48 protein-coding genes (1 of these 48 running past the window's edge) are annotated in these 57,671 nt (G+C 70.4%); 22 read left to right on the forward strand and 26 right to left on the reverse strand.

Annotated features, from left to right (window positions below; genetic code table 11):
- Positions 1–283: 283 nt before the first annotated feature.
- The 3 genes from ABWO84_RS12460 to ABWO84_RS12470 all read right to left on the reverse strand — a co-directional run bounded on the left by ABWO84_RS12460 (position 284) and on the right by ABWO84_RS12470 (position 4,723).
- The gene (locus ABWO84_RS12460; protein ID WP_353114990.1) at positions 284–1,546 is read right to left on the reverse strand and encodes a DUF2510 domain-containing protein; all 1,263 of its coding nucleotides are present in this window, start codon (positions 1,544–1,546) and stop codon (positions 284–286) included.
- 564 nt (positions 1,547–2,110) lie between these two features.
- Entirely contained in the window at positions 2,111–3,634 is a 1,524-nt protein-coding gene (locus ABWO84_RS12465) for an ATP-dependent DNA ligase (protein ID WP_353114992.1), read from the reverse strand.
- A 93-nt stretch (positions 3,635–3,727) separates the two neighbouring features.
- Entirely contained in the window at positions 3,728–4,723 is a 996-nt protein-coding gene (locus tag ABWO84_RS12470; protein ID WP_353114994.1) for an SDR family NAD(P)-dependent oxidoreductase, read from the reverse strand.
- A 68-nt stretch (positions 4,724–4,791) separates the two neighbouring features.
- Here ABWO84_RS12470 and ABWO84_RS12475 point away from each other — a divergent pair, with 68 nt between their 5' ends.
- On the forward strand, positions 4,792–5,358 hold the full coding sequence (locus tag ABWO84_RS12475) for a TetR/AcrR family transcriptional regulator (RefSeq protein ID WP_353114996.1): 567 nt from the start codon (positions 4,792–4,794) through the stop codon (positions 5,356–5,358).
- Between the two features lie 54 nt (positions 5,359–5,412).
- Entirely contained in the window at positions 5,413–6,582 is a 1,170-nt protein-coding gene (locus tag ABWO84_RS12480) for a DUF4303 domain-containing protein (protein ID WP_353114998.1), read from the forward strand.
- A gap of 15 nt (positions 6,583–6,597) precedes the next feature.
- Here ABWO84_RS12480 and ABWO84_RS12485 read toward each other — a convergent pair whose 3' ends face one another.
- Complete coding sequence (locus tag ABWO84_RS12485; protein ID WP_353115000.1) at positions 6,598–7,461, reverse strand: G5 domain-containing protein; 864 nt, start codon at positions 7,459–7,461, stop codon at positions 6,598–6,600.
- A 166-nt stretch (positions 7,462–7,627) separates the two neighbouring features.
- Here ABWO84_RS12485 and ABWO84_RS12490 point away from each other — a divergent pair, with 166 nt between their 5' ends.
- On the forward strand, positions 7,628–8,710 hold the full coding sequence (locus ABWO84_RS12490) for a type I restriction endonuclease (protein ID WP_353115101.1): 1,083 nt from the start codon (positions 7,628–7,630) through the stop codon (positions 8,708–8,710).
- Between the two features lie 31 nt (positions 8,711–8,741).
- On the opposite strand, the gene ABWO84_RS12495 is transcribed toward ABWO84_RS12490, so the two are convergent.
- Positions 8,742–9,410, reverse strand: a complete 669-nt coding sequence (locus ABWO84_RS12495) for a hypothetical protein (protein ID WP_353115002.1) — start codon at positions 9,408–9,410, stop codon at positions 8,742–8,744.
- 94 nt (positions 9,411–9,504) lie between these two features.
- On the opposite strand from ABWO84_RS12495, the gene ABWO84_RS12500 reads away from it, so the two are divergent.
- From ABWO84_RS12500 to ABWO84_RS12530, 7 genes are all read left to right on the forward strand, one after another.
- Positions 9,505–10,056: a PadR family transcriptional regulator gene (locus ABWO84_RS12500; protein WP_353115004.1), complete on the forward strand. Its 552-nt coding sequence runs from the start codon at positions 9,505–9,507 to the stop codon at positions 10,054–10,056.
- Positions 10,053–11,759 (forward strand): ABC1 kinase family protein, encoded by a 1,707-nt coding sequence (locus tag ABWO84_RS12505; protein WP_353115006.1) that lies wholly within the window; start codon positions 10,053–10,055, stop codon positions 11,757–11,759. Before ABWO84_RS12500 ends, ABWO84_RS12505 begins: the two co-directional genes overlap by 4 nt.
- Positions 11,760–11,849: 90 nt before the next feature.
- Positions 11,850–12,194, forward strand: coding sequence for an ArsR/SmtB family transcription factor (locus ABWO84_RS12510; protein WP_353115008.1), 345 nt, complete (start codon positions 11,850–11,852; stop codon positions 12,192–12,194).
- Between the two features lie 33 nt (positions 12,195–12,227).
- Positions 12,228–13,205, forward strand: a complete 978-nt coding sequence (locus ABWO84_RS12515; protein ID WP_353115010.1) for an SRPBCC family protein — start codon at positions 12,228–12,230, stop codon at positions 13,203–13,205.
- A gap of 85 nt (positions 13,206–13,290) precedes the next feature.
- Complete coding sequence (locus tag ABWO84_RS12520) at positions 13,291–14,088, forward strand: alpha/beta fold hydrolase (RefSeq protein ID WP_353115012.1); 798 nt, start codon at positions 13,291–13,293, stop codon at positions 14,086–14,088.
- A gap of 12 nt (positions 14,089–14,100) precedes the next feature.
- On the forward strand, positions 14,101–14,622 hold the full coding sequence (locus tag ABWO84_RS12525; RefSeq protein WP_353115014.1) for a hypothetical protein: 522 nt from the start codon (positions 14,101–14,103) through the stop codon (positions 14,620–14,622).
- Positions 14,623–14,659: 37 nt separating this feature from the next.
- Positions 14,660–15,556, forward strand: a complete 897-nt coding sequence (locus ABWO84_RS12530; protein WP_353115016.1) for a hypothetical protein — start codon at positions 14,660–14,662, stop codon at positions 15,554–15,556.
- Positions 15,557–15,559: 3 nt separating this feature from the next.
- On the opposite strand, the gene ABWO84_RS12535 is transcribed toward ABWO84_RS12530, so the two are convergent.
- The 6 genes from ABWO84_RS12535 to ABWO84_RS12560 all read right to left on the reverse strand — a co-directional run bounded on the left by ABWO84_RS12535 (position 15,560) and on the right by ABWO84_RS12560 (position 20,537).
- Positions 15,560–15,895 (reverse strand): hypothetical protein, encoded by a 336-nt coding sequence (locus ABWO84_RS12535; protein ID WP_353115018.1) that lies wholly within the window; start codon positions 15,893–15,895, stop codon positions 15,560–15,562.
- 119 nt (positions 15,896–16,014) lie between these two features.
- Positions 16,015–16,224 (reverse strand): hypothetical protein, encoded by a 210-nt coding sequence (locus ABWO84_RS12540; RefSeq protein ID WP_353115020.1) that lies wholly within the window; start codon positions 16,222–16,224, stop codon positions 16,015–16,017.
- 4 nt (positions 16,225–16,228) lie between these two features.
- Complete coding sequence (locus ABWO84_RS12545) at positions 16,229–16,573, reverse strand: protealysin inhibitor emfourin (protein WP_353115022.1); 345 nt, start codon at positions 16,571–16,573, stop codon at positions 16,229–16,231.
- Positions 16,542–17,615 carry a M4 family metallopeptidase gene (locus tag ABWO84_RS12550; RefSeq protein ID WP_353115024.1) on the reverse strand — a complete coding sequence of 358 codons (1,074 nt, stop codon included), beginning with the start codon at positions 17,613–17,615 and terminating at the stop codon, positions 16,542–16,544. Before ABWO84_RS12550 ends, ABWO84_RS12545 begins: the two co-directional genes overlap by 32 nt.
- 58 nt (positions 17,616–17,673) lie before the next feature.
- Positions 17,674–20,154, reverse strand: coding sequence for a DEAD/DEAH box helicase (locus tag ABWO84_RS12555; protein ID WP_353115025.1), 2,481 nt, complete (start codon positions 20,152–20,154; stop codon positions 17,674–17,676).
- A 35-nt stretch (positions 20,155–20,189) separates the two neighbouring features.
- A complete protein-coding gene (locus tag ABWO84_RS12560; RefSeq protein ID WP_353115027.1) occupies positions 20,190–20,537 on the reverse strand; it encodes a zinc ribbon domain-containing protein YjdM in 348 nt (115 codons plus the stop codon).
- Between the two features lie 60 nt (positions 20,538–20,597).
- Between ABWO84_RS12560 and ABWO84_RS12565 the strand changes: the two genes are divergently transcribed.
- On the forward strand, positions 20,598–20,960 hold the full coding sequence (locus ABWO84_RS12565) for an ArsR/SmtB family transcription factor (RefSeq protein ID WP_353115029.1): 363 nt from the start codon (positions 20,598–20,600) through the stop codon (positions 20,958–20,960).
- Positions 20,957–22,594, forward strand: coding sequence for a SulP family inorganic anion transporter (locus tag ABWO84_RS12570; RefSeq protein WP_353115031.1), 1,638 nt, complete (start codon positions 20,957–20,959; stop codon positions 22,592–22,594). The genes ABWO84_RS12565 and ABWO84_RS12570 overlap by 4 nt, the downstream gene beginning before the upstream one ends.
- A gap of 30 nt (positions 22,595–22,624) precedes the next feature.
- Here the strand turns inward: ABWO84_RS12570 and ABWO84_RS12575 are convergent, their stop codons facing one another.
- Positions 22,625–23,662, reverse strand: a complete 1,038-nt coding sequence (locus ABWO84_RS12575) for an FUSC family protein (RefSeq protein WP_353115033.1) — start codon at positions 23,660–23,662, stop codon at positions 22,625–22,627.
- 30 nt (positions 23,663–23,692) lie between these two features.
- On the reverse strand, positions 23,693–24,361 hold the full coding sequence (locus ABWO84_RS12580; protein ID WP_353115035.1) for a DNA alkylation repair protein: 669 nt from the start codon (positions 24,359–24,361) through the stop codon (positions 23,693–23,695).
- Positions 24,362–24,483: 122 nt separating this feature from the next.
- Between ABWO84_RS12580 and ABWO84_RS12585 the strand changes: the two genes are divergently transcribed.
- Together ABWO84_RS12585 and ABWO84_RS12590 are read left to right on the forward strand one after the other, a co-directional pair.
- Entirely contained in the window at positions 24,484–24,684 is a 201-nt protein-coding gene (locus tag ABWO84_RS12585) for a hypothetical protein (protein WP_353115037.1), read from the forward strand.
- Positions 24,685–24,722: 38 nt separating this feature from the next.
- Positions 24,723–27,545, forward strand: coding sequence for a helix-turn-helix transcriptional regulator (locus ABWO84_RS12590; protein WP_353115038.1), 2,823 nt, complete (start codon positions 24,723–24,725; stop codon positions 27,543–27,545).
- Positions 27,546–27,554: 9 nt separating this feature from the next.
- Here ABWO84_RS12590 and ABWO84_RS12595 read toward each other — a convergent pair whose 3' ends face one another.
- Together ABWO84_RS12595 and ABWO84_RS12600 are read right to left on the reverse strand one after the other, a co-directional pair.
- The gene (locus tag ABWO84_RS12595; protein ID WP_353115040.1) at positions 27,555–28,643 is read right to left on the reverse strand and encodes a sensor histidine kinase; all 1,089 of its coding nucleotides are present in this window, start codon (positions 28,641–28,643) and stop codon (positions 27,555–27,557) included.
- Complete coding sequence (locus ABWO84_RS12600) at positions 28,633–29,304, reverse strand: response regulator transcription factor (protein WP_353115042.1); 672 nt, start codon at positions 29,302–29,304, stop codon at positions 28,633–28,635. Before ABWO84_RS12600 ends, ABWO84_RS12595 begins: the two co-directional genes overlap by 11 nt.
- A gap of 87 nt (positions 29,305–29,391) precedes the next feature.
- Here ABWO84_RS12600 and ABWO84_RS12605 point away from each other — a divergent pair, with 87 nt between their 5' ends.
- From ABWO84_RS12605 to ABWO84_RS12625, 5 genes are all read left to right on the forward strand, one after another.
- Positions 29,392–30,018, forward strand: coding sequence for a M15 family metallopeptidase (locus ABWO84_RS12605; RefSeq protein ID WP_353115044.1), 627 nt, complete (start codon positions 29,392–29,394; stop codon positions 30,016–30,018).
- Positions 30,019–30,135: 117 nt separating this feature from the next.
- On the forward strand, positions 30,136–30,345 hold the full coding sequence (locus tag ABWO84_RS12610) for a heavy-metal-associated domain-containing protein (protein ID WP_353115046.1): 210 nt from the start codon (positions 30,136–30,138) through the stop codon (positions 30,343–30,345).
- A gap of 75 nt (positions 30,346–30,420) precedes the next feature.
- Complete coding sequence (locus ABWO84_RS12615; RefSeq protein ID WP_353115048.1) at positions 30,421–32,679, forward strand: heavy metal translocating P-type ATPase; 2,259 nt, start codon at positions 30,421–30,423, stop codon at positions 32,677–32,679.
- On the forward strand, positions 32,676–34,787 hold the full coding sequence (locus tag ABWO84_RS12620) for a copper-translocating P-type ATPase (protein WP_502915416.1): 2,112 nt from the start codon (positions 32,676–32,678) through the stop codon (positions 34,785–34,787). The genes ABWO84_RS12615 and ABWO84_RS12620 overlap by 4 nt, the downstream gene beginning before the upstream one ends.
- 145 nt (positions 34,788–34,932) lie before the next feature.
- On the forward strand, positions 34,933–35,724 hold the full coding sequence (locus tag ABWO84_RS12625) for a MerR family transcriptional regulator (RefSeq protein WP_353115050.1): 792 nt from the start codon (positions 34,933–34,935) through the stop codon (positions 35,722–35,724).
- 12 nt (positions 35,725–35,736) lie between these two features.
- Here ABWO84_RS12625 and ABWO84_RS12630 read toward each other — a convergent pair whose 3' ends face one another.
- The 11 genes from ABWO84_RS12630 to ABWO84_RS12680 form a co-directional block, all read right to left on the reverse strand.
- A complete protein-coding gene (locus tag ABWO84_RS12630) occupies positions 35,737–36,618 on the reverse strand; it encodes a DUF2268 domain-containing putative Zn-dependent protease (protein ID WP_353115052.1) in 882 nt (293 codons plus the stop codon).
- A gap of 47 nt (positions 36,619–36,665) precedes the next feature.
- Positions 36,666–37,340: a response regulator gene (locus tag ABWO84_RS12635; RefSeq protein ID WP_353115054.1), complete on the reverse strand. Its 675-nt coding sequence runs from the start codon at positions 37,338–37,340 to the stop codon at positions 36,666–36,668.
- Complete coding sequence (locus ABWO84_RS12640; RefSeq protein WP_353115056.1) at positions 37,337–39,847, reverse strand: DUF4118 domain-containing protein; 2,511 nt, start codon at positions 39,845–39,847, stop codon at positions 37,337–37,339. The genes ABWO84_RS12635 and ABWO84_RS12640 overlap by 4 nt, the downstream gene beginning before the upstream one ends.
- The gene (gene kdpC / locus ABWO84_RS12645; protein ID WP_353115058.1) at positions 39,844–40,464 is read right to left on the reverse strand and encodes a potassium-transporting ATPase subunit KdpC; all 621 of its coding nucleotides are present in this window, start codon (positions 40,462–40,464) and stop codon (positions 39,844–39,846) included. Before kdpC ends, ABWO84_RS12640 begins: the two co-directional genes overlap by 4 nt.
- A 22-nt stretch (positions 40,465–40,486) precedes the next feature.
- Positions 40,487–42,637: a potassium-transporting ATPase subunit KdpB gene (gene kdpB / locus ABWO84_RS12650; protein ID WP_353115060.1), complete on the reverse strand. Its 2,151-nt coding sequence runs from the start codon at positions 42,635–42,637 to the stop codon at positions 40,487–40,489.
- A 1-nt stretch (position 42,638) separates the two neighbouring features.
- Positions 42,639–44,321, reverse strand: coding sequence for a potassium-transporting ATPase subunit KdpA (kdpA, locus tag ABWO84_RS12655; RefSeq protein WP_353115062.1), 1,683 nt, complete (start codon positions 44,319–44,321; stop codon positions 42,639–42,641).
- Entirely contained in the window at positions 44,321–44,410 is a 90-nt protein-coding gene (locus ABWO84_RS12660) for a potassium-transporting ATPase subunit F (protein WP_353115064.1), read from the reverse strand. Before ABWO84_RS12660 ends, kdpA begins: the two co-directional genes overlap by 1 nt.
- Before the next feature lie 359 nt (positions 44,411–44,769).
- Positions 44,770–46,866 (reverse strand): APC family permease, encoded by a 2,097-nt coding sequence (locus tag ABWO84_RS12665; RefSeq protein ID WP_353115066.1) that lies wholly within the window; start codon positions 46,864–46,866, stop codon positions 44,770–44,772.
- 79 nt (positions 46,867–46,945) lie between these two features.
- Positions 46,946–47,434: a hypothetical protein gene (locus tag ABWO84_RS12670; RefSeq protein WP_353115068.1), complete on the reverse strand. Its 489-nt coding sequence runs from the start codon at positions 47,432–47,434 to the stop codon at positions 46,946–46,948.
- Positions 47,431–48,432 carry a hypothetical protein gene (locus ABWO84_RS12675; RefSeq protein WP_353115070.1) on the reverse strand — a complete coding sequence of 334 codons (1,002 nt, stop codon included), beginning with the start codon at positions 48,430–48,432 and terminating at the stop codon, positions 47,431–47,433. Before ABWO84_RS12675 ends, ABWO84_RS12670 begins: the two co-directional genes overlap by 4 nt.
- The gene (locus ABWO84_RS12680) at positions 48,371–48,949 is read right to left on the reverse strand and encodes an RNA polymerase sigma factor (protein WP_353115072.1); all 579 of its coding nucleotides are present in this window, start codon (positions 48,947–48,949) and stop codon (positions 48,371–48,373) included. The genes ABWO84_RS12675 and ABWO84_RS12680 overlap by 62 nt, the downstream gene beginning before the upstream one ends.
- 215 nt (positions 48,950–49,164) lie before the next feature.
- Here ABWO84_RS12680 and ABWO84_RS12685 point away from each other — a divergent pair, with 215 nt between their 5' ends.
- From ABWO84_RS12685 to ABWO84_RS12695, 3 genes are all read left to right on the forward strand, one after another.
- Entirely contained in the window at positions 49,165–49,710 is a 546-nt protein-coding gene (locus ABWO84_RS12685; protein ID WP_353115074.1) for an RNA 2'-phosphotransferase, read from the forward strand.
- A gap of 409 nt (positions 49,711–50,119) precedes the next feature.
- Complete coding sequence (locus ABWO84_RS12690; RefSeq protein ID WP_353115076.1) at positions 50,120–52,825, forward strand: LamG-like jellyroll fold domain-containing protein; 2,706 nt, start codon at positions 50,120–50,122, stop codon at positions 52,823–52,825.
- Between the two features lie 5 nt (positions 52,826–52,830).
- Positions 52,831–57,671, forward strand: the 5' portion of a protein-coding gene (locus tag ABWO84_RS12695; RefSeq protein ID WP_353115078.1) for a putative toxin. 1,495 nt of this gene lie beyond the right edge of the window; 4,841 of the gene's 6,336 nt are visible here — the first part of the coding sequence; its start codon is at positions 52,831–52,833; the stop codon falls past the right edge of the window.

Genomic DNA, 57,671 nt, shown 5'->3' on the forward strand with positions numbered 1-57,671 from the left:
GGTGGTGTCCCGTTTCGCGGGCCGATCCGTCTGATTCGTCCGGGGTTCGTGACGGGGTCTGGGATTCGGGCGGGTGGGGTTTGGTGGGTGGTCCCGTTTGGCGGGTGGTGTCCCGGTTCGCGGGCCGATCCGTCTGATTCGTCCGGGATTCGTGACGGGGTCTGGGGTTCGGGCGGGTGGGGTCTGGTGGATGCCGTCCTGTCTCGCGGGCCGATTCGTCCGGGATTCCGGACGGGATCCGGGGCGCAGACGCGGGCGCAAGACGAGGCCGGAAGTCGCGGCGTCAGCCGGCCATCAGCCGTGCCTTCGCCGCCATGAACTCCTCCTCGGTGAGCGCGCCCGCCGCACGCAGCGCAGCGAGCTTCTCCAGCTGATCGCCGAGCCCGGGTGCCACTGCTGCCGCCGGTGCGGAGATCACCACGGGCGCTGGACGCTTGGCGCCGGAGATCCGTGCTCGCAGTTCCTGGATCTGCGGCGCGCATTCCCGATACACGACCTTGGCCATCGGCAGCGTGTTGCTGAGCGTGTAGGGGTCGTTGCTGTCGGCATTGCGCGACTGATCGGTCCCGCGCCAGAAGTCCTTGTTCGCCGTCCCCTGATAGCTCGCGGTGAGCACCTCGAGCACGCCGTTCATGAAGCCGGAGTTGTACTCGATCGCGTTGACATCGGCGAAGTAGAAGGTGGTGCTCCGCTCGCCGCCGAGAGAGCCGGCCATGAGGCTCGTCATGGCACCGGTCTTGATGATCGCGAGGCGATCGTCGAAGGCTGCGAGCACACCCTGTGCGAATCCCGGCGCTATCACGAGCCACGGCGCCTCGTCGCGTGCGCAGAGCGCGCGGATCGCCGTCTCGGATTTCCGGGACACGTCGCCGTAGATCATCGTTGCGGGCCACCGCTCGCGGATGGTCAGGTCTGCGAGTCGCAGCTCTTCGGCGTCCCGGATGGCGGCGGCTCGCACCGCCCCGCGCGCCTCGGGCGATGGATCGGAGGCGCGTGCCGCCTCGACCGCCGTATGGACATCGGCGACGTCCTTCGGGGAGATCGAGCTGAAGACCTTCGGGATGCCCGAAGTGTCGGTGAGCGTCACTGCACCGCGATTCGCATCGGCTTCGGCCGCGATGAGGTCCTGCGTCTCGACGCTGATCCCGATGCCGTTGACCCCGAAGCTGAACACGCGCAGGTCGGTGACGACGAGGTCGTTGGCCAGCGGCCTCCACGTGCCGCCGTTGCCTTGATAGAGCACGTTCTCGCCGGGGAAGAGATACCGTGAGGCCTCCGCGGTCATCTTCTCGCGTTTCTTCTGCGACCAGCCGGGCGGAAAGGCCCTGCGCTCCAGTGCGGGCGCCGGCGGCGGGGTGTAACGCGTGGCGGGATCGTTCGGGGCGGCGGCGACCATCGCGGGGCGTGCCGCTTCGGCGGTGGGGATCAGAGGATCCACGCCCTGCTGGCCCCGCGCCCAGACGTGGTCGGTCCACATCGCGCCGTCCCAGTATCGCTGCTCGAAGCGACCTGTCGGATCGGGATGCCACGCGGGGCGAGAGGTCACATCCGCGACTCTAGCGCGAGGGAGGTCACGTGGTGGGCGGGGGTCTGTCGGGCCGGGCCGTTCCACGGACGGTGTCCCGTTCTGCGGACGGATGGGTCCGGATCTGTCCGGGATTCGTGACAGTGTCCGCGGTTCGGGACTGGCCCGTTCGGTGGATCGGGTTGTGGTGGGTCTGTGTTTCGAGCCCCGGACCGGCCGTTCCGCGGACGGTGTCCCGTTCTGCGGACGGATGGGTTCGGATCTGTCTGGGATTCGTGACAGTGTCCGCGGTTCGGGACTGGCCCGTTCGGTGGATCGGGTTGTGGTGGGTCTGTGTTTCGAGCCCCGGACCGGCCGTTCCGCGGACGGTGTCCCGTTCTGCGGACGGATGGGTTCGGATCTGTCTGGGATTCGTGACAGTGTCCGCGGTTCGGGTGGCGGATCTTGCCCATACGCGAGGTGCCACATTTCGCAGGGGCGGTGTCCCGTTCTGCGGGTGGTGTCCCGTTCTGCGGGCGGATGGATCGGATCTGTGCGGGATTCGTGACGGTGTCAGCGAATCGGGGCACCCTCCGTCCGCGATCGTCAGCCGCGCAGCAGTCCGCGGAGGGCCTGGATGGTGTCGGCGTCAGCTGGACCCTTGTCGGGGCGGTATCCCTTGACCCGTGCGAAGCGCAGTGCGATGCCGCCCGGATACCGGGGGGAGTGCTGCACGCCGTCGATCGCGATCTCGACGACGAGCTCCGGTCGCAGCAGCACCGTGTAGGGCGTGCGGTGGCTCTCGTAGCCGGGGAACGTCTCCGTCTGCCAGCGCAGCAGCTCGTCGGTGAGTCCCTTGAAGGTCTTGCCCACCATGACGAATCCGCCGGGCTCGCCGAACTCCCCCTGAGGATCGCGGGCGCCGAGGTGCAGGTTCGACAGCAGTCCGCGTCGGCGCCCGGAGCCCCACTCCGCGCCGAGCACGACGAGGTCGAAGGTGAGCACGGGCTTGACCTTGATCCAGGACTTCCCGCGACGACCTGCTGTGTACGCCGAGTCGATCGCCTTGACGACAACGCCCTCATGGCCGGCGGCGAGCGCGTCGCGGGACAGCTGTTCGGCGGTCGAAGGATCGCGGGTGACGATGCCGGGCACCCGCCACTCCCCGGCGATGCGGTCGAGCTCGGCGAGCCGGGTCGAGAGAGGCTCGTCGAGAAGATCACGGCCGTCGACGTGCAGCAGGTCGAAGAACCAGGGCCGGAGCGTCAGTTCACGCGAGACGTCGGCGCCGAAACGGGACATGGTCTGCTGGAAGGGGCGCGGCGCGCCGCTCTCATCGAGGGACAGCGTCTCGCCGTCGAGGATCAGATCGTGTGCGGGCAGCGCTCGAACGATCTCGACGATCTCCGGGAGGCGGTGGGTGACATCGGCCAGGCTGCGCGTGAAGACGCCGACCTCGTCGCCGTGGCGGTGCACCTGGATGCGGGCTCCGTCGAGCTTGTACTCCACGGATGCCTCACCCGTGAGCTCGATCGCCGCGGAGGGCGACGCCGCGGAGGCGGCGAGCATCGGCAGGACAGGGCGTCCGACGCGCAGGCCGACCGCGTCGAGGTCGTCCGCGGTGCCGGTCAACGCGAGCAGGGCGGTGTCGCCGAGGTCGCCGGAGAGCATCGCCGCCCGGCGCACCGAAGCGGGTGCGCGTCCGGAGGCGCGGGCGATCGCATCGAGCAGCACGCCGCCGAGCGCTCCGGTGCGCAGCTCGCCCAGCATCGCGCGGGCGAGGAAGTCCCACTCGGAGTCGGTCGCTGTCGCGGCGAGCCCGGTGAGCAGGTTGGTGCGGAGTGTCGCCGACCCGGGGCCGGAGGCCTGCGCGAGACGTTCGAAGGCGGCGTCGACTTCGGACAGCGTGAGCGTCGGGACATCGACGTGTGCGACGTCGAGCGCGGAGACACCGCGCCAGCCGACGCCCAGCCGCCCCTGGCGCGGCGACGCGAGCAGCAGGCCGACGAGGATCGCGACCTCATCGGCCTCCGCGCGTTCGAGCAGTTGCGCGAGCGCGTCGATCTTCGCGAGCCGCGACGACGTGGCTGCGACGTTGCCGGCGGTCTCGACGAGCTCGGAGAGCCTCATACCCGGATTCTCGCACCAGCCTCCGACATCGGACAGGTCCCTCGATCCTCCGGGACGGTTGCACGGCTACCGTGCGGGCCGGCTCCCCGACCCCTACTGCACCGACCAGCCGCCATCGGAGGCGAGGATCGCGCCGTTGATGTTCACGGCGTCGTCGGAGAGCAGGAACGTGATCGACGCGGCGAGGTGCTCGGCGGTGGCGACCGTGGGGATCGCCTGCTGGAACGGGGCCAGCCGTCCGGAGCCGTACTCCGACATGTGCGGAGGCATCGGGATGCCTGTGGCGACGCCGCCCGGGGCCACGGAGTTCACGCGGATGCCCTTCGGCCCGTACATGAACGCCGCCGACCGGGTCACGCCGATGATGCCGTGCTTGCTGGCGGTGTACGCGTTGCCCGAGGCGTTGCCGCGGAGCCCGGCCTCGCTCGAGACGTTGAGCACGGCGCCGCTCCCCGCGGCCTCCATGATCGGCAGCACCGCGCGCATGAGCTTGAAGGGAGCGGTGAGGTTGATCGCGATGACGCGGTCCCACACCTCGTCGGTGGTCTCTCCGGCGGGGGAGAAGTCGTCGTTGATGCCGGCGACGTTGGCCAGCCCGTCGATGCGATCTCCCGCTGCCGCGATGACGGCGTCGATCGCGTCCTGCTGTGTGAGGTCGCCGGCGACCGTGACGATGTCCGGGAAGTCACGCTTCAGCGCGTCGAGCCTGTCCGCCGCGATGTCGCTGGCGATGACCCGTCCGCCTTCGCGCGCGATGCGGGATGCGGTGGCCCTGCCGATCCCGGATGCCGCGCCGGTGACGATCACGGTCTTGCCCGAGAAGCGCCCCGCGGTGGGCTTCTCGGTCCAGCCGTGCGGCTCGGAGTCCTCGGGGATCTCGCCTCCGTTGGTCGCCCGGACCAGATCGTCGACGACTGACTGCGGGAGGGCTCCCTGGCTCATCGCGACGAGCTGCTGCAGGGGGAGGCCGAGCACGGGCGTGAGCAGTTCGGGGTCGGCGCCGGTCTTCTCGAAGAGCCCGCGGATGAGGGTTCCGCCGGTCGGATCGTTCAGCCACTCGCCGATGGTGGAGTGCGCGGTCAGGGCCATGGTGTCTCCTTGCTCGAGAGTTTCGCAACGATGCGTCCATTTATTGTACTCCTCGGTACGCTCGGAGGGTGCCTCGTCCTCGCAGTGAGAAAGCCCGCCAGTCGGTGCTGGCGGCCATGCGCCGCGCGCTCGCCGCGGGGGGATACGAGGCAGTGACGATCGAGGGCCTCGCCGCCGAGGCCGACGTCGCGAAGCAGACGATCTACCGCTGGTGGCCGTCGAAGGCGGCGATCCTGGGCGAGGCGCTGGTGGAGGGCGAGCTGCCCGCCCCTGCGCTGCCGATCACCGACGATCTCACAGCCGACCTCCGGGCGGTGTTCTCCGCGCAGGGGGAAGGATCCGGGGAGACCGTCGCCCTGGCTCGCGCGCTGATCGTCGTGACCGCGACGGACCCGGAGCTGGGCGCCCGCCTGAACGAACGTCTCGCCGCTCCTCTCCGGGCCTGGACCGCGGAACGGCTCGCGCGCGCCGTGCAGGCGGGGGAGGTTCGACCGGATGTCGACGCCGGGATCGTGGCCGACCAGCTCATCGCGATCGGGTCGTACAGCGCGCTGCTCGGGGTCCGCATGGACTCCGAGAGGGCGGCGGCGCTGAGCGGACTGGTGCTGCGGGGCATCGCGGCGCCGGACTCCTGATGTCCTCCGCCCTCGATACAGTGTCGGACATGCTTCTCCGTTCGATCGGCCGCCGTGCCTGACGCGCGTCCGGCATCGCCCGATTGGCGGTCGCTCGCCGACCACATGACGGATCGTCTCGTCACGGCGATCCACGCCCATCGCCGGGCGCGACCCTCGGATCGCATCTACGGTGCGGCGTTCCACGTCTTCTCCGGGGAGACCGGCGGCGCGATCGCCTGGCCTTCGCTGGCGATCGCGACGGAGGAGGACCTCGCCTCGGTCGTGGAGGGGACCCGCTTCTCCGCCGACGACCTGCGCTGGAGTCCTGCCGACTGGTCGCTGCAGCTCGATCCGACGTCGGAGGACGAGGGGTGGGCGGCGATGGTCGAGGCGTATGCGGCGGCCGGTGACGACGAGCGCTGGGAGAAGACCTACGACCGCTATCTCCGCACCTTCGCGAAAGCGGCGAAGAAGGCCAGGGCGCGGTTGGTGGCCGAGGGGTCCGTCGAGCGGCGGTTCATCGCCGTCGCCATGGACGAGGCCTGGGAGATGGTGCCGCTGAGCCTCAGTGTGGCGCAGCTCCGCACGCACTTCCCGGAGCTCGACGAAGAGGCCCGCGAGCTCTCCCGGCTCGACGGCCTGCCTCCTGACGAACGTGCTCGAGCGCTCGCGGACATCCTGGAGACGCCCGCCCGCGGCGCAGTCTCGACGGAGGTCGCCGCGCGTGTGCTCACCGGGCTCGGAGAGCACGTGGTCGACGTGGCGATCGAGAGGATGCCGCGATCCCGCGACGGATGGCGATGGGCCAAGCTGCTCGCGGACGTCGGCATCGCCGACCCCGCGGTGATCGGAGCGCTCGCCGGCATGCTCGGCGGGAGGCGGAGGTCCGAGCCCGACCTGGCGTGGGCTGCGGCGGCGCTCTCACGACTGGGTCGCCTCGACATCGTGCTCGCGGAGCGGAGCCGCCTCCCGCGGGCCGTCCTGCGGCGCGCGCTCGCCGCACCGCTGACGTCGTTCCGCGACCAGGCCGTCGTGCATCTGCCGCTCGACTACGCACCGCTGGCGAGCGCTCTCGCGGAAGAGGAATCCCTCGCCGCCGAGATGCTCGAGGAGCTCTCCCCCGGCAGCGGGTACTGCCGCATCGATCCGGGTGAGGCCGATACGGCCCGCGCCGCGCTCGACTCGCCGTTCGAGGTGATCCGTCGGCACGCGGCCATCGTGCTCGCCGACCTCGCGCCCTGACAGCGAGGCACTGTCCTACTTCGCGCAGGCGATGCCGTCTCCGTCACGGTCGAGCTTGTAGACGTCCGGTCCGACGACGCGGACGGGGCCTCGCACGTAGGCGGGTCCGTCTCCCTTGCCGCCGGCGCAGTCGACGTCGGATGCGAACGGCACGCACGCCCCGGCGTAGCTCGGGTGGCATTTCGCGTCCTCAGCCTTCTCGACGAACGGCACGGGTGCGGCGACGGGCTGCTTCGTGCCCCTTGACGTCACCTCGTCGACCGGCGGCACGGTGACCTCCTCGGAGATCTGCAGCCGGGAGATCTCGACCCCGTCGTGGTACTCCACGCGGTAGGTGGTCACCTTGGTGCCGGCGACTCCCGCGGTCGTGATCGCCGTCGTGCCGACATCGCGCTGCGGGTCGTCGACGGTCGTCTTCTCGAACGGGATCGAGGTGCTCTCCCGGAGCTCGTCGAACGTCGTCTCCACCGGGGCAGGCGTCGGGGCCGCCGTGGTCGCGGTCGGCGCCGGAAGCGCCTGGGGGCCTTCCGGCGTGGCGGTCCCGGGATGCATCATCGCGTTCGCACCGCCCCCGCCGAGCATCAGCGCGAGGCCGACGGCGAGCGCCGCGCCCGCGGAGGCGCGCGAACGCAGCCGCAGGCGAGGAGCAGCGCCGCGGATGAGCGCGTACACGGCGACGCCGAGGACCACGAGACCGAGGAGCGCCACCGCGGCCGGTGCGAAGACGAAGAGCGGCACGAGGATCACAGCGGCGATGACGACGAACGGCAGGGCCTTCGAGCGGGGCGCGCCGGCGGGTGCGGGCGGAGTCGGGTTCGGGGCGTCGCGACGCTGCGGCGACCGTGAACCGTTCGACCCGCCCTGATTCGGGTTGGGCATGGTCACGCTTTCGAGTGGGGGGCTCTTTCGGGCAGGCTAGCGCTTTCCCCCGCTGGCCGCCAGAGTCTCCATGTTCCTCGACGGCGCTTTGGAGAACAAAGCCATCAGGGTCGCACTCTCCGCTACTCTCAGAGCTATCTGCCCGCTCAATGGAGATCGGAACGACATGGAATTTGCTGAACGGCTTGAGTCTCTCGCTGAGAAAGTGAAGAACCAGGCGTCTGCCATCGGGACCGAGGAAGCGACGAAGAACGCGTTCGTCATGCCCTTCATCTCGACCATCCTCGGGTACGACGTCTTCGACCCGCTCGAGGTGGTGCCCGAGTTCACCGCCGACGTCGGGACCAAGAAAGGGGAGAAGATCGACTACGCGATCATGCGCGGGGGCGAAGCGCAGATCCTCGTCGAGTGCAAGGTCTCCAAGGGTGCCCTGAAGTTCGAGCATGCTTCTCAGCTCTATCGGTACTTCGCGGTCACGAACGCGCGGATCGCCGTCCTTACGAATGGTGTCGAGTGGCAGTTCTATACCGATCTGGACGCGCCGAATCGCATGGATCCCAAACCCTTTCTGGTGCTCGACATGGGCGACGTCGACGAGACCCTCATCCCAGAGATCCAGAAACTCAGCAAGGAGAGTTTCGACTTGGACTCCGTCATCAATGCGGCGGAGGAGTTGAAGTACGTCGGTGCGCTCAAGCGTGAGATCGCTGCCCAGTTCCGGGACCCGAGCGATGAGTGGATCAAGTTCTTCACCTCGCGTGTGTACGACGGCTCTTTCACGCAGAAGGTGCGGCAACAGTTCACCGGCCTAGTGGGCAAAGCCGCTCAGCAGTTCCTCACGGAGCGCGTCAATGACAGGCTGAAGACTGCTCTCGTCGTCGGCGGGGCGAGTGTTCCGTCGTCAGTGCCACCGGTGGAAAGTGCAGAGGTCGTCGCTGAGGATCTTGATCGGGATACCGAGATCGTCACCACTCTCGATGAGCTCGAGGGCTACCAGATCGTCAAAGCGATCGCATGTGGTGATGTCAAGCCCCAACGTGTCACTCACCGGGACGCGAAGAGCTACTTCGCGGTTCTCCTGGATGACAACAACCGCAAGCCCATCGCTCGTCTGCACTTCAACGGGCGCCAGAAGTATCTCGGTCTGCTCGACGAAGAGAAAGTCGAGACGAGGCATCCCATCGATGATCTGGACGAGATCTACGCCCACGCCGATGGGATCAGGGAAGCGGTGAGAAGGTACCAGTAGAGCCGGGCTTCCCGGCTCGTGCCTTCAGGTCTCACGCCTCCCGGCGGCGGTCGGCTTCCGCGATGCCGGCGCGCATCGCCTTGCGGTCCTCGTCCGACCACGGGCCGGACCAGGTGAGGGGGATCTCGGTCAGGTACCGGCGCTCCGGCTCGGGGAGGCGGGCGGCGAAGGCGTCGGGGTCGGTCCCGGCGAGGGAGTACAGCGCGGGGCCGTCCGCGAAGTACGGGTCGGTGAGCACCAGGCGCCCGTCCGCGCCGCGCATGACGTTCGACGGGTTCGTGTCGAGGGGGCCGCACCAGGGGAGCTCCCGGATCGCCTGCGCGTGGATGCGGTTCACGATGCCGGCCAGCTCGCGAAGCTCCGGCTCGCCGCCGACGAGCATCCCGTGAAAGGCGGCGGCGTCCCCCTCGTCCACCGCTGTGAGCCGCTCCATCAGCTGCAGGTCGCCTCCTCCGGCGAGCCGGAGGTGCGCGTGCAGCTCGGGGACCTGCCGGGTGCCGGCCGCATCGCGGTACAGCCGGGCGGCGTAGGGCCCCGTCGGATCGAACGGGCTGATGCGTGCGACGACGTCGCCGTCCGGGGAGCGCAGCGCGAACGCCCAGTCCCCGGCGCCGCAGTCCGTCCAGCCGGCGCTGCGGAGCAGCTCCGCGGCATCCCGGTGCGTGGCATCCGGTGCGAGCGCGGCGAGCGGGTCGTCCATGCCCCCAGTCTGCCCCGAAACTCCCAGGCCCTTCCCTGCCGATACATAACGACATATCGTTGACTATCGCCAGGCAGACCATTTGGAGGTCATCATGAACGGCACGTTCCCCTCGGCAGCATTCGGCGCCCGCGCCGGAGCATCCCTCTGGGAGACCCTCGACCAGCTGCGCGCCTCGTTCGATCCGCGCGCCAACGCACCCCGCATGGCCCGCGGCGACGTGCGCACCGCCGTGCTCTCGCTGCTCGCGGAGAAGCCCATGCACGGGTACCAGATCATCCACGAGATCGAGGAGCGCAGCGGCGGCACCTGGAAGCCCAGCGCCGGCTCGGTGTACCCCACCCTGCAGCTGCTCTCCGACGAGGGCCTGATCAGCGCCGAGGAGGAGGGCGGGCGCAAGACCTACTCCCTCACCGACGAGGGCCGCGAGGCGGCGGATGCTGAGAAGCCGGCCCCGTGGGAGTCGCAGGCGCCTCGCGACGGCGGACACCAGGCGCGTCTCGGCGCGCTGCCCAAGGCCGGGGTCGACCTCGCCGGCGCGGCCGCGCAGGTGGCGAAGACCGGCACCCCGGAGCAGGTGGAGAAGGCCGTGGCCGTGCTCGACGACGCGCGGCGCAAGCTGTACTCGATCCTCGCCGACGCGTGACCGTCGACGCCTCCGTGAGGGGTGGCCGGGCGAACGCCGGGCGCGCCCGCTACCGGCGCATCCTGCTCTTCGCCGCGCGCACCTTCGTGCAGATCTGGTGGTTCGAGCTGCTGCTGCCGCGCATCGGTCTCGCGGCGATGTCCGAGCGCACGCGCGCCGCGCGGATGCAGGGCATCGCCCGGCGCTTCCATGCGCTCGCGGTCGAGCTCGGCGGGCTGATGATCAAGGTCGGGCAGTTCCTGTCCGCGCGCATGGACGTGCTCCCGCCCGAGATCACCGCGGAGCTGGCCGGGCTGCAGGACGAGGTTCCGGCCGTGCCGTTCGCCGAGATCCGCGCTCTCGCGGAGCACGAGCTGGGGATGCCGCTCGATCGCGCCTACTCCTGGGTCGACGAGCAGCCGCTCGCGGCGGCGTCGCTCGGGCAGGCGCACCGCGCGATGCTCACACCCGCCGACGCGGCCGACACCGGATTCGTCGACGTCGTCATCAAGATCCAGCGTCCGGGCATCGACGAGATCATCGACGTCGACCTCGCCGCGCTCCGCAGGGTGGGCGGATGGCTGAAGCGCGTGCGCTTCGTCGCGGAACGGGCGGACGCCCCTGCGCTCGTCGAGGAGTTCGCCCGGACCAGTCTGGAAGAGGTCGACTACCAGCACGAGGCCGCGAACGCCGGGCGCTTCGCGGAGAACTTCGCCGGAGACGCCCGTGTCGCCGCGCCGGCGGTCGCGTGGGAGCGCTCGACCCGGCGCGTGCTCACGCTCGAAGACGTGACGGCCATCAAGGTCAACGACGTCGACGCCCTCCGCGCGGCGGGGATCGATCCGGCCGAGGTGGCCGACGCCTTCGCCGGCGTGATGTTAGACCAGCTCTTCACGCACAACTTCTTCCACGCCGACCCCCATCCCGGCAACGTCTTCGTCACTCCGCTGCACGACCCGGACGGCCCGGAGTGGCGTTTCACGTTCATCGACTTCGGGATGATGGGCGAGGTTCCGGCCGAGGCCCGCGCGGGTCTCCGTTCGCTGGTGATCGCCATCGCGTCCCGGGACGGCGCCGCGCTCGTGCGTGCGGTGAAGGAGATCGGGGTGCTGCTCCCCTCAGCCGACACCGCCGAGCTCGAGCGTGCCGTCACCGCGCTGTTCTCGCGCTTCGGGGGCATGGGCTTCGCGCAGCTCCGCGATGTCGATCCACGCGAGTTCGAGGACTTCGCCGTCGAGTTCGGCGACATGATCCGCTCCCTCCCGGTGCAGCTGCCTGAGGGGCTGCTCATGCTCTTCCGCGCGGTGTCGATCACCTCGGGCCTGTGCAGCGGCATCGACCCCGAGTTCAACATCTGGGAGCCCGTCGAACCCTATGCCACTCAGCTGCTCCGCGAGGAGGGCGGCAATGTGGTGAAGGACTTCGCCCAGCAGGCGCTGGCCACCGCCGGTGTCGCCCTGCGGCTGCCCGGCCGCATCGACGCGGTGATCTCGCGCATCGAGCAGGGGAATCTCACCTTCGACACCTCGCGCATCGAGCGGAGGCTGTCGCGTCTGGAGCGGCTCGTGCGCTGTGGCGTCTCCGCCGTGCTCTTCGCCGGGCTCCTCATCGGCGGCGCGCTGCTGCTTCCGGTGGCCGTTCCGCTCGCGATCGTCATGATGTCGGTCTCCGTGCTGCCGCTGCTGCACGCGGTGTTCTCCGGCTGGGGGCCTCGCGGGAGGTGACGGCCCAGCCCCGGCGCGCGTCAGCCCGCCCCGCGTTCCCGACAAGGAAAGTGTTGACACGCGCCTCGACGCGTCGTAATGTACAACCAAATGGTTACACAAATTGAACTCAGCGAGACGGAGATCGACCGTGTGTTCCACGCACTCGCGACGTCGACCCGGCGGGACATCCTCCGCCGCACGATCGAGCGCGAACAGTCCGTGTCCGCCCTCGCCCGCGACTACGACATGTCGTTCGCCGCGGTGCAGAAGCACGTGGCCGTGCTCGAAGAGGCGCGGCTCATCATCAAGCGCGCAGAGGGACGCGAGCGGCTCGTCCGCGCGAACCCCGACATGATCGCTCGCGCCAAGGCGCTGCTGTCCCGCTACGAGGAGCTCTGGCGCGCCCGCATCGCACGACTCGACGACCTTCTCGCCGAAGACCAGCCTTCCTGAACCGACCGGAACACCATCAGCAAGGAGATGACAATGCCTGTCACCGACGTCACCACCGATCCCGAGAACCTCACCATGACCGTGATCGCCGACTTCGCCGCCCCCGTCGAGCGGGTGTGGAACGCCTACGCCGACCCGCGCCAGCTCGAGCGCTTCTGGGGCCCTCCCGGATGGCCTGCGACGTTCACCTCCTTCGACCACACGGTCGGTGGACGTGCGAACTACTCGATGCACGGACCGCGCGGCGAGCGCTCGTCCGGGTCGTGGGAGTTCCTCGCGATCGATGCTCCGCACCGGTTCGAGGTCATCGACTCCTTCACCGACGAGGACGGCGCTCCGCTCGAGGGCTTCCCGTCGATGCGGATGGTCACCACCTTCGAAGCTTCCGGCGAGGGCACCAGGATGGTCAACACGAGCTACTTCGACTCGCTCGAGGCGCTCGAGCAGGTCGTCGAGATGGGCGCCGTCGAGGGCACGAAGATGGCCATGAGCCAGCTCGACGCCGTGCTGATGGACCTCCGCGAGTACGCGCAGGGCAAGGGCACCCGGGTGGAGCTGCTCGACGACACCCACGTGCGCATCACCCGGCTGATCGAGGGCCCGCGCGAGCTGGTCTGGCGGGCGCACCACGAGCCGGAGCTCGTCCGGCAGTGGATGCTCGGCCCCGACGGCTGGGAGATGACCGAGGTCACGCCGGGGATCGCCGTCGGTGACACCCACCGCACCTCCTGGGCGCCCGTGGGGGACACCGAGGGCGAGCCCTTCGGATTCGACGGGGAGGTGCTGCTGGTCGAGCCGCCGCGTCGCGCGGTGACCACCGAGAAGATGATCGGCACGGACGGTCCGGTCAACCTCAACGACCTCAACCTCTACGAGGAGGACGGCGCGACGCTGATCACGCTGTACATCGAGTACCCCGACCGCGAGACCCGCGACATGATCCTCGCCACCGGCATGGCCGACGGCATGGAGTCGTCGTTCCAGCGGCTGGAGCGCACGATCCTCGCCTGAGGAGGTGAAGAGGGGTGGGTCGCCGGATGCCGGCGGCGCACCCCTCTTCGCGCCCCGAGGCCTGCGCCGGGAGCAGAATGGACACGTGGCCCTTCCCCTGTCCGACCTGCAGATGCCCGAACCGCAGCGGATCGTCGTCGACGACGGCATCCGCATCGCGACGTACTCCTGGGGCGACCCCGACGCCCCGGTCGTCGTCGCCGTGCACGGCTTCGCCTCGAACACGCACGACAACTGGGTGCTCGCCGGATGGATGCGGCGGCTCAGCAGCGCCGGCTTCCGCGTGCTCGGCATCGACCAGCGGGGCCACGGGCAGAGCGACAAGCCGCACGATCCCGCGGCCTACAGCCTGCGAGCCCTCGCCGCCGACGTGGAGACCGTGCTCGACACCTATCTCATCGACACCGCCTCGTACCTCGGTTACTCGCTGGGCGGGAGGGTCGGCTGGCAGGTCGCGCTCGACATCCCCGACCGGATCGACCGGGCGGTCCTCGGCGGGGTGCCCGACGGGACCCCGCTGGAGCGTCTGTCGCTCGACCAGGCGCAGGCGCACCTCGACCACGGCGCCCCCGTCGAAGACCCGGTGACCCGGAGCTACATCGCCCTCACCGAGCGTGTCCCCGGCAACGACCTGCAGGCGCTCCTCGCCCTCGCGCGCGGGATGCGCTCATCCCGCATCGACCCGGATCCCGACAACGCCCCGCCTCAGCCGCTCCTGTTCGCCACGGGGTCGGAGGACGCGATCCTGGAGGGCTCGCGCCGTCTCGCCGACGCGACCTCCAACGGACGCCTGGTCGTCATCCCCGGTCGGCACCACTTCAACGCGCCCGCGTCGCGCGACTTCCGCGAGGCCGCCGTCGCGTTCCTCACCGACTCGGATTGATAGCGTCGGCTCATGGCACTCGCGCTGAAGATCCTGCTCATCGTCCTCCTGGTGGCGATCGCGGTGGGCCTGGTGGTGCGGGTGTTCCGGCGGCCCTCGAACACCCCGCCGGTGGCGGTGCGGCAGCGGATGCCGAAGATCGTCCCGCTCATCGGCGGCCTGCTCACCGCGATCGGCTTCTTCCTCGGCCTCGCCGGCTTCCTCGCCCGGCTCGGCACGGATCCGGTGCCGCTGCGCATCGGATCCGTGGTCGTGCTCCTCGTCGGGCTGCTGATGCTGATCGCCTATCGCAACCGCTTCGTGCAGCCCGGGCGGGACGCCGTGCGCTTCCGCACGGTGCTCGGTCGCGAGTCCGCGATGGCCTACCGCGACGTGACGGCGCACGAGCTCACCGAGGTGCGGGGGCGGCCGCGCCTGATCCTGCACGGCTCCGATGGGACGACCCTGCGGCTCGATCCCTCGATCTACGACCTGAAGCCGGCCTTCGACGCCCTCGGGTACACCGCCCGCGGGAGCTCCGGCGGACGCTCCTGACAGCGCCGTCCCAGCAAGGCGTGACAGCGTTTACCCCATGAGTCTGCCTGCCCACGCCGCACCGCGGCATCAGAGCAACGGCCTCGCGGGCGTCGCCCTCGGGGTGGTCTCTGTCGCCGTCGGGATCATGCCGTGGCTGGCGAGCGGCGGCATCCTCCCGCTGCAGAACCTGTGGACGGACGGCACGCTTCCGAACGAGATGCCCTTCGCCCTGCTGCCCGTCAGCCAGTACTACGCGGTCACCATGTTCGTGCTCCTGCTGCTCGGCGGTGTCTTCGCGGGTCTCGCCCGTCGCGCCTTCGCGCGCTCCTGGGCCGCATGGCCGATCGGCCTCGGCGTGCTGATCGGTCACATCGTCGTGGTGGTGCAGAGTTTCGTCGCCGATGCGAAGGGCCTCGATCTCGGCGACGCCCGCGCGGTGCTGTATCTGGGGGGTCTGATCGGCATCGCGGTCGTCGGGATCCTCGTCGCGCAACTGGCCTTCTGGATGTGCACCGCGCGCTCGACCGGGGTCGCCGCACTCGGCACCGCCCTCGCCGCGGTGCCGTTCGCCAACTGGGTCGGGCTCTGGGTCAACGACGCCGCGGGGATCTCCGGGGCGCCGGAGTGGATCCTGCTCGCGCTGCGCTGGCTGCCCGCCGTGGTCGTCGGCCTCGCGCTCGTCTGGTGCGGGCTGCGGCCCCCGGTGCGCCTGATCGTCTGGCTGGTCTCCCTCGGAGCCCTGTGGCTGGTGCCCGCGGCGTTCGGAGCGGTCCAGTACGGCCTCGGCATGCGAGTGCTGCAGGGCGACATCGCCGAGATGATGCAGGCATCGGCCCAGGTCTTCCCGCAGATGCTCGCGGTCGAATGGATGCCGGTGGTGGTCGCCGCCGGGATCGCCGCCGTCGGCACGGCGCTGCGCGCGGTCATCGGGCGGAACCGCGCGGAGGCCTGAGGGTCAGGCCTCCGTCGTCCGGCGGAAGGTGAAGCACCCCTCGACGGCGCCGTGGTTCACGACTCCGGTCCCGGTGCTGAACATGCGGGCGGAGCTGGTCGAACCGCCCTCGATGAACACATAGCCGGTGTGCTCCAGACGCCATCCGATGCGCTCGACCTCGCCGAGGAGCACTCCGACGCCGTCGTCGCGGGTCACGCTGTTGTCCGCCGACCCCCACGACGATGCCTCGCCGGAGAGCCGGGCGATCCGCAGCTGCAGGTGCAGCATCAGGTCGCCCCGCATCCGGGACTCGCGGGCGATCTGCAGCAGGCGCGCGGCCTCTTCCTCGGTGGGCATGCCGACGATCCTATGACGTCCTCGGAACGGATGCCGGGAGGTCTGCACGGATGGCGGGGCATTCGACGGCGTGTCGCCCGCCGGGGGTGCAGGTTCCCGACATCCGTCCGCGGGGCCGGTCAGTCTTCGGAGTCCTCGGCCTTCTCCTCGGCCTCCGGGGCGGGAGGGGCGACGGGGAAGACGACCGAGGTGTACTGCGCGCCGAACATCATCAGGTCGTCGGCGGCGGCCTCGAGATGATCCGCGGCGCTCTCCGGCGCCCGCGGCTCGGAGGGCAGGCCCGCCCACTGCTGCTGTTCATCCTCGGGGCGCTGCTGGAAGAGTCCCATGCGGCTATTCTCTCTCCGGTGCGTGCGATGCGGCGCGTACCGCATCGATCAGATCCCGCCAGGCGCCGGTCACCGCCGACTCCGGCAGGTCGCGGACGCGCTCGTCGTCCGACATCCGTGCGCGGATGCTCCAGGTGAACCGGTCGGCACCGCCGTCGGGCCGGGGTGCGGGGTCGTCCCAGGGGCAGCTCTCCAGGAGCTCGGTCCACCGACCCTCGTCGTCCCCGCGGGCGGCGACCTCCCAGCGTCGGCGCAGGCCGGCGATGCCTCCGCTGCGCATGACGAGGATCACGATGGCCGGGCCCTCGGCCCCGGTGTCACCGTCGTCTCGTGCTGCGCTCTCCGGCATCCTCGATCACTCCGACCGCGACCCACGCCGCGCGGACCGCCTTCTCCACGGTACCTCCGGATTCGCGCGCCGCAACCAGTGTCGCGTCGGCGAACTCCGCGAAGGTGGCGGTGGCCGACAGCCCCCCGGTGAGCGCCCGGTACCAGACCGCCCCCGCTCCTTCCCAGGCCCGCCCGCCGATCTCCCTCGCCGCCAGGGCGAAGGCGCGGTTGGGGATGCCGGAGTTGATGTGCACCCCGCCGTTGTCCTCGGTGGTGGTGACGTAGTCGCGCATGTGCGCGGGCTGAGGGTCCTTTCCCAGCTCGTCGTCGTCATAGGCCGTTCCCGGCGCGAGCATCGAACGCAGGGCCGTCCCCTCCACGGCGTCGGTGAAGATCCCCGCCCCGATCAGCCAGGTGGCCTGGTCGACGGTCTGACCGGCCTGATGCTGTTCGGTGAGCGCTCCGAGCACATCGGCGATCGACTCGTTGAGCGCACCGGGCTGCCCCTGGTACTTCAGGCCGGACGCGCTCTGGATCACCCCGTGGCCCAGCTCGTGGCCGATCACCGAGATCGACTCGGTGAAGCCGCGGAAGACCTCGCCGTCGCCGTCGCCGAACACCATGCGGGCGCCGTCCCAGAAGGCGTTGTCGTACTTCGACCCGTAGTGCACGGTCGCGTCGAGGGGAGCGCCGGCGCCGTCGAGCGAGTTCCGTCCGAAGGCCTCCAGCAGCAGATCGAACGTGGCGCCGAGTCCGTCGAACGCCTCGTTGACGGCGGCGTCGGCCACCGGCGGATCGTCTTCGCGACGCACGACCGCGCCCGGTAGCTTCTCTGATCCCGTCGCATCGGAGATCGTGCGATCGGGCGCCGCCGTGACCTCGGCGACGAGCGCACCCGACTCGTCGATCGACAGCTCGAGCCGGGAGCGGAACGGCGGCCGGCCGGCGATCAGGGTCTGCCGCGCGGCGTCCGCGGCACGGACGAACCTGCCGGACTCGGCCAGCCGGGCCAGGAGGTAGGCGGGAACGATGCCCTGCTGGGCCGGGCTCTGCTGCGTCATGATGATCCCCTCGTCGCGGCCGACGTTACGCCGCTCCGCCGACATTGCAAGGGGATCGCTACAGCCGGTCGACCGCCGTCACGACCACCACGGCCTCGCCGGCCTCGTCGGACGCCGCGAGGTCGATCGTCGCGGAGACGCCCCAGTCGTGGTCGCCCTCGGGGTCGTCGAGGATCTGACGCGCGGTCCAGACCGACGCGCCCTCGTCGAGGACGAGCAGCGCCGAGCCGCGGGCGTCCGCGCCGGTGAGGATCTCGTCGTGCTCGGCGAAATAGGCGTCGAGGGCTGCGGGCCATCCGTCGAACCCGGGATCGAGCTCCTCGAGGGCGTCGAGGTCCTCCCGCGCGGCGAGCTGCACGCGACGGAACAGCTCGTTGCGCACCAGGATCCGGAACGCCCGCGTGTTCGCGGTGAGACGTTTGGGTGCAGGCGGCACGACGGGGCCCTCCTCGTGGTCGACCGGATGCCCGGAGACCAGCTCCTCCCACTCGTCGAGCAGCGAGGAGTCGACCTGCCTGACCAGCTCGCCGAGCCACTCGATGAGGTCGCGCAGCTCCTCGTTCTTGAGGTGCTCGGGGATGGTCTGTGACGCGGCGCGATAGGCGTCGGAGAGGTATCTCAGGACCACGCCCTCGGAACGCGCGACCTTGTAGAAGGCCACATATTCCCCGAACGACATGGCGCGCTCGTACATGTCCCGGACGACGGACTTCGGATGCAGTGAGAAGTCCCTGATCCACGGCTGCGCGGCGGCGAACACGTCGAAGGAGGCGCTCAGCAGCTCTTCCAGGGGCTTCGGGTAGGTGATCTGCTCGAGCAGCTCCATCCGCTCGTCGTACTCGATGCCCTCGGCCTTCATCGCGGCCACGGCCTCCCCGCGGGCGATGAACTCCTGCTGTGAGAGGATCGCGCGCGGATCGTCGAGCGTGGCCTCGACGATCGACAGCGCGTCGAGGGCGAAGGCCGGGGACTCCTGGTCGAGGAGTTCGAAGGCCGCGAGGGCGAAGGGGGACAGCGGCTGGTTGAGCGCGAAGTTCGGCTGCAGGTCGACGGTGAGGCGGATCGTGCCGTCGGCATCCTGCTCCACGACACCCGACTCGCGGAGCGTGCGGTAGATCCCGAAGGCGCGGAGCGCGAGCGTCCGCTGCCGTGCGCGCGGCTCGTGGTTGTCGTATACCAGCGCGCGCATATTCCCGAACACGTCGCCGCCCCGGCCGATCACGTTGAGCATCATCGCGCTGGTGACCTGCATGTGGGAGGCGAGAGTCTCGGGCTCGGAGTCGATGAGCTTGCGGAAGGAGGGCTCACCCCAGGAGACGAAGCCGTCCGGGGCCTTCTTGCGGACGATCTTCCGCTTCTTCTTCGGATCGTCGCCCGCCTTCCGGATCGCGGCGAGGTTCTCGGTCTCGTGCTCCGGGGCCTGGGCGACGACCGTGCCGGCGGTGTCGAAGCCCGCCCGGCCCGCGCGTCCGGCGATCTGGTGGAACTCCCGAGCGTTCAGCTGCCGCATCCGGGTGCCGTCGAACTTCGTCAGCGCGGTGAGGAGCACGGTGCGGATCGGCACGTTGATGCCGACGCCCAGGGTGTCGGTGCCGCAGATCACGCGCAGCATCCCGCGCTGTGCGAGCTGCTCGACCAGGCGACGGTACTTGGGGAGCATCCCCGCGTGGTGCACGCCGATGCCGAGCCGGAGCAGCCGTGACAGGGTCTTGCCGAACGAGGTCGTGAACCGGAATCCCCCGATGAGCTCCGCGATCGCGTCGCGCTGCTCCCGGGTCGCGACCTTCGCGCTCGCGAGGGCCTGCGCCCGCTCCATCGCCGCAGCCTGCGAGAAGTGCACGATGTAGACCGGTGCGCGGTCGGTGTGCAGCAGGTCGTCGATGGTCTCGTGGATCGGCGACGTCTCATACGAGAAGCGCAGCGGCACCGGGCGCTCGACCCCCGTGACGACGGCGGTCTCCCGTCCGGTGCGGCGGGTGAGGTCGGCGGCGAGGGCGGAGACGTCGCCGAGCGTCGCGGACATCAGCACGAACTGCGCCTGGGGCAGCGACAGCAGCGGCACCTGCCAGGCCCATCCGCGGTCGGGGTCGCCGTAGAAGTGGAACTCGTCCATGACGACCTGGCCGACGTCGGCGCCGGGGCCTTCGCGCAGCGCGAGGTTCGCGAGGATCTCGGCCGTGCAGCAGACGATCGGCGCGTCCGGGTTCACCGCGGAGTCCCCGGTGACCATTCCGACGCTCGCCGCGCCGAACACGTCGACCAGGGCGAAGAACTTCTCGCTGACGAGCGCCTTGATCGGCGCGGTGTAGTAGGTGCGCCTGCCGTCCGCGAGGGCGGCGAAGTGCGCGCCCACCGCGACGAGCGACTTCCCCGTGCCGGTCGGCGTGGAAAGGATGAGGTTCTGCCCCGAGACGATCTCGATCAGCGCCTCGTCCTGCGCCGGGTACAGCCGGATGCCGGTGCCCTCGGCCCATTCGACGAACGCCGCGTACACGGCGTCCGGGTCGGCGCCGCGGACGGTGGCAGGGTCGAGGGTCACCCCTCGATCCTGCCACCCGAGGCGGCCGGCGGAGGTCAGGCCTTCTTGACCAGACTGGACTTCAGCAGCATCGCGCCGAAGCCGTCGACCCTGCAGTCGATGTCGTGGCCGTTCACGGGGGCGATCAGCCGGATGCCGCGCACCTTCGTCCCTGCTTTGATGCCCTGCGGCGAGCCCTTGACCTTGATCGAAGCGGTCACCACGACGGTGTCGCCGTCGGTGAGCACATTGCCCACGGCGTCCTTCACGACGGGAGCGTCGTCGCGCGCGACCTCCTCCGTCGGAGACCATTCGTGTCCGCACATCGGGCAGACGAACAGCGCGCCCATCTCGTAGGCGTGCTCGCTGGAGCATTCGGGGCAGAGCGGAATCGCAGCAGACATGGCGCGATTGTATCGCGATATGATGAATTCATCACATCAGGAATCGAAGGGAGCACCCCGGTGCTGAGCGACCCGAACCGACCGCTGTACGAGGTGAAGGCCGGGCTCTTCAAGGGGCTCGCGCACCCGATCCGCATCCGCATCCTCGAGGTGCTCTCCGCCGCGCCCGAGGCATCGGTCACCGAGCTGCTCGCGGCGACGGAGCTCGAGGCGTCGCACATCTCCCAGCACCTCTCCGTGCTCCGCCGCAACCGGCTGGTGGTCTCCGAGCGTCGTGGCAGCCTGGTCTTCTACCGGCTGGCGTACCCGCAGGTCGCCGATCTCCTGCGCGTCGCCCGTGCGCTGCTCGGCGAGATCCTGCAGACCACCCAGCGGCAGCTCGTCGAGCAGGACGGCCTGCCCGAGATCCCCGCGCGGGCATGAGCGCCCGCGCGATCCTCTCCCTCCTGCCCTCGGCGGAGGACTACCGCCCGCTCCGCCGGACCTGGCGCGGAGACCTGCTCGCCGGGGTCACGGTCGGGATCGTCGCGCTCCCCCTCGCCCTCGCCTTCGGGGTGAGCTCCGGCGCCGGTGCGGAGAGCGGACTGGTCACCGCGATCGTCGCCGGCGTCGTGGCCGCGGTGTTCGGCGGATCGAACGTGCAGGTCTCCGGGCCGACCGGGGCGATGGTGGTCGTGCTCGCGCCGATCATGGCCGCACACGGCACCGGCGCCCTCGCGCTCGTCTGCCTCCTCGCCGGGGCGCTCGTGCTGCTCGCCGGCGTGCTGCGGCTCGGTCGGACGGTGAGCTACATCCCGTGGCCGGTGATCGAGGGGTTCACGCTCGGCATCGCGGTGATCATCTTCCTCCAGCAGGTCCCGACGGCCACCGGCACGGCACCGGGGAGCAGCACCAACGCCCTCGTCGCCGCGGTGCAGTCGGCGGCGTCGGGGAGCTGGCCGAAGGTCGGCTGGTCGCTCGCGCTCGTGGCGGTCGTGGTGACGATCATGCTGCTCTCGCTGAAGCTGCATCCCCGGTTCCCCGGATCGCTCATCGCGATCGTCGCGGCCGGACTGCTCGCCGCGTTCCTCGACCTGCCGGTCGACGTGATCGGCACGCTGCCGGCCGGCCTCCCCGCGCCGACGCTACCCGTGGTCGACCCCTCCGTGGCCTTGGGATTGCTCGGTCCCGCGGTCGCGGTGGCCGCCCTGGCGGCGATCGAGTCGCTGCTCTCGGCCCGGGTCGCGGCGGGCATCTCCGACACCGGGCCGTACGACGCCGACCGGGAGCTCGTCGGACAGGGGCTCGCCTCCCTCGCCTCCGGGCTCTTCGGGGGCATGCCCGCAACCGGCGCGATCGCCCGCACCGCGGTCGGCATCCGCGCCGGGGCCCGCACGCGCCTCGCGGCGATCGTCCACTCGGCGCTGCTGCTGGTGATGGTCCTCGTCGGGGCATCGGTCGTGTCCCGCATCCCGCTCGCGGCGCTCGCCGGGGTGCTGATGGTCACCGCGTGCCGGATGATCGCTCCCGCGACAGTCCGCGCCGTCGTGCGGTCGAGCAGGGCCGATGCGATCGTGTTCCTCCTCACGGCGGTGGTCACGGTGAGCGTCGACCTGATCTACGCGGTGCTGATCGGTCTCGCCGCCGCGGGGTTCTTCGCCCTGCGGCAGCTCGCGAAGGCCAGCGGTGTGCACCGGGAGGAGCTGCCGGGCGCCGCGCAGCCGGGCGATGAGCGGATCGCGGTGTTCCGCCTGGAGGGTGCGCTGTTCTTCGGGGCGGCGGAGCGGATGCTGGAGAGGGTGGCCGCGCTGCGCGAGGTGGAGGTCGTGGTGATCCGCATGTCGCAGCTGCAGATCCTCGACGCGACCGGGGCGCAGGTCGTCACCGAGCTGATCGCCTCCCTCGAGCGTCGCGGCATCACGGTGCTCGTGAAGGGGATCCCGCCGCAGCACCTGCGGCTCGCCGAGAACGTCGGCGTGCTGCGCTCGCTGCGTCACCAGAACCATCTCTTCGACGACCTCGGCGCGGCGGCGGCGCATGCGCGGAGTCACATCGCCCGCGGCCCGGGCGTGCTCTGAGCCCCTGCCGTGCCCGGGCTCGCGACCGCCTCAGTGCTCGCCGAGCAGCTGCCCGCGGATGCGGCGGAGGTCCTCCATCAGCGAGCCGATGAGGATCCAGTGGTCGGAGGCCGGAGGGTGCATCGTCAGCGGGGCGGTCAGCGCCGGCACCGCGGAGGTGAGGGCCTCCGGCTCGGGGGCGACGTCGGCGATCTGCACGGCGAGACGCACGTCGTGGCCCGCCCGCCGGAGCTGTTCCGCGATCGCGGCGACCGCCGGCTCGTCGGAGATCGTGTCGTCGTAGTGGTCGAAGTAGGCGCGGGACATCCCGATCACCTGCGTGACGATCGGGCCGAGCGTGTCGAGCAGCGTGCGCATCTCGGCGAGCTCGGAGCGGTGCGACGAGCTGCGCGGGTTGAGGGTGAGCGACTCCTCCCCGGCGGCGACGGACGCCTCTGCGGCGTCCTTCATGGGCCGTAGCAGCCGGGCCTCCAGCATGAGCTCCTGCAGCTGCGCGGCCGTCCGTCGCGCGGGGAGCGCATCCGCGAGCCGGTCGAGCGTCGCCGCGACCTCGGCGCCGAGCAGTCCGATGTCCCGGCGTGCGGGGGCGACGAGCACGGGCGGCACGACGAGGGCGTTCACGATGATCCCCACCGCGACGCCGATCAGGGTCTCGCCGATGCGGGCGACGGCGTAGCCGGGACCCTCAGGGCTGAGTGCGAGCACGAGCATCGCCGAGATCGCGACCTGGTTCCCCGTTCCCGGCGAGGCCCGGAAGATCCACGCGACCAGCAGTGAGACGACGATCGCCAGCAGCACGATCCAGCTCGGGGAACCGAGCAGCAGCCCGAGCAGCAGCGCGATGACGACGCCGACGATCACGCCGATGCTGCGCTCCATCGCCTTCGACAGCGACTGGTTCACGCTCGGCTGGACGACGAGCAGGGCGGCGATCGCGGCGAAGACCGGCAGCTGGCCGGGCACGATCCACCCGGCGAGCAGCCAGGCCGCGATGGTCGCGACCGCGGACTTCGCCACCTGCAGCAGCGGGGCGCGCCGTGCGGTGCGGATCGCGGCGGGGATGCGCATGAGGACAACGCTAGTCGCCCTCCCCGGCGGTCAGCCCTCGGTACGGCGGACGATCTCCGCGATCCAGATCGGTGCGAACGGCGACGTGCAGTTCGGCGGGGTCGGATAGTCGGCGAGCACCTGCAGCCGCTCGCCGATCGCGATCGCACGGTCCCGCAGCGGCGGGTGATGGATGCCGAGGTACGCGAGCGTCTCGTTCATGGACCACTGCAGCCGGCCAGGGGCGTCCTTCAGATCGCGTTCGATCCGGTCGAGGAGGCCGTCGAGATCGAGGCCCTCGGGCTTCTTCGCGACGCGGACCGAGGTCAGGGCCCAGGCCGCGGCGGCGACGTCCGGGTCGGCGTCGTCGAACCAGCGCAGGCGCAGCTCCTCGGCGAGCGGCGACTTCTTCACCACGTAGTTGATCAGCCAGTCGGAGACCTTCGGCCCGTCGGCCTCGCGCAGCATCGCGTCGAGCTCGTCGGCGCCGAAGTCGCGCGGGCGGCACACCAGCAGGGCCACCAGCCGGGCGGCCGTGTCGCCGGTCGCCCAGAGGCCGCGCGCGAGCCCGTCGTCCGTTCCCGCCGACTTCGCGACGGCCCGGAGCTTCGTGAGGTTCACGCCGTGGGCGTCGCCGTGGCGCTCGTTCACCGCACGCATCTTCGGGTCTTCGAGTGTGGCCAGGGCGGCGAGGACGCCGTCGACCGTTGCATCCGTCATCCCGTCAGTCTACGAAGCGGGCGGGGCGACTAGGGATGACCCGGTGCCGAAGATAGGGAGATCGCCGGATGCCGGGGTGCCGCCTCAGAGCGGAGTGTAGGGATGCACACGAAGGAGATCCCATGTTCGAGCACCCCTACTTCACGTATCAGGTCACCGTCGCCGAGACCGAGCGGGCGGCGGAGCAGGCGGAGCGTGTCCGGGCGATCCGGGAGCGCCTCGCCGAGGAGCGGGCGACCCCTCGCAGGAGGAGGTTCCGCGGGCTCTTCGCGCACCGTCCGGCCGCGCCCGTGCGGTGCGCCGACTGCCCCGCGCACGCGTGACCCCGCCCGGTGTCCCCGGTGGGTGGGACGATGGGGGCATGTCCCTCACCGTCCCGACCGCCGGCATGGTCGGCCGCGACACCGAGCTCGCTGAGCTGCACGATGCGCTGCGTCGCGCGGTCGCGGGCGAGTCGGCGTCCGTGGTCGTGGGCGGCGAGGCCGGGATCGGCAAGTCCCGCCTGCTCCGCGAGTTCCGCGACCGGCTGGGCGACGACGCGGCGGTGCTGGCGGGCTGGTGCCTCGACTACGGCTCGACGCCCGCGCCGTACGGGCCGCTTCCCGCGATCCTGCGCGGCGCGCTCGCCGAGCTGGGCGACGACGGGCTCGACGCCGCCGGGCCCGGGCGTGCGGCGCTCGGGCTGCTGCTCCCCGAGCTGGGCGACGTCGATCGCCCGGCTGTCGGGCCCGACGGGCTGCGCGAGGCGGTCGCGACGCTGCTCGAGTCGGCCGCCGCCCGGCGTCCGCTCGTGATCGTCGTCGAGGACCTGCACTGGGCGGACGCCGCCACGCTCGCGCTCCTCCCCTTCCTGCTGCGCGCCCTCGCCGGATCGCCGGTGCTGTTCGTGCTGACCTGTCGCCTCGACGAGGTGCGCCGCGGCGGCCCGGTGCGCACGTTCCTGGTCGAAGCGGAGCGCGCTCGGCTCCTCGATCGCGTGGTGCTCGACCGCCTCGACGCCGCGGCGGTGCGCGAGCTCGTGACCGCGATCACCAGCCGCGTCGACGACGCCGCCTTCGCCCGGCTGCTGGAGCGCTCGGAGGGCGTGCCCTTCTTCATCGAGGAGCTCGCGTGCAACGCGCAGGGCCCCATCCCCGATTCGCTGCGGGACGTGCTGCTCGCGCGGTTCGACGTGCTCGGCGACGAGGCGAAGCGGGTCATCCGCACGGTCTCGGGCGCCGACGGCGCCGTGCCGCACACGCTCCTCGCCGCCCTCGCGGAGCTCCCGGACGATCGACTCGACCAGGCCGTGCGCGAGGCGACGGCTGCGGGCGTCCTCGCCGTGCACCGAGGCGAGGCCTATGCGTTCCGGCACGCGCTGCTGCGTGAGGCCGTGCACGACGATCTGCTCCCGGGTGAGCGGGCCCGCCTGCACCGCGCCTACGCCGAGGCGCTGGAGGCCAGTGCCCCGGCTTCGGAACTGGCCTTCCACTGGCACCGCGCCCACGACACGCGGCGGGCGCTCGCGGCGGCGGTCGAGGCGATGTCGCAGGCGAAGACGAGCTTCGCGTTCTCCTCGGCGGCGCGCTTCGGAGAGCTCGCCCTGGAGCTCTGGGACCAGGTGCCCGACGCCGAGGAGGCCGCGGGGCAGAGCCGGGTGGTCGTGCTCACGCGGCTGGGGTCCATCCTGCGCAACGCCGGGGAGGGGGAGCGGGCCCTCGCCGTGGTGAACCTCGCCCTGCAGGAGGTCGACCGCGACGACGTCGTCTCCTACGCGCGCCTGCTGCGCGACAAGGCGCTGTTCCTGCAGAACGTCGGCAAACCAGGAGCCGTCGAGCTCCTCGAGCAGGCTCTCGCGCTGATGGACGGCCGGGTCGACGACGACCATCTGCGCGCATCGCTGCTGAACTACCTGGCGGGGAGGCAGATGGTCGCCGCCCGCCTCGGCACCGCGATGCGGATCGCGGAGGAGGCCTTCGCCCTCGGCGAGCGGATCGGGGAGGACTCCGTCGTCTCCGTCGCGGCCAACATGATCGGGAGCTGCCTCGTGCAGCACGGTCGCGTGACGGAGGGGATGGAGTACTACCGGATCGCGGGGGAGCGCGCGGAGAACGCCGACTCCCGGATGCGGTTCCGGGTGAACTTCTCCGATGCGCTGAACTCGATCGGCCGCTACCAGGAGGCCGTGCGCGTCGCGGAGGAGGGATTGGCGAACGCGCGGGCGCTGGGCATCGAGCGCACGACCGGCTCGATCCTCACTCAGAACATGGCCGAGCCGCTCCTGCAGCTCGGCGACATCTCCCGGGTCGAGGAGCTGCTGGCGGGAGACCTGGCCGTGCGCACGCACCGCATCTTCCGGGTCTACACCACGTCCTCCCGGGTGCGCGCGCTCGCCTGGCGGGGCCGCATCGCCGAGGCGAGGGCACTGCTCGAGGAGTGGCGTCCGACCATGGCGGCGGCCGCCGAGGTCGAGAGCCAGGTCTGGTACTCCCGCCTGGGCACGGAGGTCGCGATCGCGCTGAACGACGGGCGTCCGGAGGAGGCGGCCGCCGTGGTGGAGGGCCTTCTCGACGATCCCGGGCCGCTGCCCGGGCACACCGCGCGGCTGCTGCTCGACGGCGCGTGGACGGTCGCCGCGCTGCGGGCGGCCGGGGCGGAGGTGCGCGCGGGGGCACTGGCGCTGCGCGTGCAGGACGCCTGGGCGTCGCTCTCGGAGGAGCTGCGCCACCCCGTCTGGGATCCGATGCTGAAGGCTCTGCTCTCCGCCGACGTCGGGTTGCTGCGCGAAGCGGTGGAGGCCTCCGGACTTCCCGATGCGCCGGCCGCGCTGCGCGTGGTGATCCGCCTGGAACTGGCCAGAGCGCTCGTCGCCACCCGGGGTGACCGCGGAGAGGCGGCCGATGCGCTCGCCGCCGCGGCGGAGATCGCCGGCCGGATCGGCGCGGCACCGCTCGCCGGCGAGGTCTCCGCGATGCGCGAGGCATCCGGGCTGGCATCCGCCCCGTCCCGGGGCGACGGGGGAGAGCTCACCGGCCGGGAGGAGCAGGTGCTCGAGCTGGTCGCCGAGGGGCTGAGCAACCGCCAGATCGGCGACCGCCTGTTCATCAGCGTGAAGACGGTGAGCGTCCATGTGTCGTCGGTGCTGCGCAAGCTCGGCGTCGCGACGCGGACCGAGGCCGCGGCACGGCATCGCGAGCGCGTCTGACCGGGGTGGTCAGCGGGGCAGCCGCACGATCACGGCCAGCCCGCCTCCGGAGAGCGGCTGCAGAACGAGTGTGCCGTCGTGCGCGCGCACGATCGACGCGACGATCGCCAGTCCCAGCCCGACGCCCTCGCCGTGCTCCGTGGTGCGCTGGCCGCGCTGGAAGGGCTCGGTGAGCGTCGCGATGGTCGTCTCGTCGATCACGGCGCCCGTGTTCCCGACCGTGAGCTCGGCGGCCTGCGCATCCTGCCGGGTGCGCACGGCGATGCCGCCGCCCGTCGGCAGGTTGTGCACGATCGCGTTGTGCACGAGGTTGGTGGCCAGCTGTTGCAGGAGCGCCGGGGAGCCGGTGGCTCCGGCCGGGGCGAGGTCGGTGTCGAAGACGATGCCCCGGCGCGAGGCGAACGGCTCCAGCGTCTCGATCGCGTCCTCGGCGAGCAGAGACAGGTCGACCGACGCATGCTCCTGCGTGCCGCCCTCGGTCTTCGCGAGCAGCAGCAGCGACTCGGTGAGATCGATCGCCCGGGTGTTCACGGTGCGCAGGCGCTCGATGAGCTGGTCCGCGTCCCTCTGCGGATCCGATGCGGCGACGTCGAGCATCGCCGCGGCGGTCGCCAGCGGCGTGCGCAGCTCGTGGGAGGCGTTCGCGGCGAATCGCTGCTGTTCTCCGACGTGCCGTTCCAGCTGTGCCAGCATCCGGTCGAAGACGTCCGCGAGGTCGTGGAACTCATCGCGCGGACCCTTCAGGCGGATGCGGTGCGAGAGCGATCCGTCCGCGGCGAGCTGTGCGGCCTCGTGGAGGCGGTCGAGGGGTCGCAGCATCCGCCCGGCGAGGAACCAGCCGCCGATGAGGCCGATCAGCACGAGAACGATGAGCATCGCGGCCGTCGGCGGGATGAACGCGCGCACCAGGTCGCTCTGGTTCGGTGCGTAGGTGCGACCGTTCATGCCGTCGCCGTCGAGCCAGATGTTGCCGTTGGGCACGTAGCGCAGCAGGAACAGCCACACCACGGTCAGCAGCATCGCGCCGGTGAGGATCACGACGCCGGCATAGGTGAGGGTGAGCTTGAGCCGGACCGACATCCCCGGTCTACGGGGCATCGTCGACGCCGATCCGGTAGCCGACGCCGGGGACCGTGAGGATGACCCAGGGCTCGCCGAGCCGCTTGCGCAGCGCCGACACGGTGATCCGGACGGCGTTCGTGAAGGGGTCGGCGTTCTCGTCCCAGGCGCGCTGCAGCAGCTCCTCGGCGCTGACGACGCCGCCGTCGGCCGCCACGAGCACCTCGAGCACGGCGAACTGCTTGCGAGTGAGGGGCACGTATCTGCCCTCGCGGAAGACCTCGCGGCGGAAGGGGTCGACCTTCACCCCGGCGAGTTCCCGCACCGGCGGTGCCGCATGCGCCGTGCGGCGGGCGAGGGCGCGGAGCCGCAGCACGAGCTCGCGCATCGCGAAGGGCTTGGTGAGGTAGTCGTCGGCGCCGAGCTCGAACCCGGACTGCTTGTCATCGAGCCGGTCGGCCGCGGTGAGCATGAGGATCGGCGTCCCGGCGCCGGAGGCCACGATCGAGCGCGCGACCTCGTCGCCGTTCGGCCCGGGCACGTCACGATCGAGCACGGCGACGTCGTAGTCGTTGTAGGAGAGCAGCTCGAGGGCGGTGTCGCCGTCGGGCGCGATGTCCGACGCGATGGCCTCCAGGCGCAGGCCGTCGCGAACAGCCTCGGCCAGCAACGGCTCGTCCTCAAGGATCAGCACCCGCACGTTCGCAGTCTACAAACCGCGGGATATCGCGGGTGTATCGGAAATCCCATACGGGGTGACAACGCGCGCGCCGCGAGTGTGGAGGGCATGTCCAGTCGAACCGCTCGCCCCCGTCCCATCCGTCTCATCGTCGCTGCCGCGCTGCTCGTCCTCCTCGGCGCCGGCGTGGTGACCGTCGGGCTGGTCCTGCAGACGCTGGCCGCCGCGGCATCGGGCGGCGCGGCGCATCCTTCGCACGGATCCCGGCCGCAGGCGGTCGCGGTGTCGGAGGGCGGGGCGACGCCGGAGAACCCGGTGTCCCCGTTCGACGACGGCGACCCCAGCGTCGTGAACCTCGATCCCACGCTCCGGCAGGCGCTGCAGGATGCGGCGAGGAAGGCCGAAGGAGAAGGGGTGACCCTCGTCGTCAACAGCGGGTGGCGCACCGAGGCGCAGCAGCAGAAGCTGCTCGACGAGGCTGTCGTCACCTACGGCTCGCTCGACGAGGCGTCCCGCTGGGTCGCGCCGCCGAAGAAGTCCACACACGTGCACGGCGAGGCGGTCGACGTCGGCGACCTCCAGGGCGCGATCTGGCTCGGCGACAACGGGCGCCGGTTCGGGCTCTGCCAGACCTACTCCAACGAGCGCTGGCACTTCGAGTACCGGGCCGAGGCGATCACGGGCGGATGCCCGCGCGCCTACCGCGACGCGACGGAGGATCCGCGGCTGAGATAGCGGTCTTCAACGAGATACCCCCGGGCGGGAATACCCCCTGGGGGTATTTTGTCGTATGCTGGTGACGAGGGTACCCCTGGGGGGTACTCCGAAGACTCCGAGAGAAGGGTGCGACACATGACCACGACCGAGTTCCAGGTGACCGGGATGACCTGCGGGCACTGCGAGATGTCGGTGCGCAAGGAGGTCGAGAAGATCGACGGCGTCTCCGACATCGCCGTCAGCGCGCAGGACGGTCGGCTCGTCGTGACCTCCGACGCGGCGGTCGACGCCGACGCCGTCATCGCCGCGGTCGACGAGGCCGGATACCGCGCCGTCGCCGCCTGACATCCATCCGAAGGGCCGGAGCGCGGCGTCGCGGCTCCGGCCCGCCAGAAGACACCGAGAAAGCAGGAGCAGAGCATGAGCATCGCCCAGGAGAACCGCATCGAACTCGCCATCGGCGGGATGACGTGCGCGTCGTGTGCGATGCGCATCGAGAAGAAGCTCAACCGGATCGACGGCGTGACCGCGACGGTCAACTACGCGACCGAGAGGGCGCAGGTCACGGCCGAGGGGCCGATCGATCCCGCCGTGCTCATCGCCGAGGTCGAGAGCGCCGGCTATTCGGCCGAGCTGCCGGCTCCGCCGACCGACCGCGCCGCCGCGAGCGGGGACGCCCCTGCCGAAGACCCCGAGCTGCGCAGCCTGCGTCAGAGGCTCGTCGGGTCGGCGGCGCTCTCCGTGCCCGTCATCCTGATGGCCATGATTCCCGCCCTCCAGTTCCCGAACTGGCAGTGGCTCTCACTGGCGCTCGCCGCGCCGGTGATCGTCTGGGCGGCCTGGCCGTTCCACCGGGCCGCCGGGGTGAACCTGCGACACGGCGCGGCGACGATGGACACCCTCATCAGCCTGGGCACGTCGGCCGCGTTCCTGTGGTCGCTCTACGCCCTGTTCTTCGGCACCGCCGGGCATCCGGGCATGACCCACGGGTTCTCCTGGACCGTGACGCCCACCGACGGCGCCGGCAACATATACCTCGAGGTGGCCGCGGGCGTGACCACCTTCGTGCTCGCCGGACGGTACTTCGAGAAGCGCGCGAAGCGGCAGGCCGGCGCGGCACTGCGCGCGCTGCTCGAGCTCGGCGCGAAAGACGTCGCCGTGCTGCGCGGGGATGCGGAGGTCCGCATCCCCGTCGAGCAGCTGCGGGCCGGGGACGAGTTCGTCGTGCGCCCCGGCGAGAAGATCGCCGCCGACGGCATGGTCGTCTCGGGCACCTCGGCGGTGGACGCCTCGATGATCACCGGCGAGTCGGTGCCCGTCGAGGTCGGCGAGGGCGACGCCGTGACCGGCGCGACCGTGAACGCCGGCGGGCGCCTCGTCGTGCGCGCCACCCGCGTGGGAGCCGACTCCCAGCTCGCCCAGATGGCGCGTCTGGTGGAGGAGGCGCAGTCGGGCAAGGCCGAGGTGCAGCGCCTCGCCGACCGGATCTCCGGCGTGTTCGTCCCGATCGTGATCGGCGTCGCCCTCGTGACGCTCGTCGTCTGGGCGATCGTCACCGGAGACGTGAGCATGGCGTTCACCGCCGGCGTCGCGGTGCTCATCATCGCCTGCCCGTGCGCGCTGGGGCTCGCGACGCCGACCGCGCTGCTCGTCGGCACCGGCCGCGGTGCGCAGCTCGGCATCCTCATCAAGGGACCGGAGGTGCTCGAGTCCACGCGCCGGGTCGACACGATCGTGCTCGACAAGACCGGCACGGTGACCGAAGGACGGATGTCGGTCGGGCAGGCCGTGCCCGCCGAGGGCGTGGACGCCGACGACCTCCTCCGCCTGGCCGGCGCGGTCGAGCACGCGAGCGAGCACCCCATCGCCCAGGCGATCGCCCGTGCGGCGGAGGCCGCCGGTCCGCTGAGCCCGGTCGAGTCGTTCCAGAACGTGGAGGGCCGCGGGGTCACCGGCGTCGTCGACGGGCGGGCGGTGCTCGTGGGCAGGCTGTCCTTGCTGGAGGACTGGGCCGTGCACCCCGCACGGGATCTCCTCGACGCGAAGGCCGCCGCCGAGGCCGCCGGGCAGACGGCCGTGCTCGTCGCCTGGGACGGTGCGGCGCGCGGAGTGATCGTGGTGTCGGATCAGGTGAAAGCGACCAGCGCCGAGGCCGTGGCCTCGTTCCGCGCGCTCGGGCTCACCCCGATCCTGCTCACCGGCGACAACGAGCAGGCGGCACGGCACATCGCGGCCCGGGTCGGGATCGACGAGGTGATCGCCGAGGTGCTGCCCGCCGACAAGGTGTCGGTCGTGAAACGCCTGCAGGGCGAGGGCCGGGTCGTCGCGATGGCGGGGGACGGCGTGAACGACGCCCCCGCGCTCGCGCAGGCCGACCTCGGGATGGCGATGGGCACGGGCACCGACGTCGCGATCGAGGCCTCCGACATCACCCTCGTGCGTGGGGACCTCCGGGCCGCATCCGATGCGATCCGGCTGTCGCGGAAGACCCTCGGCACGATCAGGGGCAACCTCTTCTGGGCGTTCGCCTACAACACGGCGGCGATCCCCCTCGCCGCCCTGGGACTGCTCAACCCGATGATCGCGGGGGCGGCGATGGCGTTCTCGAGCGTCTTCGTCGTGGGCAACAGCCTGCGGCTGCGTCGCTTCCGCTCGCAGATCTCCGGAGGGATCCGATGAACGACCACGAACACCACGAACACCACGAACACCGCGCGGGGCACCGCGGGATGTCGTCCGTGACCGCCGAGCACGGCGACCGCACGGATCATTCCGACCACACGGATAACTCCGGCCACGGCGGACACGGCGACCATTCCGGCCACGGCGACCACGTCGGCCAGTTCCGGCGGCTGTTCTGGATCAACCTGATCATCGCGGTGCCGGTGGTCGCCTTCTCCGGCATGTTCGCGATGCTGATCGGATACCCCGTGCCGGACTTCCCCGGGGCGAAGTGGATCGCGCCGGTGCTCGGCACGGTGATGTACGTGTGGGGCGGGCGTCCCTTCCTCACCGGTGCCGTCTCGGAGCTGCGGGCGCGGAAGCCGGGGATGATGCTGCTCATCGCCCTCGCGATCACCGTCGCGTTCCTTGCATCCTGGGGCGCGAGCCTCGGCTGGCTCCACCACGAGCTCGAGTTCTGGTGGGAGCTCGCGCTGCTGATCGTGATCATGCTGCTCGGGCACTGGATCGAGATGCGGTCGCTGGCGCAGACCACCTCGGCGCTCGACTCCCTCGCCGCGCTCCTCCCCGACGAGGCGGAGCGGGTCGACGGCGAGGAGGTCGTGAAGGTGCACCCCGCAGATCTGCGCATCGGCGATGTCGTCGTGGTGCGTCCCGGCGGCGCCGTCCCCGCCGACGGGCGGATCGTCGGCGGCCGCGCCGACATGGACGAGTCGATGCTCACCGGTGAGTCGCGCACCGTCTCGCGCACGGTCGGCGATCCGGTCACCGCCGGCACCGTCGCGACCGACTCCGGCCTGCGGGTCGAGGTCACGGCGACGGGCGACGACACGGCGCTGGCCGGCATCCGCAAGCTCGTGGCCGACGCACAGGCGTCGAGCTCCCACGCGCAGCGGCTCGCCGATCGGGCGGCGGCGTGGCTGTTCTGGTTCGCGCTGGGGGCCGCCGTGCTCACCGCTCTGGTCTGGACCGCCGCCGGCGACCCGGACGAGGCCGTGATCCGCACGATCACCGTCCTCGTGATCGCCTGCCCGCACGCACTGGGCCTGGCGATCCCCCTGGTCGTCTCGATCGCCACCGAGCGCGCCGCCCGCGCCGGCGTGCTCGTGAAGGACCGACTCGCCCTGGAGAGCATGCGCGACATCGACGCGGTGCTGTTCGACAAGACCGGCACGCTCACCAAGGGTGAGCCCACGGTCACGGGTGTGTCGCCGGTCGGCAGATGGAGCGCCGACGACGTGCTCGCGCTCGCCGCGGCGGCCGAGTCGGACAGCGAGCATCCGCTGGCGCGGGCGATCGTGCGGGCCGCCGGCGGTCTCGCGGTGGCGAAGGCGACCGGATTCGCCTCCTCGCCCGCGGTCGGCGTGACCGCGCAGGTCGAGGGGCACGAGGTACGTGTCGGCGGCCCCCGGCTGCTCGAGGAGGTCGGCGCCGACGAGGTCGCGGATGCCGCGGCCTGGCGCGCCGACGGTGCGATCATCCTGCACGTGGTGCGCGACGGCGCCGTGGTCGGTGGCCTGAGGCTCGCCGACGAGGTGCGGGCGGAGTCGCGCGAAGCCGTCGCTGCGTTGCGCAGGCAGGGCGTCGAGGTGGTCATGATCACCGGAGACGCCGAGGCGGTCGCGCATGCGGTGGCCGCCGAGCTGGGTATCGAGCGCGTGTTCGCCGGCGTCCGCCCGGAGGACAAGTCCGCGAAGGTCGCGGAGCTGCAGCGCGAGTGCAAGAAGGTCGCGATGGTGGGCGACGGGGTCAACGACGCACCGGCGTTGGCGCAGGCCGACGTCGGCATCGCGATCGGTGCCGGCACCGATGTGGCGATCGCCTCGGCGGGCGTCATCCTCGCCTCGGACGATCCGCGCTCGGTGCTGTCGGTGATCGAGCTGTCGCGGGCGAGCTATCGCAAGATGAAGCAGAACCTGTGGTGGGCCGCCGGGTACAACCTCATCTCGGTGCCCCTCGCCGCCGGCGTGCTCGCGCCGATCGGGTTCGTGCTCCCGATGTCGGTGGGGGCGATCCTCATGTCCCTGTCGACGGTGGTCGTCGCCCTCAACGCCCAGGCGCTGCGGAGGCTCGACCTCCGTCCGGAGGAGGTCGTCCGCGGATAGGCCGCGCCGACGTCTTGCATCCAGGCGGACGTCCCGCATCCGCGGCCACGTCACCACGGATGCAGAACGTCGCACCGGATGCAGAACGTGCGCCGTGGGCCCCGGTGCGTGCCGGGCTCGGTGCGGGATGTGCCAGGCTCGGACCATGGCGGAACGGGGTGAGACGGTCGGGGTGGTGGCCGCACGGCTCGGTCTGACGGTCCGCACCCTGCACCACTGGGATGCCCTCGGCCTGGCCTCCCCCTCCGCCCGCACCCCGGGCGGCTACCGCTCCTACGACGACGCCGACATCGCACGGCTCCGGCGCGTGGCGCTGCTGCGCGACCTCGGAGTGCCCCTCGATCGCATCCGCACCCTGCTCGACGGCGATGCCGCCGCCCGGCGCGAGGAGCTCACCGCCCGGCGGCGCGACCTCGATGAGCGCATCCGGCATCTGCGGGAGGTCGCGTCGGCGGTGGACCGGCTGCTCGAGGCGGACGCCTCCGGCCCGCTGCTCACCGCGGACCAGGTCGTCGAGGTCTTCGGGGTGGAGTGGGATCCGGGATGGAGTGCCGAGGCGCGCGAGCGGTGGGGCGACTCCGCACAGTGGGCCGAGTACGCCGAGCACGCCGCGCAGCGCACCCCCGACGACTGGCGGATGCTGGTGGGCGAGATGGACGGGGTCTTCGCGGCGTTCGCGCAGGCGCAGCATGACGGGATCGATCCGGAGAGCGAGCAAGGGATCGCGCTCGCGGAGCGGCACCGTGCGGCGATGGGCGCGTTCTTCCACTGCACGGTCCCGATGCAGGTCGTGCTCAGCCGGGCCTTCACCGACGACCCGGAGTACGCCGCGTTCTTCGACCGGCGGTCCGCCGGTCTCGGGGGATGGATCCGCCGGGCGGTCGAGGCGTCGGCGCGGTCGCAGGGCGTCGACCCCGCGACCGCGGTGTGGGAGTGAGCCGGCGCGGGGTCAGCGCCCCAGGGCGACGTCGATGATCTCCGCGCTGGGGGCGTGCAGCGCCGCGGCGGCGGTCATCCCGGTGGCGGCGAGGTAGCGGTCGACGAGCTCGTTGCCGACCGCGTAGCCGGCGCCCGCGGGGATGCCGACCGGCTCGGCGCCGAACAGCCGGGCCGCCTCGTCGCCGTGCACCCAGGCGGTGAAGTTCTGCATGCCGGTCACCGCGAGGCCGCCGACCATCCGGTCGAACACCTCCCGGTCTCCGCGGAGCCCGCGTCCCATCGGCGTGCGCCCCTTCTCCTCCCCGTGGAGCTGGCGGGCGAAGGCGTCGGCGAGGCCCTCCGACACGACGTGCTCGCCGACGGTCACGCTCGCGGGGTCCCAGACCACGCCGCCCGGCGCGTACCGGAGGTTGTGGTTCAGCTCGTGCACGGCCGACGCCTCGAGCCGGTCGAGGTTCTCCTCGGTGGGCCAGAGCGTGAGCGTGAGGTAGCCCGTCATGCCGCCGTTGCCGCTGAGACCCCGGGCCGCGCCCATGAAGTAGCCGTTGCCGGGATCGCCGAGCACGAGCAGCATCCGGATGTCGGGCACGACCAGTCCCTCGACCGCCTCCGACTGCACGGCGACGCCCCGCGCCAGCGCACCCTCGATGCGGTTCCAGGCGTCCGCGTCCTGCAGCCAGAGCAGGGCGGCGCGCACTTCCTCCTCGTCGCGGTCGAGGGGGAAGCCGAAGCCCATCGCGTGCATCTGCACGAGATCGACCTCGCCGGGGAAGTAGCGGTACATGCCCTCCATCGGCAGGAGCATGCGACGCAGTTCCCCGTCGCGTCGGGCGGGGGCGGCGTCGAGCACCGCGGTCATGCCCGCGGAGGTGTCGAGAACGGTGATCGTCATGCCGGCCACGCTAAAGCCTCACGTTGCGTGAGGGTCAAGCCCGCGGCTCACACCACCAGCCGGTAGCCCATCCCCTGCTCGGTGAGCAGATGCGCGGGCGCGGCGGGATCGGCCTCGAGCTTCTTCCGCAGCTGCGACATGTACAGCCGCAGGTAGCCGGTGTCGGACACCTGATCCGTCCCCCACAGCTCGCGTAGCAGCTCTTGTCGGGTGACGAGGGCTCCGGGATGCCGGGCGAGGTGCTCCAGCATCCGCCACTCGGTCGGGGTGAGGTGCACGTGCGCGCCCGCGCGCGACACCGCCTTCGCGACGAGGTCCACCGTGACGTCGCCGAACGCGATGCTCGCCTCACCGGACTCGGCCGGGGCGCTCCGGCGGGACAGCGCGCGCAACCGGGCGAGCAGCTCGTCCATCTGGAAGGGTTTGGTGACGTAGTCGTCGGCACCGGCGTCGAGCGCCTCGACCTTGTCGGCGGAGCCGGTGCGGCCGGAGACGACGATGATGGGCGCGGTCATCCAGCCGCGCAGGGCGTGGATGACCTGCACGCCGTCGAGATGCGGCATCCCGAGGTCGAGCAGCACGATGTCGGGGTGGGCCTGCGCCGCAAGGGCGATCGCCGCCGCGCCGTCGGGGGCGGCGACCACCTCGTAGCCGTGCGCCGCGAGGGTGATGCGCAGCGCGCGCACGAGCTGCGGGTCGTCGTCGGCGATCAGCAGCTTCATGCGTCCGTCTCCCCGGCGGATGCCACGGGCAGTGCGATCACCATCGTCAGCCCTCCTCCCGGGGTGTCCTCGGGGGTCAGGCTACCTCCCATGCCCTCCGCGAATCCGCGGGACAGAGCGAGCCCGAGTCCCAGGCCGACGGTGTTGTCGCTGTCCCCCTGCCGCTGGAAGGGCGCGAACATGGTCTGCTGTCGTTCGGGCGGGACACCGGCCCCGCGGTCGATCACGCGGATCTCGGCCATCGTGCCCAGGCGGCTCGTCGTCACGAGCACGCGCTCGTCGTCCGGAGCGTGCCGGTGCGCATTGGCGACGACGTTCACGAGCACGCGCTGCAGCAGCACGGCATCGGCCTGCACCGGCGGCAGGTCCGCGTCGAGGGAGAGCTCCACCTCGGCGGGGCCGAGCCCGAGCTCGTCGAGGGCCGAGAGCACGGCGCCCGCGGCGTCGACCGGCGCGAGGGACACGGCGAGCACGCCCGCCTCCACCCTGCTGACGTCGAGCAGATCGCCGACCAGGCGGGAGAGGGTGGCGAGGCTCTCATCCGCCGTCTCCAGCAGCTCGGACCGGTCGGAGTCGGACAGCGCTCCCGCCGGCGAGGGCGCGGAGGCCTGGCGCAGGCCCCCCACCGCGGCCATCGCGGCTGCGAGCGGACGGCGCAGGTCATGACTCAGAGCAGAGAGCAGCGCACTGCGCACCCGATCGGTCTCGGCGAGGACGTCGGCGTGCCGGGCGGCGGCGGCCAGTTCGGCGTGCTCGATCGCCGCGGCGAGCTGGGCGACGATCGCGTCGAGCAGGCGCCGTGCCGGGCCGTCCAGGGACCCGCCGTGCAGTTCGAGCGTCGCGGTGGTGCCGACCGGCACGATCTCCGGGTCGTCGGGCAGGGGTTCGCCGTCGGTCGCGATGACGGAACCGTCGCGAGCGACCAGCCGGACCCCGCTCAGTCCGAACGCCTCACGGGTGCGGGTGACCAGGGCGAGCGGGGCGCTGTCTCCGCGCAGCACGTTGCCGGCCACCGTCGCGAGCAGCTCCGCCTCGGCGGAGGCCCGCTGCGCGGCGCGGGCGCGGCGGGCGGCCTGGTCGACCACGATGCTCACCAGCACCGCGATCACCACGTAGAGCACGAGCGCGAGCGCGTGCAGGGGATCCGCGATCGTCACCGTGTACAACGGCTCCACGAACAGATAGTCCAGCGTCACCCCCGACAGCACCGCGGCGAAGAGGGCGGGCCGGATGCCGCCGACCAGCGCCACCACCACGACGAGCAGCTGATAGGCGAGCACCTCCGAGGTGATGGCTGCCGGGCTGTGGAAGGTGTACAGCATCCACGACAGCAGCGGGCCGCCGATGAGCGCGATCACGAGGCCGAGCACCTGGCGGCGCCATCCCAGCGCGCCGCCGGTCATCCGGGGCAGCCGCAACCGGCCCCCCGCCGCGGCATGGCTCACGATGTGCACGTCGATGTCCCCCGAACGCCGGATCACCTCGGCGCCGATGCCGGGTCCGGTCAGGGCGGCGGCGATGCGCCCGCGACGGCTCACGCCGATCACGAGCTGGGTGGCGTCCGCGCCCTGCGCGAACTCGACGAGCGCCTGCGGGATGTCGTCGGCCACCAGCTGGTGGTAGCTGCCCCCGAGCGATGCGACCAGACGCTGCTGCGCCGCCAGGGCTCCGGGCGTCTCGCTGCGCAGCCCGTCCTGCGTGGAGACGTGCACGGCGAGCAGCTCCCCGCCGGCCGAGCGCGCGGCGATCCGAGCGCCGCGCCGCAGCAGGGTCTCGCCCTCCGGACCGCCGGTGAGCGCGACCACCACCCGCTCCCGGGTCTGCCAGGGGGTCTCGATCCCGTGCTCGGTGCGGTAGCTGCGCAGGGCGCTGTCGACCTCGTCGGCGAGCCAGAGCAGGGCGAGCTCGCGCAGCGCGGTGAGGTTGCCGAGGCGGAAGTAGTTCGAGAGGGCGGCGTCCACGCGTTCGGCGGGGTAGACCACGCCCGCGGACAGCCGGTCGCGCAGGGACTGCGGGGCGAGATCGACGACCTCGACGTCGTCGGCGGCGCGCACGACGGCATCCGGCACGGTCTCCTGCTGCACGATGCCGGTGATCTTCTCGACCACGCCGCCCAGCGACTCGATGTGCTGCACGTTGACGGTGGTGATCACGTCGATGCCGGCGTCCCGCAGCTGCTCGACGTCCTGCCAGCGCTTGGCGTGCGCGGAGCCCGGGGCGTTCGTGTGGGCGAGCTCGTCGACCAGCGCCACGCGGGGAGCGCGGGCGAGGACCGCCTCCACGTCCAGCTCGGAGAGGGGCACGCCGCGATGCTCCACGGTGCGCAGCGGCACCCGTTCGAGGCCGGCCGCCTGCGCGGCGGTGGCGGTCCGGCCGTGCGTCTCCACGACCGCGATCACCACGTCGTCGCCCTGGGCGGCCAGGCGGTGACCCTCGGCGAGCATCTCGTAGGTCTTGCCGACCCCGGGTGCGGCGCCGAGCAGCACCCGCAGGCGCCCTCGCGTCATCGGCTCTCCCCGACCCGGGCGGACGCGGCGTCGAGGGCCAGGTTCAGCTGCAGCACGTTCACCCGCTCCTCACCCAGGAATCCGAGGTCCCGTCCTTGGATCATAGACTCCACGATGCGGCGCACCTCGTCGGCGGACATCCCCCGTGCCTCGGCGACGCGGGGCACCTGGAGCAGCGCGTAGGCGGCGCTGATGTGCGGGTCGAGTCCCGAGGCCGACGCGGTCACGGCGTCGGCGGGCACCTCCGACGGGGCGACGCGCTCCCGGGCGGCGATCTCCGCGCGGCGCTTCTCGGTCGTCGACACCAGGTCGGGGTTCGACGGGCCGAGGTTGCTCCCGCCCGAGGCTGTGGCGTCGTAGTCGGAGGCCGAGGGCCGCGGCTGGAAGTACTGCGGCAGCGCCGTGCCGTCGGCGTCGGCGAACGACTGGCCGAGCAGGCTGCTGCCCACCGCCTTCCCCCCGGAGGTGACGATCGAGCCGTTCGCCTGCGCGGGCAGGGCGATCTGCGAGACCGCGGTGACGGCGAGCGGGTAGGCGAGGCCGAGCAGCACGGTGAGCACGAGCACGGCCCGCAGAGCCACGCCCGTCGTGCGGGCGGTCGTGCGGATGGTGGACATGGTTCTTCCTTCCGGTCCGGCGTCAGAAGCCGGGGATGAGGCTGACGACGAGGTCGATGAGCTTGATGCCGACGAACGGGGCGATCACGCCGCCGACGCCGTAGACGAGCAGGTTGCGCTGGAGCATCCGCGCCGCGCCCGCGGGCCGGTAGCGGACGCCGCGCAGCGCGAGCGGGATGAGGAAGACGATCACGATCGCGTTGAAGATGATCGCGCTCATCACGGCGGACGCCGGTGAGTGCAGCTGCATGAGGTTGAGCGCCGCGAGTCCGGGGAACGCGCCCATGAACATCGCCGGGACGATCGCGAAGTACTTCGCGATGTCGTTCGCGAGCGAGAAGGTGGTCAGCGCGCCGCGGGTGATGAGCAGCTGCTTGCCGATCCGCACGATGTCGATGAGCTTCGTCGGATCGGAGTCGAGGTCGACCATGTTGCCGGCCTCCTTCGCCGCCGAGGTGCCGGTGTTCATGGCCACGCCGACATCCGCCTGGGCGAGGGCGGGTGCGTCGTTCGTGCCGTCGCCGGTCATCGCGACCAGCCGGCCGCCCTCCTGCTCCTTGCGGATCAGGGCCAGCTTGTCCTCGGGGGTCGCCTCGGCGAGGAAGTCGTCGATGCCCGCCTCCTCGGCGATCGCCGCCGCGGTGAGGGGGTTGTCGCCCGTGATCATCACGGTGCGGATGCCCATGCTGCGCAGCTCGTCGAAGCGCTCCCGCAGGCCGTCCTTGACGACGTCCTTGAGGTGCACGACGCCGAGCACGCGGGCGCCGGAGGCCCCGGCCGGGTCCCCCGCCACGGCGACGACGAGCGGCGTTCCGCCGGAGGCGGCGATCTCGTCGGCGTGCCGTACGGCCTCTGCGGCCGCGTCTCCGGCATCCGCGCCCAGCGCGTCCATCCAGGCACGGATCGCGGAGCCGGCGCCCTTGCGGATCACCGTGCCGTCGGCGAGGTCGATGCCGCTCATCCTCGTCTGGGCGGTGAAAGGGACCGCCGTCGCATCCGCGGGCTGTGCGACGCGGATGCCGCGGGCCGCCGCGAGCTCGACGATCGAGGCGCCCTCGGGGGTGGGGTCGGCGAGCGACGAGAGCGCGGCCGCGCGGAGCAGCTCCTCGGGGTCGACGCCCGCGACCGGGCGCACGTCGCTCGCCCGGCGGTTGCCGTAGGTGATCGTCCCCGTCTTGTCGAGCAGCAGCGTGCTCACGTCGCCGGCGGCCTCGACCGCCCGACCGGACATCGCCAGCACGTTGCGCTGCACGAGCCGGTCCATCCCCGCGATGCCGATCGCCGAGAGCAGCGCGCCGATCGTGGTCGGGATCAGACACACCAGCAGGGCGATGAGCACCGGGATGCCCACGGGCGACGCGACGTAGCCTGCGAGGGGGTTCAGGGCGAGCACGACCACGAGGAACACGATCGAGAGACTTGCGAGCAGGATGTTCAGCGCGATCTCGTTGGGGGTGCGCTGCCGGTCGGCTCCCTCCACGAGGGCGATCATCCGGTCGACGAAGGTCTCGCCCGGCTTCGAGGTGATCCGCACCACGATGCGGTCGGAGAGCACGCGCGTGCCTCCCGTGACCGCGCTGCGGTCGCCCCCGGACTCGCGGATGACCGGCGCGCTCTCCCCGGTGATCGCCGATTCGTCGACGGTCGCGATGCCGGCCACGATGTCGCCGTCGCCGGGGATGAGGTCGCCCGCGGCGACGATCACGACGTCGTCGCGCTGCAGCTCCGACGAGGCGACCTCCTCGACCGGCGTCCGCTCTGCGGCCGCGTCGCCCACCGGATCGTAGCCGCGCACCCGGCCGGCCATCGTCGAGGTGCGGGTGCGCCGCAGACTGGCCGCCTGCGCCTTGCCGCGCCCCTCCGCCACCGACTCGGCGAGGTTCGCGAACAGTACCGTGAGCCACAGCCAGCCCGCGATCGCGGCGGTGAAGCCGGACGGCACGTCCTGCGCCGGCCCGCTGAGGAGCGGTTCGGCGATCGCGAGCACCGTGGTGAACGCGGCGCCGACCCACACCAGCAGGATCACGGGATTGCGCAGCAGCGTCGCGGGGTTGAGACGGCGCAGGGCGCCGGGGAGCGCGGCGAGCAGCTGTCGGCCGCCGAATGCGCGGCTCGGGGTCGCGGAGCGCTCCGGGGCGTCGGACGCGGGGACGGGGGTCTCGGTGAGGGTCATGTCAGACCAGTCCTTCGGCGAGGGGCCCGAGCGTGAGCACGGGGAAGTAGGTGAGTGCGGTGATGATGATCGTGACCGTCAGCAGCAGGCCGACGAACAGCGGTCGATGCGTCGGCAGCGTGCCGGCCGTCTCGGGCAGGCGCTGCTGGGCGGCCAGCGATCCGGCGAGCGCCAGCACGAGCACGATCGGCAGGAAGCGGCCGAGCAGCATCGCGACGCCGAGGGCGGTGTTCAGCCACGGCGTGTTCGCCGTGAGGCCCGCGAAAGCGGAGCCGTTGTTGTTCGCCGCCGAGGTGAAGGCGTAGAGCACCTCGCTGAGGCCGTGCGTGCCGGGGTTGAGGATGCTCGTGCCGGTCACGTCGTCGCGGATGTCGGGGAGCGCGAAGCTCAGGGCCGTGCCGCCCAGCACGAGGGCGGGGACGACCAGGATGTAGAGGCTCGCGAGGGTCATCTCGCGCGGGCCGATCCGCTTGCCGAGGTACTCCGGGGTGCGGCCGACGAGCAGACCGCCGACGAACACCGCGATCACGGCGAGGATGAGCATGCCGTAGAGTCCCGATCCGACGCCGCCCGGGGCGACCTCGCCGAGCATCATGTTCAGCATCGGCATCATCCCGCCGAGAGGCGTGTACGAGTCGTGCATCGAGTTGACCGCACCGGTGGAGGTCAGCGTCGACGCGCTGCCGAACAGCGTCGAGCCGAGGACGCCGAAGCGCTGCTCCTTGCCCTCCATGGCCGCGCCGGCGAGCTGGGGCGCCGCACCGCGGGCGGACAGCTCGATCGCCGAGAGGATGGTCGTCGACGCGAGGAAGATCACGCCCATGACGGCGACGATCGCGTAGCCCTGGCGGTGGTCGCCGATCATGCGACCGAAGGCGCGCGGCAGGGAGAACGGGATGGCGAGGATCAGGAGGATCTCGAACAGGTTGGTCCACGCCGTCGGGTTCTCGAAGGGATGCGCCGAGTTCGCGTTGTAGAAGCCGCCGCCGTTGGTGCCGAGCAGCTTGATCGCCTCCTGCGACGCGACGGGCCCGCCGGGGATCCGCTGCACGCCGCCGGCGATCATGTGGACCTCGGTGAACCCGGAGAGGTTCTGCACCACTCCGCCCGCGACGAGCACGATCGCGCTGACGAAGGCGATCGGCAGGAGGAGCCGGACGACGCCGCGCGTCATGTCCACCCAGAAGTTGCCGATCGTGCGGGAGCCGCGACGTGCGAAGCCCCGCACGAGGGCGATGGCCACGGCGATGCCGACGGCGGCGGAGAGGAAGTTCTGCACCGCGAGGCCGCCTGCCTGCACGAGGTGCCCCATCGTCTGCTCGGGGGAGTAGGACTGCCAGTTCGTGTTGGCGACGAACGACGCCGCGGTGTTGAACGCGAGGCCCTCGGGCACCGCGGGGAGACCGAGCGACAGGGGGAGCAGCGCCTGGGCGCGCTGCAGCAGGTAGACGAGCAGCATCCCGGCGGCGGAGAAGAGCAGCAGACTGCGCGCATACGAGCGCCACGTCTGCTCGGAGGAGGGGTCGACCCCGATGAGTCGGTACAGGCCCCGTTCGACGGCGAGGTTCTTGGCCCCGGTGTAGACGTGCGCGATCGCGTCCCCCAGAGGGCGGTAGAGCAGCACGAGGGCGAGGATGAGAGTGGCGGCCTGCAGCACGCCGAACCAGACGACGGCGGCGTCCATCAGAACCGCTCCGGAGCGATGAGGGCGACGAGAAGGTAGCCGATGGCGGCGATGGCGAGCACCGCGGCGGCGATGTCGAAGACGATCACAGTCGTTCCACCCCCTTCGCGATGAGCGAGACGAGGGCGAACAGCGCGATGGTCAGCGCGACGTAGATGAGATCGAGCACGTGTTCGATCTCACTCCTCGCGGAGCGCCGGCGGCGGCATCCTCACGCTTTCCTCACGCTCGCGGCGTCGACGCATGCGCCGTCCTCACGGGCCGTTGCGCTGCCGGTCCTGCGGGCACTCCTGCGTGGGCTCCTGCAGGGTGGTCAGTTTCGGCAACTTTTCACCCCAAAACCTGCCGAAACTGACCACGCGATGCTCCGCCAGGGGCGCAGGGGCGCAGGGGCGCAGGGGCGCAGGGGCGCAGGGGCGCAGGGGCGCGGGGGCGCGGGGGCGCGGGGCTAGTGCGCATCGGGGTCGGGCGGGCCCGCGGGGCGCTGGGCGCGACGGCCGGCGGGGCCGTGCCCGTAGAGCGCGAGCGGCCGCCCGGCGCGCTCCTGGCCCGGGAGCGGGCGGGAACGCCGGCCGTAGATCAGCTCCGACGAGTCGAGCAGCCAGGGCACCAGGGTGATCGTGACGCCGTGCACGAGCATGAGCTGGTTCGCCATGCGGCGGGCGCGACGGTTGTGCAGCATCGACTCCCACCAATGTCCGACGATGTACTGCGGCAGGTACACGGTCACCACGGAGGGGCCGTGCTTCTCGCGGTACTGCCGGATGAAGTGCTCCACCGGCTGCGCATAGGTGCGGTACGGCGAGTCGACGATGATCAGCGGCACGGGGATGCGGTGGCGATGCCACTCCTTCTGCAGCTCCTCCCCGTCCTGCGGCGTGAGGGCGACGTGCAGCGCGACGGTCTTGTCGTGGTTCGCGGCGATTGCATAGTCGAGGGCCTTGATGACCGGCTTCTGCAGGCGGCTCACGAGCACGATCGCCACATCGCCGGCCGCTCCGAAGTGCGTGTTGTCGTCGACCGCGATCTCGTGCTCCACATCGCGGTAGTAGCGCTTCACGCCGACCATGAGGAGCGCGAGCACAGGGATTGCGAAGAACACCATCCAGGCGCCGTGCGTGAACTTCGTGATGGTGACGATGATGAGCACCGTCACGGTCATGAACGCGCCGAGGCCGTTGATGACGAGGCCTGTGATGGCCGAGCGGCGCTCCGGGGCCGCCTGGGCGATCGTCTTGTGCTGGAGGGAGCGGAGCTGCCGCTTCCAGTGCCGCACCATGCCGATCTGACCGAGCGAGAACGACACGAAGACGCCGATGATGTACAGCTGGATGAGGTTGGTGAGGTTCGCCTGGAACACCACCAGCACCGCGACCGCGGCGATGCCGAGGACGATCATGCCGTTGGAGAACACCAGCCGGTCGCCGCGGGTGTTCAGAGCCTTCGGCGCGTATCCGTCACGGGCGAGCACGGCGCCGAGCAGCGGGAAGCCGTTGAAGGCGGTGTTGGCGGCGAGCAGCAGCACGCACGCCGTCGCGGCCTGGATGATGAAGAACGGGATGCTCCCGCCGCCGAAGGTCGCTGCGGCGATCTGCGCCATGAGGCTCGGCTGGGGCTGGCTGCAGTCGAAGCCCTGCAGGTCGCAGGGGTTCTCGGCGTAGTGCACGTTGGCGATGAGGGCCATGGCGGTGAGGCCGGTGAACAGCAGCGCGGCGATCGAGCCCATCATCACGAGGGTCTTCTGCGCATTGCGGATCTTCGGCAGGCGGAAGGCCTGCACGCCGTTGGAGACCGCTTCGACGCCGGTCAGGGCGGAGCAGCCGCTCGAGAAGGCGCGGAGGACGAGCAGGATCATGGCGGCCTGGTCGATGTTCCCGGCCTGCACCGTGTAGTCGGCGCTCGCGGCGGCGGGGGCGTCGCCGAGGAAGGTGCGGATCAGGCCGGTGACGATCATGATGCCGACCGAGCCGATGAAGAGATAGGTCGGGATGGCGAAGACGGTCGACGCCTCTCGGACGCCGCGCAGGTTGACGATCACGATGAGGACCACGAAGCCGACGGCGAGCTCGACGCGCCACGGGTTGAGCTCCGGCACCGCGGAGATGATGTTGTCGACGCCGGAGGCGATCGACACCGCCACCGTCAGCACATAGTCGACGAGCAGGGCGGCCGCGACGATCACACCGGGAACCTCGCCCAGGTTCTTCGACGCGACCTCGTAGTCGCCGCCTCCAGAGGGGTACGCCTTGATGAGCTGCCGGTAGCTGAGCACCACGACGACCAGGAGCAGCACGACGGTCGCGGCGACCCAGGGGCTGAGGGTGAGGAACGACACCCCGCCGATGAGCATGATCATCAGCATCTCCTGCGGCCCGTAGGCCACGGAGCTCAGCGCGTCGGACGCGAAGATCGGCAGCGCCATGCGCTTGGGCAGCAGCTGGTCGTCCACCTGTTCCGAGGTGAGCGGGTCGCCGAGGAGGATGCGTTTTGCGAGCTGCGGGGCGTCCGAGTTCTCGCGGCCATCGTGTGCCACGACGGGCGACATTACGCCTGGAAACCGGTCTCGTGCAACATGGGCGCGCCGCGTGTTTCGCGGGGCGGGCCGTAGGGGTGTGTGTACGCGCTTACGGAACGCAGCGGAGCGAGCTCGCGGAGCCGAACACGTTGGCTGATGCGCCGGCGTTCGCGGTGGCGAGCACGGTCGATCCGCTGAGCGCCTGGACATAGCCCGACGACCGGGCGTTGGCGATGGACTTCGGAGTGAACGAACTGACGGAGACGGTGGTGCAGGTGCCCCAGCTCAACTGGGCGCCGCCCATCTTCGCTGCGCTGAAGGCGCAGAAGCGGCCGGTGGCGCAGGACCCGACCGACTGCGCAGAGGCCATGCCGACCAGGCTCGACTCCCGCGCCGAGGATCCGGCGGGGACGAGCATCTCCATGTCGAGCGCGGGCCAGACGGCGTGGTGGGGGTCGAGGAGCACTCCGCCGGGGACCTCGGCCATGACTGCGGCGATCTCGGGGTCCACGGCGACCTCGTCTGCCGACGCGGGCGACGCGAGCGTGGCAGTCAGCAGTGCTGCCGCCACCGCGGCGATCGTGATCAGATGCTTCATTCGAGGTTCCCTTCCGAAACGTCCCAGAGTGTGTAGCTCATGATCGTGCCCTTCGGGATCGGCAACGCCTTGTCCAGCTTCTCTCGTCTCGTCTCGGCGCCGACGATCCGGCCGGTGTCGAGGGAGATCAGCAGAGTCTCGGTGTTGTATCCGCCCGAAGACGGCATGCTGAGGCCGGCGACGGGGCGTCCGAGGCGGTCCTTCGTGACGCCGAGAGCGGTGATCTTGCCGCTCTGCTCGAGGATGTCCAGCATCGCGATCTGCTGCTTGTTCGTCAGCGTCCAGAACTGGAGGGAGGTGTTGATGGCCGACGTGACCTCGTCCGGCTTCGGGTTCTCCGGCATGCCGTAGGCGGTCAGCATCGCCCGGACGTCTTCGGTCGAATCGCCGGGGGGCTCGACGACCGGCGTCGCGTTCTCCTCGGCGGTCAGGTGATCGTCACGCAGCACCTTGTCGGTGAAGACGATCTCGGGTCTGCCGTTCTCCTGTTCCCCCGGAAGATAGGGCTTGACCGCCTTGACGACGACGCGGCCGGTGAGGTCGGGCTCCCATGTGGAGGTGGTGAACTCGGGGCGGATCGGCCCGTCGTCCATCATCTTGCCCTTCTCGGCGTCGAACATGATCGCCCAGGTCACGGTCTCCACCTTGCGCTGCGGCTCGGCGGGGCCGGGGACGTCCGCGAGGGTCTTCTGCGCCGTGTCGATGATCTGCGCCGCGGTCTGGTCGCCGGTGAACTTCAGCGGCTCCGGTGTACCGGCCACGGCGTCGACCCTCGGCACCAGCACCGAGGCGAACACGACGGCCGTGACGGCGACCGCAGCCGTCGCCGCCCCGATCCATCCGGCGCGGACGCGGCGGGCGCGACGGGTCTTCGACTCGGCGGTGCGCATGATGCGGTCGCGCCGGGCGAGCGCCGCGGCGTCGGGCCGGGGGAACTCAGACCGTGCGGGGTTGGCTGCCCGTACGATCCGTTCGATCGTGCTCTCGTCCTCCATCATGCTCACCCCCTCGGCTGTCGCTGGTGGCCTTCTCGACCTTCTTCAGCGCGCGGTGCTTGATGATCCGCACGTTCTGTTCGCTGATGCCGAGACGCGAAGCGATCGTCGCCCCTGGGAGCTCCTCCCAATACCACATGGTGAACACACGGTACTCGCGTTCGCTGAGCACCCGGGCGATCGTCATGCCGATATGCAGCATCTCGTTGCTCTGCACGCTGCCGCGCTCGGACGCCGTCACCTCGGCGTGCAGCCGTCCGATGGCGCGCTCACGGCGTTTCTCGCGCTTCTGCCGGTCCTTCACCTTGTTGGCGGCAGCCCGCAGCAGCCAGCGACGGCTGAGCGGACGATCGGGGTCGAACTTCTGGTAGGCGAGCACGAACACGTCGCTCACGAGGTCCGCGACCTCGTCCGGATCGTCGAGCATCGCGTCGACGTGCGCCGTGAGCTCGCCCCAGTACGTGTCATAGAGCGATGAGAAGGCGTCTTTCTTGCGCTGGCGCCATGCATCGTCGGACATGGCACCTCCAACGGCATTACTTCGGGTTGTCATCGATCGTATAGCGCCCTTCCGACGTTCGTCAGGGCGGTTCCGCCCTGACGGCCTCGACGGCCCGCCGCGGGCAGCTCGGTCGGACTCCGACGCCGTGGGTTGCCACGGCAGGGTAGGACAATAGCTTGCGAGCCGGATGTCTGCGCGAACGGGTCGCGCAGACATCCGGGGCGGAGGAGCAGATGATCGGGAGCGATCTGAGCAGGATGGTGTCGCATGCGTTGCGGCATGAGCCGTGGTTGTACGAGCTGGAGCTCGATGCCGAGGGGTGGACCTCGGTCGAGTCGCTGGTCGATGCGCTGCGGCGCGAGGACGGATGGGATGAGCTGACGGCGGCTGATGTGGAGGCGATGGTGTCGTCTGCGGTGAAGCAGCGGCACGAGATCCGGGAGGGGCGGATCCGGGCTCTCTACGGGCATTCGTTGCCGGGTCGGATCGAGAAGGTGAGGCGGGATCCGCCGCCGGTGCTGTTCCATGGCACGTCGCCCTCGACGGTCGCGACGATCTTGAGTGACGGGTTGCGGCCGATGGGGCGTCAGTACGTGCATCTGTCCGGCGATGTCGAGATGGCCCGGGCCGTGGGGGCGCGCAAGGCGCCGGCGCCTGTGGTGCTTCGTGTCGCGGCTGCGGAGGCGGCGGCCGAGGGGGTGTCCTTCTTCTTCGGCAACGACCGTGTGTGGTTGGCGGACGGGGTGCCCGCGCGCTTCATCGCCCGAGCCGACGTGTGAGCATCGGGCCGGGTGGCTTCAGGTGAGCGGCAGATCCTCTACGGCATAACGATCTCATAACCGACGGTGGGAAAACGTCGGTCCCGCCCTCCGGAACTTCCGCGCCTTATGGACGCAGACCGTCGTTTCGTTACAGGCGAGTTGGGGAACTTTTGCCTCCTTGTCTCGGTGGATCACCGGGCAATAGCTTGCGATGGTGAAGTCTGTGCGTGGGGGCGCGGCGCCCGGGGAAGGCCGCGAGAGGAAGTCGAATCGAGTCAGCGGAGCGATGATCCGTTCTGCGGTCGGAGCGGTCTGCGCGGGGGTGCTGATCGCCGCTGCGGCTGTGCCCGCGGAGGCGGCGACCGTGGGCGCATCGACGAGGATCGCGGCGGGGGCAGCGGTGGGCGCTCTGCCCCGGGTTCCTTCCGTGCAGACGGCGGTCTCCTCTGCACAGTCCACCGCGGTTGCGACCGGGGCGCCGGTGGTGGTCGATTCGTTGACCACCCCGACCGAGCTCACCACTGCGATGCCCGACGGTACGGTGCAGTACGAGGCCTCATCCCAGCCCGTGCGGGTGTCGAAGGGCGGCTCCTGGGTGCCGGTCGACACTGACCTCACGCGCGACGGCCAATGGTGGTCGCCGAAGTCGTCTGCCGCGCCCGTTCGCTTCTCTCCGGGAGGCGACGACGTGCTGGCGCAGGTACAGGCGCCCTCCGGTGAGTGGGTGTCCGAGATCTGGCCCTACGGCACGCTTCCCGTTCCGACGATCGCCGGGGACACGGCAACGTATGCGGAGGTCTTCTCCGGGGTCGATCTGAAGCTCGGCGCGACGAAGACGGGCATGGCATCGATCTACGTCGTGAAGTCCGAGCAGGCGGCCCTCTCGGCGCCGCTTGAGAAACTGCACGTCGCCGTGCAAGGGGCAACGCTCGTCAAGGAGGCATCGGGAGCCGTCACCGCGGACACCGGCGGCTCGACAGCGTCTCCTCCGCTGATCGCGGGGCAGCCGCTCTGGTGGGACTCGTCGAACGGCGGCACCTATCGCGAGCCGGGCGGTGAGGAGACGCCGCTGCCGGTGACGCACGCGGTGTCGGCCGATCGTGTCTCGCTCGACGTCGGCGATTCGGTGCTCACGGAGAAGGCGCGGAGCGCCGATCCCATCGCGTATCCGATCTACATCGACCCCGACTGGAGCTCGGGAATCACGGCCTCCTGGTACACCGACAAGGCCTATCCCAATCAGTCGTATCTCAGTGCCGGGTTCTCGAACGTCCTGCGCGTGGGCCTTTATCAGCAGTATCTGTCGGACATGTTCTTCCAGTTCCCGCTCTCTCCGGTCGCGGGCAAGGAGATCATCTCGGCACGTCTGAACACCACGCTGGTCGAGATGGCCGCGACGGGTGTCCAGCCGCTGAAGATCGCCACGTACACGCTGTACCCCGGACGCAGCGCCGGGTTCACCTGGAACCAGGAGCAGACGTGGAACGGCACGAGCCAGCACGGCTGGGGTGCGACGCTCCAGACGCAGAACCCGGTCGGCACCAACCTCCCCGTCGGATGGGACGTCACCACCGGCGTGCGGTCGAAGCTCGGCGACTCGGCGATCCAGTTCGTCATCGCGCCCACCACCACGTCGGGCCCGTCGCGCCGCCACTTTAGCCGTGCGGCGACGCTGATCGTCACCTACAACTCGACACCGTCGGTACCGACGAACCAGGGCTTCATCTCGCCGATGACCGGTTGCTCGACGGCGGCAGATCCACAGTGGGTCTCGAACGCCGGGGACTTGGGCGTGCAGGCGACGTTCTCCGATCCGGATGCAGGAAACGTCAAGGGCCGGTTCCGCGTAGTCAAGGCGTCGGCGCCCGGCGCCGCGATCTGGCAGGCTGACTCTGCGCTCGCGGCGCAAGGCGTGCAGAAGGCATCGATACCGGCGAACACTCTTGCGGATGGCGACTACGCCTGGGAGGCGCAGACGATCGACCAACCCGGCCTTGGTTCCGGATGGTCCGCCAAGTGCTATTTCAACGTCCGGAACACGGGCCCGAAGAGCCTGCCGCAGATATCCGTGTCCGGAAGCGCCATGGTGGGGCAGCCGTTGACGGTGACCTTCACGACCGACCCTGCCGACGGAGTCGAGTACATCGTCTACACGATGGCCGCCGCTCCTGTTTCGGATGGCTTCGTCTTCGACGTTCGCGATGGGACGCCGGGCTGTGGCCTCTTCGGAACTCAGACTGTCCATTTCACCTGCGTCGACTCTTCTGGGAAGGCGACCGTGACCTTGGCGCCTGCCGCGAATGTCTCGACGATCTGGGCCGTCTCCTACGACAAGGCGGGCAATCCGGCGCGCGTCCCCGGCGTTCCGATCTCCGAGGCCGGCAAGCACGGCTCCAGCTACCAGGTCACGGCGGTCAACGACCCGAAAGTGTCGTACCAGAGCGGCCATGTGTGGCGCACGCTGCCCCAGTCCTCGCCGCTGGGCGACTCGATCCCCGATACGAATCAGGGCCAGCCCGTCGCGCTGACCTTGGGCAAGGACACTGTTCGGACGCTGACATCGAACCCGCAGGCGCCGAACATCCCGCTGCCGAAGCCCGTGCTCGGGTTCGTCGATCCGACGACATCAGGGCTGACGGGGCCGAACTACACGACCTCAGCGGGGAGCGTGATCACGGTCAACAGCTCGTTCAGCATGACTGCGTGGCTCAAGCCTGGGGTCGGAGGGTCTGATCGGGCCATGTCGATCGGATCGAGCCTTGGGACATTGGGCGTCAAGGGGGACAACTGGGAGTTCTGTCGCAAGGGTTCCGACTTCGGTGCAGCCTCGTGTGTATCCGCTCCGCGCTCCTCGGCATCGAATTGGGTCCACGTGGCAGGTGTCTACGACGCCGTGAGTCGAGAGCTCCGGCTCTACATCGACGGCGCGTGGGCGGCCACCGGGACGCCTGGCCTTTTGGGCGAGGCGAATCCGCCCTCATCCCTCGTGAGTGTAGGGGTGACCACCGACTCTTGGGGGAGTGTGTCCAGTCGATGGACCGGCCAGATTGCCGACCCGGCCGTGTTCCAGGGGGTGGCCACGGCCAGTCAGCTCCAGGTGCTCCGGTCAGGCTCCGATCCGGTGAACGGGTGAAAGGCGTGAGCAACGTGGAGGGGAAGCTGATGCACGGTCAGGGCAGATCCGGGCTATGGGGCTGGCGGCATTCGGTCGTCGCTATCGTGGCATCGTTCGCGGTGGTGGCAACGATGTTCACCGCATCGGCGCCGGCTTCGGCCGCTGGGCCGAATGCGTTTCCCGATGCGCCCAAGGACCCCGCGGTGGAGGGAGCGCTCGCGCCCGCTCGGCCGGGTAGTGGAAAGACGAAGACGACGAGAACGCCCGTCATCGCCGAGCAGAAGGGGATGACGTTCACTGCTCCTCTTGATGCGAGGGATGCCTCTGCGGAGGAGAAGGACGCCGGTGTCACGGTTCGTCTGGCCAAGGGAGCCGATGCCGGGGAAGCTCGGGTCGATGTCCTGGACAAGAAGGAACGCGACAAGCTGGGCGGAGCCCGCTATGCGGTTCGGATCACTCCTTCTCAGAAGGAGAAGGACCTCGCCGTCATGCTCTCCCCGAAGGCGGTGGGCGATCTGTTCGGCGGGGACTATGCATCCCGGTTGAAGTGGGCCGCCGTGCCTGCGGCTGCCGCAGATGCGAGGAGTGTGGAAGAGGCGAAGCCCCTGACGCCGGAAGTGACGAAGGAGGGGCTGTCCTTCACCGTCCAGGGCGCCCAGCCGATGGTGCTCGCCGCCGTTTCCGGCGCAACCAGCTCGACCGGCGCGGGGTCGTATGCCGCTTCACCTTTGAAGCCTTCGAGTTCATGGGACGTGTCGGCGCAGACGGGAGCGTTCTCGTGGAGCTATCCGATCGCCGCACCCCCCGCTCCTGCGGGATCGACGCCGTCCGTCAGCCTTTCCTACAACTCGCAGATCGTCGATGGCGCGACATCGTCGACGAACAACCAGACCTCCCCGGTCGGCGAGGGATGGTCGCTAGCGGGTGGCGGATTCATCGAGCGGCGCTATGTCACGTGCGCGACCGAGCAGGCTCCGGGCTCACCGGTCGCCGGCTCCGGTGATCTGTGCTGGGCCAACGACAACGCCACGATCTCCTTCGGCAGCCGGTCGGGCACTCTCATCCGTGATGCGGGAACCGGCAAGTGGCGATTGCAGAGCGATGACAACTCACGGGTCGAGAAGCTCGTCGGCACCGCTCAGGGGTGCGCTGCGAACGGAACCTACAACACGGAGTGCTGGAGACTTACGACCACCGACGGCACCCAGTACTACTTCGGACTCAACCGACTTCCCGGCTGGGCCACGGGGAAGCCCACGACGAACTCGGTCTTCACCGTTCCGGTGTTCGGCAACGATGCGGCGGATCCGTGTCACGCTGCGACGTTCGCCGCGTCCTCCTGCCAGCAGGGGTGGCGGTGGAACCTCGACTATGTCGTCGACCCGAACGGCAACGCCCAGGCGCTCTACTACAGCCCCGAGACCAACAAGTATCGGCTCAACAACACGACGCTCACCAGCTATGTCCGCGGTGGCCAGCTTTCGCGCATCGAGTACGGGCTGACCTCCTCCACCGTCTACTCGGCCAACGCGGCGCCGAGCCGGATCGTGTTCGACTACGACCAGAAGGGGCGCTGCAACGCGGCAAACTCGTCTTCGTGCGCAACGCTCGCCCTCGGCGGTGAAGTCGCCACGCCGGCGACGACGAGCGTCTATCCCGACATTCCCTTCGATCTCAACTGCTCTTCCGGTGCGTGCACCTCGATGATCTCGCCGTCGTTCTGGACCACCGCGCGACTGGCTTCGATCACGACGCAGTCGTTCACCGGCGGGGCGTACAAGACCGCGGATGTCTTCACGCTGACCCACTCGTTCCCCGATCCCGGAGACGGGGAATCCCCGGCGCTGTGGCTCGATTCGATTCAGCGGACGGCGACCGCAGGGATGACGCCGATCGCCGAGGGGCCGACGACGTTCCAGAAGACTCCGATGCAGAATCGCGTGTGGGTGGTGGATGGGCTCGCCCCACTGGACAAGTTCCGCATCTCGAGCGTCTTCGTTCCTACCGGGGCCCGGATCTCCGTGAACTACTCCGCGCAGGAGTGCACGCCTGCGATGGCGCCCGGCATCCTCGCATCGCCGTGGTCGAACGACAAGCGCTGCTTCCCGATGTGGTGGATCCCCGACGTCGACTACCCCACGCAGGCGCGGCAGGACCTCTTCCACAAGTACGTCGTGACCTCGATGGTCGAGGATCCCTATACGGGCGGTGCGGGGTCGCCCGCGATCCAGACGAGCTACGTCTACACGGGCAAGCCGGCCTGGCGGTACGTCGATGACAGGTACATCCCCGGTGAAAAGCGCACCTGGTCGGACTATGCCGGTTACGACAAGGTCGAGGTGCGCGTGGGAGATCCCGCGACGCCTGCGCAGCAGGAGACGACGCAGTATCTCTTCTACCGAGGAATGAACGGCGATCGTGCCGGCGCATCCGGCGGGACGAAGAGCGTGAACGTCACCGGCACCTCGGTGCCCGACGAACGCTGGTTCGCGGGGCAGACTCGGTCGGCCAAAGTGCTCAACGGTGTGGGCGGCGCGACGGTGTCGGAAACGGTGACAACGCCCTGGGCATCGGCGGTCACATCCAATGACGGCGTCCGGCAAGCGCGCGTGCTGGGAGTCGCGCGCACCGATGTCATCGTTCCGGTGTCGACGGGCGGCACCAGGACGACGAGCACGATCAACACGATGAACGCTCGCGGATTCGCGATCAGTACCGAGAAGTCAGCGGGTATCGGGCAGCGGGCCACCTGTACGGTCACCGACTACGCGGCAGACAACACCTCGGCCTGGATCATCGGCCTGCCGAGCGTCACAACGGACTACTCCGTGCCCTGCGGACAGGTGCCGACGGCATCGATCCCGGGTGCGGTGGTCTCCCATCAGCAAGTGGCCTACGACGGAGGCGCGGTCGGAGCCGCGGCGTCGAAGGGACTGATGACTGCGGCATGGGAGGCGTCTGGATTCTCCGGGACCACTCTCGGAAGCGCGCAGTGGGTGAAGACCAGTCAGTTCGCCTATGACGCGCTGGGCAGGCGCACCTCGAGCATCGATGTCGCAGGACGCGAGACCAAGACCGCGTACACCCCGGCCGCCGGAGCGCCGGCCGGATCCGGTCCCGTCCTCAAGTCCGAGGTCACGAATCCCCTGGGATGGGTGACCAGCTCGACGGCCGACCCGTATCGGGGGCAACCGGTGAGCGCGACGGACGACAACGGCAAGGTCACGACGACGGAGTACGACGCCCTCGGACGGATCACGAAGGTCTGGAAGACCGATCGGCCCAAGAGTGCCTATCCGACGGACCCGTCGATCGCCTACACCTATGCGGTCTCCACGACCAAGCCGTCTACGGTCACTGCGAGAACCCAGATTGCGAACGGCACGATCAATGCCTATGCGCTGATCGACGGGCTTGGCCGGACGGTGCAGACTCAGGCGCCAGCGCCGGGTGGGGGAGCCGTGATCTCGGACACGGCCTTCGACAAGGCCGGCCGGCAGATTGCCACGAACGATCAGTACTGGGCGCCGGCAGTCACGGCGGGGACGACCCTCTTCGTGCCTGCCGCCGTCACACAGATCGCCGCTCGAGCCGAGACCGTCTACGACGGGGCAGGACGCGCGACGGCGACGGTTCTGCGATCCTTCGGCACCGAGGTGCGTCGCACCACGACGGCCTACCGCGGTGGCGACCGCATCGATACCACGCCTCCCGCCGGTGGAGTGCCGACGAGTACGACGACCGACGCCTGGGGGCGGACGACGAAGATGACCGAGTGGCACTCGGTCATCGACGGCACGGGCTCGACATCGTTGCGCTACGAGTACAACGCGCGGGACCAGATGACGAGGATGACAGACGACGCGGGGAACGCGTGGTCGTGGTCGTTCGATCTGCGCGGCCGGCAGACGAGCTCGACCGATCCCGATTCCGGCACGACCACGAGCACGTTCGACGACCTTGGCAACGTGCTGACCAGCACCGATGCCCGCGGCACAGCGCTGGGCTACACCTACGACGCGCTGAATCGGAAGCTCACGGAGCGATCGGGCAGTGTCGCCGGAACCGTGCTGGCGTCGTGGACCTACGACTCGCTCGCGAAGGGGCAGCTGACCTCGTCGTCGCGCTACACCGACGGAAAGGAGTACAAGACACAGGTCAACGGATACGACAACGCCTATCGCTCGACCGGGGCGACGGTGAGCATCCCTTCCGGGGCACCGGCATTCGGTGGGACGAGCTACAGCACCAGCACCTACTACAACCCGGACGGCAGCATCGCAGCATCGGTCCTGCCGGCGATCGGCGGACTGCCCGGCGAGGAGCTGTATCCGTCGTACGACACGCTGGGAATGCAGTCCGGCCTGTCAGGAGCGGCGAACTACGCGAGCCAGGTGAACTACCTCGCGACCGGGCAGGTCAGCCAGATCACCCGCTCCGGTACCGTCTGGAGCGCACTGACGCTCACTTACAACGCGGGGACGCGCGATCTTCAGTCGCTCGACGAGACCACTCGGCGCGGCGGCACCACGTTCACGCGCGAGGCGTTGCGGGAGTACACCCGCAACGCGGCGGGAATCATCACGAAGGCGAAGACCTCCGCCCCTGCTCACACCGACGATGTGCAGTGTTTCAGCTACGGGCCTCTACAGGCGATGACAGCCGCCTGGTCTTCGGGCAACGCAGACTGTGCGACGGGCCCGACCGGCGCTCTTGGAGGACCGGCGCCCTATGCGGCGACCTACACCGTCGACCCCCTCACCGGGAACCGGACGGCGAGCACGATGAAGCTTGGCGCGACGGGTCCGGTCTCCACTTCGACTTACACCTATCCGGCCGCCGGGGCAGTACGTCCGCACGGTGT

This window comes from Microbacterium sp. (assembly GCF_040394595.1).
In the GTDB taxonomy this organism is placed as follows: domain Bacteria; phylum Actinomycetota; class Actinomycetes; order Actinomycetales; family Microbacteriaceae; genus Microbacterium.

What these genes read in the sequence shown, in the direction of transcription:
- ABWO84_RS12465 (WP_353114992.1), bottom strand. Translation starts at nt 3,634, where the DNA reads ATGAGGCTCTCCGAGCTCGTCGAGACCGCCGGCAACGTCGCAGCCACG.
- ABWO84_RS12470 (WP_353114994.1), bottom strand. Translation starts at nt 4,723, where the DNA reads ATGGCCCTGACCGCGCACTCCACCATCGGCGAGTGGCTGAACGATCCG.
- ABWO84_RS12485 (WP_353115000.1), bottom strand. Translation starts at nt 7,461, where the DNA reads ATGCCCAACCCGAATCAGGGCGGGTCGAACGGTTCACGGTCGCCGCAG.
- ABWO84_RS12490 (WP_353115101.1), top strand. Translation starts at nt 7,628, where the DNA reads ATGGAATTTGCTGAACGGCTTGAGTCTCTCGCTGAGAAAGTGAAGAAC.
- ABWO84_RS12495 (WP_353115002.1), bottom strand. Translation starts at nt 9,410, where the DNA reads ATGGACGACCCGCTCGCCGCGCTCGCACCGGATGCCACGCACCGGGAT.
- ABWO84_RS12500 (WP_353115004.1), top strand. Translation starts at nt 9,505, where the DNA reads ATGAACGGCACGTTCCCCTCGGCAGCATTCGGCGCCCGCGCCGGAGCA.
- ABWO84_RS12510 (WP_353115008.1), top strand. Translation starts at nt 11,850, where the DNA reads ATGGTTACACAAATTGAACTCAGCGAGACGGAGATCGACCGTGTGTTC.
- ABWO84_RS12515 (WP_353115010.1), top strand. Translation starts at nt 12,228, where the DNA reads ATGCCTGTCACCGACGTCACCACCGATCCCGAGAACCTCACCATGACC.
- ABWO84_RS12525 (WP_353115014.1), top strand. Translation starts at nt 14,101, where the DNA reads ATGGCACTCGCGCTGAAGATCCTGCTCATCGTCCTCCTGGTGGCGATC.
- ABWO84_RS12530 (WP_353115016.1), top strand. Translation starts at nt 14,660, where the DNA reads ATGAGTCTGCCTGCCCACGCCGCACCGCGGCATCAGAGCAACGGCCTC.
- ABWO84_RS12535 (WP_353115018.1), bottom strand. Translation starts at nt 15,895, where the DNA reads ATGCCCACCGAGGAAGAGGCCGCGCGCCTGCTGCAGATCGCCCGCGAG.
- ABWO84_RS12540 (WP_353115020.1), bottom strand. Translation starts at nt 16,224, where the DNA reads ATGGGACTCTTCCAGCAGCGCCCCGAGGATGAACAGCAGCAGTGGGCG.
- ABWO84_RS12545 (WP_353115022.1), bottom strand. Translation starts at nt 16,573, where the DNA reads ATGCCGGAGAGCGCAGCACGAGACGACGGTGACACCGGGGCCGAGGGC.
- ABWO84_RS12550 (WP_353115024.1), bottom strand. Translation starts at nt 17,615, where the DNA reads ATGACGCAGCAGAGCCCGGCCCAGCAGGGCATCGTTCCCGCCTACCTC.
- ABWO84_RS12560 (WP_353115027.1), bottom strand. Translation starts at nt 20,537, where the DNA reads ATGTCTGCTGCGATTCCGCTCTGCCCCGAATGCTCCAGCGAGCACGCC.
- ABWO84_RS12570 (WP_353115031.1), top strand. Translation starts at nt 20,957, where the DNA reads ATGAGCGCCCGCGCGATCCTCTCCCTCCTGCCCTCGGCGGAGGACTAC.
- ABWO84_RS12575 (WP_353115033.1), bottom strand. Translation starts at nt 23,662, where the DNA reads ATGCGCATCCCCGCCGCGATCCGCACCGCACGGCGCGCCCCGCTGCTG.
- ABWO84_RS12580 (WP_353115035.1), bottom strand. Translation starts at nt 24,361, where the DNA reads ATGACGGATGCAACGGTCGACGGCGTCCTCGCCGCCCTGGCCACACTC.
- ABWO84_RS12585 (WP_353115037.1), top strand. Translation starts at nt 24,484, where the DNA reads ATGTTCGAGCACCCCTACTTCACGTATCAGGTCACCGTCGCCGAGACC.
- ABWO84_RS12590 (WP_353115038.1), top strand. Translation starts at nt 24,723, where the DNA reads ATGTCCCTCACCGTCCCGACCGCCGGCATGGTCGGCCGCGACACCGAG.
- ABWO84_RS12595 (WP_353115040.1), bottom strand. Translation starts at nt 28,643, where the DNA reads ATGCCCCGTAGACCGGGGATGTCGGTCCGGCTCAAGCTCACCCTCACC.
- ABWO84_RS12605 (WP_353115044.1), top strand. Translation starts at nt 29,392, where the DNA reads ATGTCCAGTCGAACCGCTCGCCCCCGTCCCATCCGTCTCATCGTCGCT.
- ABWO84_RS12610 (WP_353115046.1), top strand. Translation starts at nt 30,136, where the DNA reads ATGACCACGACCGAGTTCCAGGTGACCGGGATGACCTGCGGGCACTGC.
- ABWO84_RS12615 (WP_353115048.1), top strand. Translation starts at nt 30,421, where the DNA reads ATGAGCATCGCCCAGGAGAACCGCATCGAACTCGCCATCGGCGGGATG.
- ABWO84_RS12620 (WP_502915416.1), top strand. Translation starts at nt 32,676, where the DNA reads ATGAACGACCACGAACACCACGAACACCACGAACACCGCGCGGGGCAC.
- ABWO84_RS12625 (WP_353115050.1), top strand. Translation starts at nt 34,933, where the DNA reads ATGGCGGAACGGGGTGAGACGGTCGGGGTGGTGGCCGCACGGCTCGGT.
- ABWO84_RS12630 (WP_353115052.1), bottom strand. Translation starts at nt 36,618, where the DNA reads ATGACGATCACCGTTCTCGACACCTCCGCGGGCATGACCGCGGTGCTC.
- ABWO84_RS12635 (WP_353115054.1), bottom strand. Translation starts at nt 37,340, where the DNA reads ATGAAGCTGCTGATCGCCGACGACGACCCGCAGCTCGTGCGCGCGCTG.
- ABWO84_RS12640 (WP_353115056.1), bottom strand. Translation starts at nt 39,847, where the DNA reads ATGACGCGAGGGCGCCTGCGGGTGCTGCTCGGCGCCGCACCCGGGGTC.
- kdpC (WP_353115058.1), bottom strand. Translation starts at nt 40,464, where the DNA reads ATGTCCACCATCCGCACGACCGCCCGCACGACGGGCGTGGCTCTGCGG.
- kdpB (WP_353115060.1), bottom strand. Translation starts at nt 42,637, where the DNA reads ATGACCCTCACCGAGACCCCCGTCCCCGCGTCCGACGCCCCGGAGCGC.
- kdpA (WP_353115062.1), bottom strand. Translation starts at nt 44,321, where the DNA reads ATGGACGCCGCCGTCGTCTGGTTCGGCGTGCTGCAGGCCGCCACTCTC.
- ABWO84_RS12665 (WP_353115066.1), bottom strand. Translation starts at nt 46,866, where the DNA reads ATGTCGCCCGTCGTGGCACACGATGGCCGCGAGAACTCGGACGCCCCG.
- ABWO84_RS12670 (WP_353115068.1), bottom strand. Translation starts at nt 47,434, where the DNA reads ATGAAGCATCTGATCACGATCGCCGCGGTGGCGGCAGCACTGCTGACT.
- ABWO84_RS12675 (WP_353115070.1), bottom strand. Translation starts at nt 48,432, where the DNA reads ATGATGGAGGACGAGAGCACGATCGAACGGATCGTACGGGCAGCCAAC.
- ABWO84_RS12680 (WP_353115072.1), bottom strand. Translation starts at nt 48,949, where the DNA reads ATGTCCGACGATGCATGGCGCCAGCGCAAGAAAGACGCCTTCTCATCG.
- ABWO84_RS12685 (WP_353115074.1), top strand. Translation starts at nt 49,165, where the DNA reads ATGATCGGGAGCGATCTGAGCAGGATGGTGTCGCATGCGTTGCGGCAT.